The following is a 56,504-nucleotide window of genomic DNA, read 5'->3' on the forward strand; positions in this document are numbered from 1 at the left end:
TTTCATCGGCGATCTGCTCGGCAAGTCGTCGCCTGTCACCACCTTCAGCCCGCTGCTGGGCGCTCAGATCGATCTCGACATGGGTGCGTCCGTCACCATCCCCGTGCATCCCACGTTCGAGCACGGTGTGCTGGTCGACCAGGGCTCGGTCAGTGTGGAAGGAGCCGAGGTGGCGCAGACGGAATTGGCCTACCTGGCCCCCGGGCACCATCACATCACGTTGCAGAGCTCCGACGAACGCCCGTGCAGGATGATCCTGTTGGGCGGCACACCATTCGGCGAGGACCTGGTGATGTGGTGGAACTTCGTCGGACGCAGCCACGAGGAGATCGTGGAGTACCGGACGCAGTGGCAGGCGCAAGCCGAGCGGTTCGGACACGTCGAGGGCTACGTGGGTGGCGTGGACCGCCTGCCTGCACCGACATTGCCGAATGCCCGGATCAAACCACGTCTGACGGCTGAGTCCTGATGTCGGTGGAATAGCGGATACCAAGGAAAGGTTGTCGTGGCATGACTCAAAACAGTTCCACCATCACCGACAAGACCGGTGCGCCTGTGACCGTCGCACCCGATCCGGACAAGCGCCGGTACACGGTCTCCGTGGACGGCGAGGTCGTCGGATTCGCAGCCTACGCAGACCGCGAACAAAGTCGGGTTTTCTACCACACCGAGGTGCAAGAAGCGTTCGGAGGACGCGGCCTGGCCACGATCCTCGTCTCCGAGGCGCTCGATGATGTTCGCGCACAGGGTAAGCGGATTGTTGCGGTGTGCCCGCTGGTCTCGGCATTCCTGAAGAAGCATCCCGCCTACGCCGACATCACCGACCCGGTCACCAAAGACATCTTGACCTGGCTGGGCGCCTGACAGTCCGGCTCGGCGCCCGAATGTCGTTGTCAGGGGAGGCCGGCCAGGCGCAGTAGCGCTGCGCACGCTGCTGCGGCCGCCACGACAATGACGAAAGGCGCCCGGCGCCAGGCGAGGACGCCGCCAACCGCGACGCCGACGATGCGGGACGGCTCCGCGAAGTGCTGATCGTCGATGAGAGTGGAGGTCGCGACGAGCGCGGTCAGCAGGACCACGCTGCCGACGGTGGTGAGCCGGTGGACGTCCGGAGGCATCGTCACCCGAGCTGCGAGCACCGGTCCGACGAACCGAAAAGCGTACGTACCCAAGGCCAATACGGCGATACCGACGAGCAGGGCGGGCGTCGAGGTGTTCATCCGATGGCCGCACGTCGACGGCGGGGGATCGGAACGACGAGCACCAGCGCAGCCAAAGCGAGTAGTACCGGTACCCCCACCGGGGTGAAGAACGAGGTGCCGACGGCGATGACGGCACCGGCGAGCGCGGCGTTGCGGGTGGCTCGCTCGCGCATCGCGGGCAGGATGAGAGCGAGGAGGACCGCCGGGAACGCGGCGTCCAATCCGAAGGCGTCGGTGTCGGTGATGAGTGTGCCGCCCGCCGAACCCACGAGCACCCCGACGTTCCACGAGACGAAAAGTCCTGCGCCGCATGCCCAATAGATTGCTCGACGCATCTTTGGTGCGTCCTGCGCAAGCGTGAACGCAACCGATTCGTCGATCATCAGGTGCGATCCGAGCAACCGCCATCCGATGGACTTCCCGAGCACGTCGCCGATCGAGAAGCCGAACAGGATGTGCCTGGCATTGGCCAGCAACCCGGCGGCGACCGCGGCGAAGATCCCACCGCCGGCGGCGAGGATCGCGACGAATGTGAACTGAGATGCACCGGCGAACACGACCACCGACATCAGCAGGGGCATCCACAGGGGGAAGCCGCTGCTGACGGCGATGGCGCCGAAGGACAGTCCGACAACGCCCACGGCGGCGCAGACGAGTGCGACGTCGCGGGTGGTGGCGGTATCAAGCGAGATGCCGAGCCGGGGTGTTCGCCATATCGAACGCATGGTCAACATGGTGAACGATGTCCGCGGTGTTCGTCAAGCCGAACGAAGGTAGTCTGAGCCGAACGGCACGGGGGTTGTCGACGAAACCGGAGGTCGGACATGGCCGGAGCGCCACTGCAGGCAATCGCTGCAGCACTGCAACGCGAACGGAAACGTACGGGGCTCTCGCTCGCCGAGGTGGCCCGCCGCGCGGGAGTGGCCAAATCGACGCTGTCGCAACTCGAGGCCGGCAATGGCAATCCGAGTGTGGAGACGCTGTGGGCGCTCAGTACCGCCCTCGATGTGCCCTTCGCCCATCTCGTCCAGCCGCCGACCCCCCGCGTGCAGGTGATCCGATCCGGTGAAGGTCCTGCGGTGGCGTCGGAGCAGTCCGACTACATGGCCACTGTGCTTGCTGCGTGTCCGCCACACGCCCGCCGCGACATCTACCTGATCACGGCGCAACCGGGCGAGCCGCGGGTGTCCGACCCTCACATGGCCGGAGTTGTCGAGCATCTGGTGATGGGCAGCGGTCGGGCCCTTGTCGGACTCATCGATGACCCCGTCGAACTGGGCCCGGGCGACTACATCAGCTACCCGGGCGATCTACCGCACACGTTCGAAGCCCTCGAACCGGACTGCACTGCGGTGCTCATCTCCGAACACGTGTGACAGGTGTCGATGAAATAACGCCGCAGCACCGGTCCATACGGGTGAGAACAACAAACCCTGGACCGAGGAGGTGCGGCGATGGCGGCAATCCGCCGCGGTATCAGCTTGCCCACCTTCGGGCCGCTGGCCGGAGCCGATTCGGTGGCGCAGATCGCCCGCACCGCCGATGACCTCGGCTTTCACAGTGTGTCCTCGGCCGACCGACTATTGCTGCCGGCCGACTCCGGACCCCTCGGCCAGGCCTGCCAGACACCCCGGCCGGTGTGGGATTGCATCGAGATGCTGACCTGGGCGGCCGCGCACACCACCAGGGTCCGGCTCGCGACCACGGTGGTGCACGCGCTGTTCCAGCCGCCGGTGGTCCTGGCCCGGCGGCTGGCCACCCTCGATCGGCTCAGCGGCGGACGGCTCGACGTCGGGATCGGCCAGGGCTGGACCCCGCACGAACACGAGTCGGCGGGGGTGTCGATGACCTCCCGGGTGGACGCGCTCGCCGAACATCTGGAATTGATGCGCCGATGCTGGCGCCCCGGCCCGGTGTCGTTCCAAGGCGAGCACTACCGGCTGCGACCGAGTTGGGTGGAACCGAAGCCTGCCCAGCCGACACTGCCCGTGTACATCGCGGCGATGACACCGCAGGGTGTCGCACAGGCGGCGGCCATTGCGGACGGCTTCATGTACCCGGTCACCACCTGGACCTCGGCCACCGAAGCGATCGGCCAATATCGGGAGGCCGGGGGCCGTGGCCCGGTTGCGCTACGGCTCAATCCGATCCGCGACTCCCTGCCCGGTGCACTCGACCGGTTCGCCGAGACCCTGTCCACCGATCTGGCGCAGGCGAGTGAACTCGGCGCGAGCGAGGTGCACTGGGAGCTGAACCAATCGACCATGACGCTCACCGAACAGTGCAAGGCCATGGCACTCATCACCGAAATGACCTAAATTAGAACGAGTTCTAGTTTGACGATTTGTCCGATATGGCGGTCGTCTGACGGTCAAACAAGTGAGGAAGTCGCGATGCAGGCGGAGTTGCCCGAGGTAGTGCCCGTTTCCGAGGTGTCGGAATGGTCCGATGAGGTGGACGTCGTGGTGGTCGGGTGCGGCATCTCGGGCGGCAGCGCGGCGGTGGAGGCCGCGTCGGCCGGCGCCCGTGTGCTTGTCCTCGAGCGGGCTGCGGCGGCAGGCGGGACATCGGCGATGGCCGGTGGTCACTTCTACCTCGGCGGCGGCACACCGGTGCAGCAGGCGACCGGGCACGAGGATTCGCCCGAGGAGATGGAGAAGTACCTCCTCGCCGTCTCCCGCGATCCCGAACCGGACAAGATCCACGCCTACTGCCAGGGCAGTGTCGAGCACTTCAACTGGCTCGAAAGTCTCGGTTTCGAGTTCGAGCGGTCGTATTGCCCCGAGAAGGCCGTCATCCAGCCCGGCACCCAGGGCCTGATGTTCACCGGCAACGAGAAGGTCTGGCCGTTCTGTGAAAAGGCCAAGCCGGCGCCGCGTGGTCACAAGGTGCCCGTCAAAGGCGACACCGGTGGGGCTGGCATGGTGACCGAGCTCCTGGTGAAGCGGCTTGCCGAGACGGGTAACGAGATCCGGTACGAGACCGGCGCCCGCAACCTGGTGGTCGACGAGTCCGGCGCTGTTGTCGGGCTGAAGTGGAAGCGGTTGCAGGAGACCGGTTTCATTCGCGCGAAAGCGGTGATCATCGCGGCAGGCGGGTTCGTGATGAACGAATCGATGGTCGCCGAGTTCACGCCGGAACTGGCCGAGAAGCCGTACACCCTCGGAAGCACCTACGACGACGGGCTGGGGATCCGGCTCGGCGCGTCGGTGGGTGGCGGGCTCAAGCACATGGATCAGTCGTTTGTCACTGCGCCGCTGTACCCGCCGTCGATCCTCCTGACGGGCCTTGCGGTCAACAAAGACGGCCGTCGTTTCGTCAACGAGGATTCCTACCACTCACGCACATCGGCATTCGTGATGGAGCAGCCGGACGCGATCGCCTACCTCATCGTGGACGAAGCGCACATGGAACGCCCGGAGTTCCCTCTCGTCCCGTTCATCGACGGCTGGGAGACCGTGGCCGAGATGGAAGACGGGCTCGGTATCCCGTCAGGACAGCTGCAAGAGACGCTGGACCGGTACAACAAGAACGCCGCCCGCGGTGAAGACCCGGACTTCGGCAAGCGTGCGGAGTGGCTTGCGCCCCAGGACAAGGGACCATGGGCGGCGTTCGACATGTCACTCGGCAAGGCGATGTACGCCGGCTTCACGATGGGCGGTCTTGCCACCTCCGCCGAAGGCCAGGTGCTCACCGACGACGGTTCGGTCATCAAGGGGCTCTATGCCGCAGGCGCAGGCGCAGCGAACATCGCCCAGGACGGCAAGGGCTACGCCAGTGGAACGCAGCTGGGTGAGGGGTCCTTCTTCGGTCGTCGAGCCGGCAGGCACGCTGCGTCGCTCTAGCGGGTTCTCTGGCCGCCGGCCTCGAGCTGGCGGGCCAGAGCCCGTGAGAAGACGTGCCGGAAGGTGAAGAACCGCACCGCGGTCGCGATCAGATTGACCAGCATGAGCAGGGCCAGTTCCAGCTTGCTCGAGGGGTGCTCGGAGATCTGGTGAAGGACGAACAGCGAGAACGCGCTCAGCGACCAGCCGAACGCAAACACTGCGATGCCCTGCACGTGATGGAGCAGGATCATCCGCTGTCCCCGAAGCCGGAAAGTGAAGGCGCGGTTGGCGCCGGTGTTGAGAACTGCCGCGATCAGCATCGAGACGAAGTTCGCGGCCTGCGCGCCGATCAGCGGATGAAGACTCAGGTACATCAGCGCATACGCAGTGGTGCACGCGATCCCGACAGCACAAAAGCGCAGAACCTGAACTGAAACAGGTCTGCGCAGAAAGTCGACTATGGTTCGCCGCTCGGCCGGATCGGACTCCGCCGGAGCGGTTTCGATCTGATCACCAGGGACCGGGCCTACCGTCACACCCCCCACGATATGGGAGACCCTGGAAAATTGTGTTATCGGCATGCGACTCGGGCCGGGACGGCCGGTCGGGGGGTGAACCGTCCCGGCCCGAATCTTGATCTACCTCAGCTGTGAGATGACGCGTCGGACATGGATCACATGGCCGGGGGCATCATCACGGTGTCGATGAGGTAGACGGTTGCGTTGGCGGTTTTCACACCACCACAGACCACTGCCGAATCGTTGGCCTTGAGCGAGTCGCCCGAGCCGGTCACGTTGACGGCCTGGCCCTCAACTGTGGTCTGCTCGCCCGCGACCTGCTCGGGGGTCAGCTGACCCGGCACGACGTGGTAGGTCAGGATCTTGGTCAGCAACGCGCTGTCGGTCTTCAGCGTCTCGATGGTGGCCGGATCGATCTTGGCGAAGGCATCATCGGTCGGCGCGAAGACGGTGAACTCGCCACCGTTGAGGGTGTCGACCAGGTTGACCTGCGGGTTCAGCTGTCCGGAGACGGCCTGGGTGAGGGTCTTGAGCATCGGGTTGTTGGATGCGGCGGTGGCCACCGGATCCATCGCCATGCCGTTCACGGAGCCCGCGCCGCTGGGGTTGGCCTCGGCGTATGCCGCGCAGCCCGGTCCGACCAGCGAAGCCGGCTCTGCCGAAGCGCTTGAGCCCGAGGTCATTTCGGACGAGGTCATCGGTGCCGATGCTGCTGTGCTCGAGGACGAGTCGGAACTGTCGTCCGAACACCCCGCCACGAGTCCTACTGCCAGGCCGACGCCCGCCACGGTCACTGCAAGTCGCTGAATTCGTTTGAGAGCCATGTTCGCTGTCCTATCCATTGCTGTCTTTTACGGAGGCGCAAACGACTTCGTCCACCATCTTGTGGCGGAGTGTGTCGATCACTTGGTCGATCACTGCAGGTTCGGAGCTGTGCCGGAATCGGATGGGTGTGGATGGAAAAACTTTTTCAGGCAGGTCATGACCATCCGTAACGTTCTCGGCGCCGAATCCCTCATCGATACCGACCCGATGACTTCTCTTGAAAGGCTGAGCAATTGCGAATCGCAGCGATGGCACGCGACGGACTTGCCGGTCTGATCGCGGTTGGTGCCGGCCTGGCAGCGGGCGAACTGGCGGCAGCGGCCGTCTCTTCCTACGCATCACCTTTCTATGCGGTCGGTTCGTTCCTTGTCGACCGGGCTCCCGCTCCGGTTCGCGAGTTCGCGATCGACACCTTCGGCACCAATGACAAGCCGGTTCTGTTGTGGGGCATCGCCGGTGCCGTGGTTGTCCTCGCGATCGTGGCCGGAATAGCCGAACGGCGCACTGTTCCAATCGGTTCCGCACTCATCGTCGCGTTCGGCGCCTTCGGGGTGCTCGCTGCGCTCCATCGACCGACATCTGACATGTGGTACGCCGCACCGTCTTTGGTGGCAATGGTCGTCGGCATCCTGGTCCTCAGAGGTCTGCGGGGATTTCTCTTCGGAGGGAGACGCGCGGGCCGTGACGATACGGCCACCAAGGACGTCTCCGCTCCCCTCGACACCGGGTCACACGCCGCGCCCAGCTCGTCCGACACCGGGTCGAGAGGGTTGTCCCGGCGCCAATTCGGCATCTCTGCCGGAGTGGTCGCGGCGGCGTCGGTGGCAGCCGCGTTCATCGGCCGGCAGGTGTCGACCATGGGCGATGTCATCGCCGACCGGCGTAGGGTCCGGCTTCCCCGTCCCGCCAGCGGCGCGGCGCCGATACCCGCGGGCGCCGATGTCGGGATCGACGGCGCAACGCCGTTCATGACGAACAACGCCGACTTCTACCGCATCGACACCGCGCTCCAGGTCCCCAAGCTCACCACCGGTGAGTGGAGCCTGAAGATCCACGGCATGGTGGACAACGAGGTCACCCTGACCTGGGACGACCTCATGGACATGCAGGCCCAGGAGCGGATCATCACACTGACCTGCGTCTCCAACGAGGTCGGCGGCAACCTGGCCGGCACGGCTCGCTGGACCGGTTACCCGATCAAAGACATTCTCGAGCGCGCCGGAGTGCAGGACGACGCCGACATGCTCTTCTCGACGAGTGTCGACGGCTGGACCTCCGGTACTCCGATCGACGCCCTGACCGACGGTCGCGACGCAATGCTTGTCATCGGGATGAACGGTGAACCGCTTCCCCTGGAGCACGGTTATCCCGTTCGGCAGCTCGTGCCCGGTCTGTACGGCTTCGTCTCGGCGACCAAATGGGTCGTCGATTGGGAGATCACCCGATTCGACAAGGCCGAGGCCTACTGGACCAAGCGGGATTGGGGCGTCAAGGCGCCGATCAAGACCGCATCGCGGATCGACAGGCCCGCAGGATTGTCGAAGTTGCCCGTGGGAGATGTGGTGATCGCCGGCACCGCCTGGGCGCAGCACCGAGGCATCGCGAAGGTCGAGGTGAGGGTCGACAACGGCCCGTGGAACACCGCGACCTTGGCCACCGAGTACTCCAATGACACCTGGCGACAGTGGTTCTGGACCTGGCAGGCCACCCCCGGCCAACACACCGTCTACTGCCGCGCAACCGACGAAACGGGGGCAGTGCAACCCGAAGAGAGGGTCGCCCCCATCCCCGACGGAGCGACCGGTTGGCACAACCGGGTGTTCCGGATCGAGTAGGTGAGTTGATGACTATCGCTAGTGTCATGGATGTGACCGACCGAATTCCCGGAGCTCGGGTAGATCTAGCTGATCTGTTGATCAGGACGGCCGGCCATGATCGACAGGCTTTCGCCGAGCTGTACGACGCGACGGGTTCCCGTGTATTCGGGCTGATCCTTCGAGTTCTGCGCGATCGTGGCTACGCAGAGGAGACAGTGCAGGAGGTGTACCTGCAGGTCTGGCAGAAGGCAGACAGTTTCGATCCCGCGTCGGGGTCGGCGCTGAGCTGGCTGCTCACCATCGCCCACCGGCGCGCCGTCGATCGGGTCCGGAGTGAGGAAGCGGCAGGCAAACGCGGCCACGACTACTCGGTCTCCAACGTGGAGACACCCACCGACACCGTCGCCGACTCGGTCGTGGCGGCCGAAGAACGATCCGACGTGATGGTGTGCCTCGGCAGCCTCACCGCCACCCAGCGGCAGAGCATCGAGCTGTCGTACTACGGCGGCATGACCTACCGGCAGGTCGCCGAGCGGCTCGACGCCGCACTCCCGACCATCAAATCCCGCATCCGCGACGGACTGCGACGCCTCAAAGACTGCTTGGAGGCGACTTCACATGGCTGACCACAGTTGGCTCGACGAGCATGTCGAGCTCTACGCGATCAACGCCCTGGACGACGACGAGGTGGAGCGCCTCGAACGCGAACTCGCCCAGGAACCTGAACCCGTCCGGTCCCAGTACCTGCGGGAAATCGGCCGCACCCGCGAAGCTCTCGTGGAGATGACCGCGGTCGACGAGACACCCCCGCCGCCCCAGCTGCGTGAAGCAGTGCTCGCGGCGCTTCCGACCGCGGTGCCGCAGGCCGACGCCGAGCCGGCAAAGGTGATCAGCCTGGCCGAACGTCGTCGACGTTTCAGCATCGCCGTCGGTGCCGTGGCAGCGGCGCTGATCCTCGTGATCGGCGGCGTCATGGTCGGACGCGTCACCGCCCCCGAAGAAAAGGCGCCGGTCAGCGCGCTCGAACAGCAGACCATGGCCATTCTCGGGTCGGCAGACATGCAGCTGAAGCGGGACTCGCTCAGTGACGGTGGAAGTGTCATCGTCGCGACATCACGAGAGGCCAATCAGGCTGTTGTGATCGCTGAGGGCCTACCGCCCACACCGCCCGGACAGACGTACCAGATGTGGTTGCTCGGCGAGGGCCACGACCCGACTTCGGTGGGGACGATGGGCGCCGAGCCCGTGCGGCAGGCCGTGCCGATCACGGACCTCACCGGTTCTGACCGGATCGCGGTGACCATCGAACCCGAGGGCGGCTCACCGCAGCCGACAGGTGAGGTCGTCACCGCAGTGCAGTTCTGACAACGCCCATTGATCATTTGCGTGGCCCAAACGCGCTGATCAAAGAGGCATGAGTCGAGATCTGTGTCACTCATCGCAGTGCGCTATGCCACACCGGGCAGGCCATTTGATCATGCTATGTTCCATCAAAGTGATGTGGCGTGCGCGTGTCGTGCGCCACATCAGGCATTGGTGGGCAAAAAATTCTGGGCGGCGAAAACCGGGCCGCACCGTGTGACTTGCCCGCACCCATGACGAGGGAGCGTGTATGAGTGTCGGCGTTGTGCGCGAGACGGCTGCGGGGGAGCGTCGGGTCGCGTTGGTTCCGAAGGTCGCGGCGTCTTTGGTGAACAAGGGCGTGTCGGTGATCGTCGAGTCCGGCGCGGGTCTGGGTGCGCTCATTCCCGATGAGTTGTATGTGGCGGCTGGTGCGTCGATCGGTGATGCGTGGTCGGCTGATGTGGTGGTGAAGGTCGACGCGCCCACCGATGAGGAGATCGGCAAGCTCAAGTCGGGTTCGTCGTTGATCGGATTTTTGGCTCCGCGTAATGCCGAGAATCAGATCGGTGCCCTCAAGTCGGCCGGTGTGCAGGGGTTTGCGGTGGAGGCCATTCCACGTATTTCGCGTGCGCAGTCGATGGATGCGTTGTCGTCGCAGGGCAACGTGGCCGGCTACAAGGCCGTGATCTTGGCTGCTGAGCGCTCCACCCGCTTCTTTCCGATGTTGACCACGGCCGCGGGCACGGTCAAGCCCGCGACGGTGCTGGTGCTCGGGGTGGGTGTGGCCGGGTTGCAGGCGTTGGCGACGGCGAAGCGCCTCGGTGCGCGGACCACCGGGTATGACGTGCGCCCGGAGGTGGCCGAGCAGGTCAAATCCGTGGGCGGGCAGTGGCTGGACCTGGGGATCGACGCTGCTGGTGAGGGTGGTTATGCCCGTGAACTCACCGACGACGAGCGGGCCAAGCAGCAGCAGGCTCTGGAGGACGCGATCAAGGGATTCGACGTGGTGATCACCACCGCCCTGGTGCCCGGTCGTCCGGCACCGCGTCTGGTGACCGCCGCTGCGGTGGAAGGCATGAAGCCGGGCTCGGTGGTGGTGGATCTGGCCGGTGAGACCGGCGGCAACTGCGAGCTGACCGAACCGGGCCAAGACGTGGTCAAGCACGACGTGATGATCTGCTCGCCGCTGAATCTGCCTGCGGGGATGCCCGAGCACGCCTCGGAGCTGTACGCCAAGAACATTCTCGCGCTGCTGGAGTTGATGCTCGATGACGAGGGCAACCTCGCCCCGGACTTCGAGGACGAAGTGCTGGCCAAGGCGTGCGTGACGCGCGAGACGACTGACGTGAAGGCAGGTGCCTGAGATGTATTCGGGTCTATTGGCGAATATCGCGATCTTGGTGTTGGCGGGTTTTGTGGGTTTCGCTGTCATCTCGAAGGTCCCCAACACGTTGCACACGCCGTTGATGTCGGGTACCAACGCCATTCACGGCATCGTGGTGCTCGGTGCGTTGATCGTGTTGGGCCGCTTGCCTGATGACGCCCCGTGGGGTGTGCGGATCATCGCGTTTGTCGCGTTGATCTTCGGAACCCTCAACGTGGTCGGTGGGTTCTTGGTGACCGACCGGATGCTGGGCATGTTCAAGAGCAAGAAGGCGCCGGTCGCGCCGGCTGAGGGAGCTGACAAATGAACAACCTCGTCCAGATCCTCTACATCATTGCGTTCTCACTGTTCATCTTCGGTCTGTCCGGGCTGACAGGTCCCAAGACCGCGGTCCGTGGCAACTGGATTGCCGCGGCCGGTATGGGTTTGGCCGTGGTCGCCACGCTCATCGACATCCGTGACACCTATGCCATCAACTGGATCCTGATCGCAGCGGGTCTGCTGATCGGTGTGATCTTGGGTGTGCCGCCGGCCAAACGCACCAAGATGACGGCCATGCCGCAGTTGGTGGCGTTGTTCAACGGTGTCGGTGGTGGCACGGTCGCGTTGATCGCGTGGGCCGAGTTCATCGAGACGGCAGGGTTTTCCGAGTTCAAGCACGGTGAGTCCCCGACCATCCACATCGTGATCGGGTCGCTGTTCGCGGCGATCATCGGTTCGGTGTCGTTCTGGGGTTCGCTGATCGCTTTCCTCAAGCTGCAGGAGTTGATGAACAAGAAGGTCGAGAAGGCATTCGTCAAGAACGCCAAGACCTTCCAGCTCGCCAACATCGCCTTGTTGATCGTTGCTGTCGCGGCGTGTGTGTACATCGGTGTCAACGCCACTCCGGGTGAGGGTTCGTCGCAGTGGTGGATCGTGCTGGTGCTGATCGCCGCCGGCATCATGGGGTTGTTCGTGGTGCTGCCGATCGGCGGCGCGGACATGCCGGTGGTGATCTCGCTGCTCAACGCGATGACCGGATTGTCGGCAGCGGCAGCTGGTTTGGCGTTGAACAACACCGCGATGATCGTGGCCGGCATGATCGTCGGCGCCTCGGGCAGCATTTTGACCAACCTGATGGCCACGGCGATGAACCGGTCCATCCCGGCGATTGTGTTCGGGTCCTTCGGTGGGGGCGGCGACGCAGCGGTGGGCGGTCCGGCCGGTGAGCAGGGCACCGTCAAGGCCACCTCAGCCGCCGATGCGGCGATCCAGATGGCCTATGCCTCGCAGGTGATCGTGGTTCCCGGTTACGGGCTCGCGGTGGCCCAAGCCCAGCATGCGGTCAAGGACATGGCGAGCATCCTCGAAGACAAGGGTGTGGAGGTCAAGTACGCCATCCACCCGGTCGCCGGTCGTATGCCCGGGCACATGAATGTGCTTCTGGCAGAAGCTGATGTCGAGTACGACGCGATGAAGGAAATGGATGACATCAACGGTGAGTTCTCACGCACCGACGTCACCCTCGTCATCGGCGCCAACGACGTCACCAACCCCGCCGCCCGCAACGACCCGTCGTCCCCGATCCACGGGATGCCGATCCTGAACGTCGATCAGTCGCGCTCGGTCATCGTCCTCAAACGAGGTATGGCATCGGGTTACGCCGGTATCGACAACCCGTTGTTCACCGCCCCGGGCACCTCGATGCTCTTCGGCGACGCCAAGAAGTCCGTCGGCCTGGTCATCGAAGAACTCAAAGCGCTCTAGAGCTGATACCGAAGCCGGCGGGGGCCAACCCCTCCGGCTTCGGTGAGTTCCTCCGGTTGCAACCGGAGGCCGTGGCCGGAGCCGGAGGGTGTGTGGGTCGAGCGCCTCTGAGGTCAGAACCAGTTCGGGTCGGCGTCCAGAGTTGTGCGGTCCAGGTCGGCCAGCAGATCGAACTGCGGGCCGGTGCGGGGCAGTTCATATCGATAGAAGTACTGGGCTGCAGCACGTTTGCCGTCGTAGAAGTCGCCCTGCCCACCGTCGGCCGCGATGAGTTGCTCGAGCCACATCCAGGCGATCACCACGTGTCCGGCGGCCTCGAGGTAGATCGATGAGTTCGCCAGACTGACCGCCGGGTCTCCGGCGGACCACAGCTGCCCGGTGACCTCGACCAATCGTTCGACGGCCGTCCGCAGGGCGTCTGCCTTGGCTGCGTCCACGCTCGCGCCCCGGTCAACGGTGGCGGAGATGGTGTCGACGAGCAGCTGCAACCCTGCGCCGCCTTTCATCACCACCTTGCGACCGAGTAGGTCCAGACCCTGAATGCCGTGTGTGCCTTCGTGAATGGGATTGAGGCGGTTGTCCCGGTAGAGCTGCTCGACATCGAATTCCTTGGTGTAGCCGTACCCTCCGAGCACTTGGATGGCCAGGCTGTTCGCTTCCAGACACCACTGCGATGGCCAGCTCTTCGCGATCGGGGTGAGGACGTCGAGCAGGAATTCGATCCGGGCGGCTTCTTCTGGGGAGGGGGCGGTCTGCTGTTCGTCGACCAACTTGGAGCAGTAGAGGCCCAGGGCCAGGGCTCCCTCCACGTATGACTTCTGCGCCAACAACATTCGTTTGACATCGGCGTGCTCGATGATGGGCACCGGCGCAGAGGCCGGGTCCTTGCTGGTGGGTACGCGGCCCTGCGTGCGGGTCTTGGCGTACTCGAGCGACTGCTGATATCCGGCGTAGCCGAGTGAGGTGGCCAGGAACCCGACACCGATCCGGGCCTCGTTCATCATCCGGAACATGTACGAAAGACCGCGATGGACGTCGCCCACGAGATAGCCGACCGCACCGGCTTCCCCCGTGGGCTGATACTTGCCCTCTCCGAAGTTCAGCAGGGTGTTGCTGGTGCCGCGGTTACCCATCTTGTGGTTGAGGCCAACCAGCACAACGTCATTGCGGGTTCCGTCGGCGAGGAACTTCGGCACCACGAACAGCGAGATGCCTTTGACGCCCGGGCCACCATCGGGTGCCTTCGCCAGCACGAGATGCACGATGTTCTCGGACAATTCGTGATCGCCGCCGGAGATCCACATCTTGGTGCCGGTGATGCGATAGCTGCCGTCGTCGACGGGCACGGCCTTGGTGGTGATGTCGGCCAGCGATGAACCGGCCTGCGGCTCGGACAGGCACATGGTGCCGAAGAAACGGCCTTCGAGCATCGGCCGCACCCAGGTGTCGATCTGCTCGTCGGTGCCGTACTCCACCAACAGGTTGGCGTTCGCCATAGTCAGGAAGGGATATGACGACGTGGATGCGTTGGCGGATTGGAACCACGCCATGGCGGCACGGGTCACCACCGTGGGCAGTTGCATGCCCCCGACCTCATCGTCGAATTGGGCCGCGATGAACCCGGCCTTGCTGAACTCGTCGAGTGCGGCGCCGACCTCGTCGATCATCTCGACTTTGCCGTCGGCACCCATGGTGGGCTCGTTCTGGTCGGCCTTCTTGTTGTGTGGTGCAAACCGCTTGATGGCGATATCTTCGCTGAGGTCGAGGATGCTGTCGAACGTCTCACGGGAATGCTCGGAGTAGCGTTCGCGCTCGATCAATGCGGTGGCATCAAGCCATTCGTAGAGCATGAAGTCGAGATCGCGTCGGGAAAGTGGGGCGGCCATGTGGATCTCCTAGCGTCCGAGCCCGGTGTGGCTGTTCGACTTCCATACAACCACCGGACGAGCGTGCGGTGGTCCAGACCTTGCCCCGCCAGGCCTGGCCACGCCGAGCGAAACGCGGTTAGGAGCGATCCGGTGTCGGGACGTGCGAATGTGGATTAACTTGTCCGCCTTCGACGGGAGAAACCCATGCCCCGATACCTGACCTACGAGCTCATCGACGACGGCGCCATCGCCCGGATCATGCTGGACCGGCCGAAGACGCGCAACGCTCAGAACCGCGGCCTGCTGGTCGAACTCGACGAGGCATTCAAGGCCGCGGAGGCAGACGATCGGGTGCGGGTGATCATCCTCGGCGGCACCGGACCCATGTTCACCTCCGGCCACGACCTCGGGTCGTCGGACGACCGGGCCGAACGAGCGCCCGGCCCGGACCAGCATCCGACGATGTCCACCTATGGCGGGACCAAAGCGGGCACCGAAGCCCGGATGCTGCAGGAGTGGCACTTCTTCTTCGACAACACCCGGCGGTGGCGCAATCTCCGCAAGATCACCATCGCCCAGACGCACGGCACGGTGTACGCCGCGGGTCTGATGCTGGCGTGGGCCTGCGACCTCATCACCGCGGACACCGACACGATGTTCGCCGACGTGGTCGGGTCGCGCCTGGGCATGTGTGGTGTCGAGTATTTCGGTCATCCGTGGGAGTTCGGGCCAAGGCGGGCCAAAGAGCTACTGCTGACCGGGGATTCGATCAGCGCGCAAGAGGCGCATCAGATCGGGATGGTGAGCAAGATCTTCGCCCCCGACGAACTCGCCGACAAGACCCTGGACCTGGCTCGCCGGATCGCTCAGCGTCCTACGGTTGCCTCCCTGCTGATCAAGGAATCGGTGAACCAGTCCGTCGACAACATGGGCTTCTACAACGCGCTGAACGCCTGCTTCTCGCTGCATCAGATCAACCATGCCCACTGGGCCGAGGTGACGGCAGGCGAGACGATCATCGGTACTCCCGACCACGGCGTCGAGAGCTGGAAGACCGCCGCGCCCGTCCACGAACGGCAGGTCGATTCGCCCTGGTGAGGGTGCGCCGAGGGCTGCGGTTCGGCGCCGGACGGCGATCGCGGGCTTGTTACTGACCTGAGACCGCGTGGGTGCGAGGCCGTAGCTCTGGTGCCCTACTGTGGCTGTAGTGACTCATGTTGCGCGTGTGACGCGCATAAACCGGACGTTCGTGGTTGCCGCGGCGGCAATCGGCATGTCCACCGGGGCGGTGGCCATGGTTCCGACCGTGATCAGCCCGACCATCGCCGTGATGCCGACCGCATCGGCAGGCGACGTGACCGGCATGTACAACGCCGCCCAGCTGGGGTTCCGCACCGGCGACATCGCGACCGGTCTGAACGCCTTGCGCAGGTTGCTCGCGGCGAACCCGAGCGACCGTGATGCGCTGGCGCTCCAGGCGCTGTGGTCGGACTACAACGCCGACAGGGCCACCACCCAGGCGGCGGTGAACGCATTGCGGAGTGTTGATCCCGCTCGTGCGGCGGCGATCTCGCGGGCACTGACCGCTGTCGGCACGGGAGTGCTGGTCGGTCCCGATCCGGTACCGCGCCTGCTGTCGCCGTCCACCGGCATCGTCCTCATCGGTGTCGGCCCGCCGGCGGCCGGTGGATTCGATGGCGAGATGACCGCCCGGTTGGTCGCGGCCTGGCTGCAGGCCGTGGCAGCCCCACGGTCGCCCATCATCGTCGTCGGCAACAACCCCGGCGTCCGAGAATGGCTGACGACAAAGGCCATCGCTTCGTCGATGATTCACGTGGAACCACGCGCAACCACCCTGGTGCAGAGCGCACTGCTCGGTGCCGAGAAAGCCGCGGAGCTGCGACTTCGCGACGTGGTGCTGGTGACCTCTCCCGACCAGGTGCGCCGTGCGGCCGTCGACTTCCAGGTCGCCGGCGTCACAGTGGCCCGTGCGACGACAACAATCACCGATCTGTTCGCCCACGTCGCCGTGCCTGCGAAGGTGGACCAGTGGGACATCTACCTCGACGCCTCTCGCGTGCTCGGCCTTCCCGACACAAGGGGCTGAGAGCAGAGCGCAGACCGACCACGCGGCTGATCCTTGTCGCGATCGTCGGGGTGCTGGCAACAGCCTGTGCCCCCGGGATGATCTTCGGTCCCGACTTCGTGTTGTTCACCCCGAAGGCCGCCCCGATCGTCGACCGCGCCGACTGTCTGACCCCGGACATCTACACGGGATTGACCGGCCTGGGCCAGTGGCCCTCGGCGGACATCGCACCGGCCCCTGAGCTCGGCTACCCACCTGACGGCTTCGAGCCGGTGTCCGTGGTGCGGTGTGAACTCGCGCAGAACCCGGCGGGGAACACAACAGTCGACGCCGTATCACTGGCCGGCGACGTTGCCGCGGTGGTGGAGGCGTTCTCGATCGAATCGAGGCGATATCCCGACAACGTGTCGATCAGCTGCGCCATCAGTGTGGATCCGGCTGTCGGGCTGTGGCTGGTCGACGCCCGAGGTCGCGCATTCCGGCCGGCCTGGCCGTCGGTTCCGTGCAGTTTTCGGGAGGAGCCTCTTGATGCGCTCAGAGCGCTGCACGAAGTCGGACGGCAGTCGTTCGACACCGGGGTCCCGATCACCTTGCCCCGCAATTGCACCGAGCGATCGAGCGGAGGGCTCCACGTCGACGATGCCGCCCTGAAAGTCGTCCGGCGCGAGGTGGCGGCGGGTGTCGGTCCCGTCCTGTCCGTCCTGCCCCTGCCGATCGATGACGTGGGTCCGCTGCAGGTATGTCGTCACGGAGTGGACGAGCCGGTACCCGGCGGGTGGCAGATCTGGCTCTCGGCGCATGAGAGTGCGCAGATGATCCGGTCGTACCTCGACGCGTCGGCCGCACCTGCGTGCGGCGTTGCCGCCACACAGATGGCAACGGTGGTGTTGCGTCGACCGGATGGCTCGGGTGGATCGAGTGTGTTGGTGGAGCTCGACGGATGCCGGCGCATCGGGGACGGCGTCGCACCTGCCTGGCTGATCGATCGCCTCCGCCGATAGCGCGTCCGGGCCGGTGTCAGTCCACCGGCACCGAGCGGAAGTGGCTGATCACACGGCCTTCGGCGTACACATGAAAGGCGAGCCCTGGAGGCTGGCCCTCGTTGATCACCTCGGCGCCTTCGAAGGGCAGATTCAGCGTGGACGCAACCCCCGGCGCAAGACACAGCGGGCGCCCGGCGAAGGCGGTGACCGCACCGGTGTGCGCGTGGCCGCACATGAAGTTGACGATGTTGGGATGTTTGTCGACCAGGGCGATCAGTCGCTCTTCGCCGGTCTGACGAATAGTGTCCATGAACGGCATCTGCAGCATGACCGGCGGGTGGTGGAAGGCGATGAACACCGGGACGTGCGGACCGGCCGAGGAGATCTCGGCATCCATCCACGCGATGGTCGCATCGTCGAGATATCCCTCGTTGCGCCCGGGAATCGAGCTGTCGCACACCAGGAACAGGCCGCCCGCGATGGTCCGGGAGTGATTGAGGGGCCGGTCGGTGATGTGGGTGCCGAGGAGGCCGTGACTGAACTCGCCGCGGTCGTCGTGGTTGCCGGGACAGATGAGGATCGGCAAATCGCTGCGCAGGGTGGCGGCCGCTTCCTCGTACTGCGACTGCTTGCCGGTGTCGGTGATGTCGCCGGTGATCACCAGTGCGTCGATGCCCTCGGCACGCGCGTTGATGTAGTCGAGCACAGCGGTGATACGCCGGCGGGCGCGGAGGGTCCCGTTGAAATGCAGATCACTCATGTGCGCGACGACGAGCACGTGGCCTCCTTCTGTACGGCTGTGACGACCGATCTGGGGCGACCGATTCGGGCAGCCAGTACTCGGGGTACCCAATTCGGGGCGAACGAGCGAGGGGGGTCACGACGAGCGCCAGGCTAGACCGTAACGCGCCGCGGACAACCCGACGCGTTCAGCATCGGTCGATCGTCGGCGTCACGCGCCCGCCGAACCGCCGTCACAGGTCCCCGGGCAGCTTGTCGCGGCGGATTCCACGCCAAGAGGGGTGACGCAGATGACCGGTGCTCGTCCAGTCCATGAATCTCACATCGGCGACAAGCTTCGGCAACACCCATACGGCGTCGGATTCCACAGGCCGATCCAGGTTGCCGATGAACGGCGAGGTCTTGCGGCGCAGCGGCTCGAGTTCCTCCATCAGGGACTCGAGCTGGCTGTCGGTGAAACCGGTGCCGACCCGGCCCACGTAACGCAGGCCGGTTGCCTCCGGCAACCCCATCAGCAGTGACCCGATGCGTTGACTGCGGCCTCCTTTGCCGGGACGCCAGCCGCCGATCACCACCTCGATGTCGGTCCAGTTCTTCTGTTTCCGCCACGTCTTCGTGCGGCGACCCTGCTGATAGATGGAATCGCGGCGCTTGGCCACCACCCCTTCCCAGCCCCGTTCACGGCTGATGGCAACGGCATTGGAGCCGGGCCCGTCGAGGAGCGGCGGCAGCTGCACCCGCGAATCGGACGAAAACGCCTGCGCGACTTCCTCGAGCAGCTTGCGCCGGTCCTCCCACTTGAGCTTGAGAAGCGACGAACCGTTGAGGTAGAGGATGTCGAAGAGCAAGAACTTGATGTCGAGGTCCTCGGTGGCCGCGCTGCGTCCGGCGAGCCGGGTGAAGTTGGTACGGCCCTTCTCGTCGAACGCCACCACCTCGCCGTCGAGGACCACGTCGAGCAGTCCGAGATCGTCGGCGATGGGGTGGAGCTGGGGGAAGTCCTTGGTCATGTCGATGCCCGAACGCGACGTGAGCTGGAGCTTTCCCTCGATGTAGCGCAACAGGATCCGGTAACCGTCCCACTTGCCCTCGAAAGCCCACTTGTCGTCGGTCAGTTCTTCGATGAGCTCGTCGGTGGCGAGCATCGGTCGTGGGTCGGCGAGGCTGTCGGGCACGATCGGCCGCGGCTCGTCGGACATCAGATGCGCCAACCAGTTCTTGTCGCCGGTCTTGATCAGCGCATACCGGCCTTGAATTCGTTTGCCGTGCAATCGGACGATGATCTCTTTGTCGCGCCACTTCTCGGTCTCGTAAGTGCCGCGGTCCCAGATCTCGACATGCCCGCCGCCGTACTCCCCGGCGGGGATGTCGCCTGCGAAGTCGGCGTAGTCGATCGGGTGGTCCTCGGTCTGCACGGCCAGCCGGTTCTGGTCACCGTCGAGCGGCAGGTTCTTGGGCACCGCCCACGACACGAGCACCCCGCCCCGTTCGAGCCGGAAGTCGTAGTGCAGCCGGCGGGCGTGGTGCTCCTGGATCACGAAGATGGGCCCGGCGGCCTGCTCGTCTTCGGATCGGCTGTCGCCGAACGGCTCCGGCGTCTTTCGCTCGTCGCGTTTGCGCCGGTACTCCCCGAGGTCGACCACCGGCGGAGAAGCCGCGGCACTGCCGGGCGCTGGCTTCTCGGGCTTTTCTGGGTTCGCCGCGACCTCGCCGTCGCCGGATTCTGCTTCGAGTCCGATCAGCAGGTCGCCGAAATGTTCAAGCCTGTCTGGCATCTCGTCGAACGAGATGTGCCGGATGTCTTTGTCGGCCAGCTCATCCCAGTGCCGGGGAGCGGCGACCCAGGGTTCCTCGCGGCCACGCATCGAGTAGGGCGCCAGCGTGGTCTTGGAGGCACTGTTCTGGCTCCAGTCGACGAACACCTTGCCGCCGCGCACCGATTTGGTCATCTGCGCAGTCACCAGATCGGGGGTCTCGTTCTGCAACTGGGTGCCGATCTGCCTGGCGACCTTGCGTGCGGAATCCGACGAGATGGCCTTGTCGAGCCGGAAATAGATGTGGATTCCCTTGGAGCCGCTGGTCACCGGGAAGCACGGCAGTCCGATGCCGTCGAGCATCTCCTTGATGCGCAGCGCCACCTTCGCGCACTGGAACAACGTGACGTCCGGCCCGGGGTCGAGATCGAGGACCACTCGATCGGTCATCCGATCGACTTTGTACGGGACGTCGGCCTGACCCGGCGGCAGCGTCCACTGCGGCACGTGCAGCTCCAACGCGGCTTGCTGTGCGAGCCAGACAAACTCGGCACGCGAGGTCAGCACCGGGTAGACCACCTTGCGGTCGCTGTGGTCCAGACGGACCCGCCCGAGCCATTCCGGCGCATGGTCGGGCAGGTTCTTCTCGAAGAACGGGGTCGAGTTCACACCGTCCGGCCACCTCTTGCGGGTCACCGGCCGGTCACGGATGTGCGGCAACATCATCGAGCTGATGTCGCTGTAGTACTCGATGACCTGCGCCTTGACGGTCCCGGTTGCCGGGTAGATCACCTTGTCGAGGTGGGTCACTGCGATCTTGTGACCGTCGACCTCGAGTGTGTTGCGGCTGGCCATGGCTCGGACTTTCCTGGTGGAGGGGGCTGCGTCTTGTGCGAGATACCTGCACAATGACGATATGCGCTCGATCTGGAAAGGCGATCTCAGCTTTGGCTTGGTCAACGTACCGGTCAAGGTCTATTCAGCGACCGAGAGTCACGATCGCAAATCCCATCAGGTCGACTCGAACGACGGCACCCGCATCCGCTATCGAAAGGTCCGAGAGGGCACCGACGAAGAGGTCGAGTTCTCGCAGATCGCCAACGCGTACGAGAGCGACACCGGTCAGACCGTGGTGCTGACCAAGGACGATCTGGCCGAGCTGCCCGTCCAGCGCAGTCCGGAGATCTCGATCACCGACTTCGTCCCGGTTGACCAGGTCGACCCGATCTACTTCGACAAGCCGTATTACCTGGAGCCGGCCAGCAAGTCGCCGAAAGCGTACGCGCTGATGCGCGAGGCGCTCAAAGACACAGACCGGCTGGCGATTGCCACCTTCACCCTCCGTAACCGCACCCGGTTGGCAGCACTACGAGTGGTCGGAAATGTGCTGACCCTCCAGACATTGCTCTGGCCGGACGAAGTCCGCGAGGCGGCATTCCCGTCACTCGACGAGTCGCCCGACCTCAAGCCGCAGGAACTCAAGATGGCGGCCTCGCTCATCGAGTCGATGTCGGCGGATTTCGACCCGACCCAGTACGAGGACACCTATCAGAACGAGTTGAGCAAGCTGATCGAGGCCAAGGCGGAGGGCACCGAAGCGTTCACCGCACCTGAGAAGGCGGAGGACGAAGACGACGACTCCGAGGTGGCCGACCTGCTCGCTGCGCTGCGCGCATCGGTGAAGAACCGCACCGGCTCGGCCGACGACTCCGACGACGCAGACGGCAGCGAGGACTCTGATTCGGGCAAGACGCCCGCGAAGAAGACGGCCGCGAAGAAGGCACCTGCCAAGAAGGCTCCGGCCAAGAAGGCTGCGGCGAAATCAACCGCTGCCAAAAAGGCCCCGGCAAAACGTAAGGCTGGCTGACCCGAAGCCGCGGTTGACCTGCGGCCATACCGAATATCATCCGTGAGGCCGATGGCCGTCGCTCGGTCCTCTGGCAATCTGGACAGATCGAACAGCAACAGGAACAAGAAGCCGGTGGCGCAGTGAGCGAACCGATGAGCGCCCGAGCCCGCCGGCGCGTCACCGCCATCGAGATCGCCGAAGCAGCGGCCCTCGCAGACGTCGCGGCGGCGATCTGTGTGTTGAGCCGGTTTCTGCCCATCGGGGGCGCGGCCTCATTGGTCGCATCCGTGCCGTTCGCGATCCTTGCCGGGCGCCGGCGCCTGCGGGTGAGCCTGCTCGGCGCGCTCACCGGGTACATCGTGGCGTTCTTGTTCGGCGGGTTCTCCGCCGCGAACCTGGTCGGAAGCGCGGCGATCTTCGGCACGCTCTCGGGCATCGCGTTACGTCGTGGCTGGAACGCTCCCCGGGTCACCCTCACCGCACTGCTCGCTATCGCGGTGCCGTCGGCCGCTGTTGCGACCGGTTTCCTGGCGTTGTTCACCGATTACCGCGAGTTCATGATCAAACAGATCGACAACGGGTGGCGGGGCACCAAGCGGTTGATGGACAACGCGGGCTTCGACCAGTTCACGTCCGTGGTCGATCCGGCGGTCAACTGGTGTCTCGACTACTGGTGGATCGCGATACCCGCGTCCGGAATCGCGGGGGTCACGTTCTCCGCTCTGACCGTGTTCCTCCTTCATCGCCGCCCGGTCCCGCCGATGATCGCCCGACTGGGCACACCGCACACCGACGAACGACGTCCGGACTCCGGCCCCGTCGGCCCCTTGCCCGTGCGTCTGGACAACGTCGCCGTCACGTACCCGGGTGCAACAGAGCCGGTCATCGCCGATGTGTCGATGACCCTGGCGGCCGGGGAACTGGTGGCGGTGACCGGGCCCAACGGAGTCGGCAAATCGACTCTCGCCAAAGTGGTCGCCGGTCGTGATCCCACCGCCGGCACCGTCAGTCGGCCCGGGGCGGTCGGACTGGGTCGTCCGGGTGGCACCGCGGTGATCAGTCAACGGCCCGAGACCCAGGTGTTGGGCATGGTGGTGGCCGATGACCTCGCGTGGGGCAATCCAGGCCTGACCGAAATCCAGATGGAGGCACTGCTCGATCAGGTCGGTCTGGGCGGGATGTTGTACCGCGAGACCGGGACCCTGTCGGGTGGTCAGCTGCAACGTCTTGCGATAGCGGCGGCGCTGTCCCGACATCCTGCCGTGCTCATCAGTGACGAATCCACGGCGATGATCGACCAGGAGGGTCGCGCGGCTGTCAACGGGATCTTCCGGTCGCTCGCCGACCACGGTGAGACCGCCGTCCTCCAGATCACCCACGACACCGACGAATCGGCCGTCGCCGACCGGGAGATCGCGCTGGACTCCCGGCATTCGTCGGTGTCCACCAAGTTGCGAACCACCACCGGCGCCGGCCGCGCCATCCGCGGCGCCCAGGTCAGCCTGATCGACGTCGGGTACGCCCACGACGCCGGAACGCCTTGGCACAACCAGATTTTCAGCGGGTTGAACCTGCACTTCGAGCCGGGTTCGGCCGTGCTGCTCACCGGCCCCAACGGAGCCGGCAAGTCCACCCTCGCAAGGGTGATGACCGGGCTGCAGCAGCCCACCTCGGGCCGGGTGCTGGTCGACGGGATGCCGGTGCAGAACGGTCGGCAACACGCGTTGCTCGGGTTCCAGTATTCGCGCCTGCAGATCGTTCGGTCTCGCGCCCGCGCGGACGTCAAAGATGCCGCGGGTGTCGACGACACCGCGGCCAACGCGGCGCTGCTCGAACTCGGCCTCAACTCCGCGGTCATCGGTGACGCACTGGTGGACGAGTTGTCGGTGGGTCAGCAACGCCGGGTGGCCCTGGCCGGGCTACTCGCCTGCAAGCCGCGACTGCTGGTTCTCGACGAGCCGCTCGCCGGTCTGGACGCCCCGGCTCGCGCCGCGATGGTCGCCGCGCTGCAGCGGGTGAAGGCGTCGGGCACCACACTCGTGGTGATCTCGCATGATGTCGGTGAGCTCGACGAGCTCGTCGACAGGACGATTGTCGTCGACGAGGGCACCGTCGACGGGCAGCCGGTCACGCCGGCGCCGCCGCCGTCGAGTCTGAAATCCACCGCGAACCTGGCCAGCGTGGTGCGCACGCTGCCGCACGCCTCACCCGCGCGCAAGTGGTGGGTGGGGACAAAACTGGTGATGTTGGCGGCGATCGCGCTGATGTTCGCGCTCGAACCCACCTGGCTCAGTGTTGCCGTCGGCGCCACGATCGCCGCAGGTTGGACCGTGCTGGGCAGGGTGCCGCGCGCTGCCGTTCCCCGACTGCCGCTCTGGCTCGTCGGGATCACACTCTTCGGCGGGTTCATCACCGCCCTCGGTGGCGACGAGCCATACGTCATCGTCGGCGGGGTGGAGTTCGGGATGGGCGGTGCCGCGTACTGGGGAATCCTCATCTGCATGACGGTCATCTCGCTGTACAGCGCGTTGCTGTTCTGCTGGACCACCCCGATGGTCGAGATACCTGCGTTTGCTCAGAGGCTGGTCGGGTGGGCAGCGCGGCTGGGTATCCCCGCGCAGTCGGCCGCGGTGTCGGTGGCCCTTGCGCTGCGGTTGTGCCCGTTCCTGATCAGTGATTTCCGCACCTTGCTGCAGACCATCGCCCAGCGCAGGTCCGACAAAGAGCAGACGGCGCGGGAGAGGATCAACGGGTGGGCGGCCTGTCTGCCGATCGTGTGTTCACTTGCCTGCCAGAACGGGCGCGAGCTCGCGGCCGCCATCGAAGCCCGAGGTGGCGTGGGATCGGTGTCCCGATCTGACCGGAGTCCGAGATTTATGGACCTCCTCGTGCTTATCGTGGTCCTCGGGTCGGTAGGCGCGGTCGTCGCGCTGGGATGAGCCCCCGCGGCCACGGCCGCGCTCGGGCAGACGGCCCGGTGCCGCGACAAGTGGAGGTCTGCGCAGTGATTGACGATCAACGGCAAGAGCACATCCGAGGGCAAGAACGCCCGGAAGCGCCCGACGTCTCTGACACCGACATCCCCTACACCGACGTTGTCATCATCGGTGCGGGGCTGTCAGGGATCGGCGCGGCCTACCGGATCGCCGAGAAGAATCCATCTCTCACCTACACACTGCTCGAGCGCCGTTCCAGAATCGGCGGCACCTGGGACCTGTTCCGGTACCCCGGAATCCGCTCGGACAGCGACATCTTCACCCTCAGCTTTCCGTACGAGCCCTGGACGCGTGAGGAGTCGGTGGCCGACGGCGACCACATCCGCGACTACATCACCGCCACCGCACACAAGTACGGCATCGATCGGCACATCCGGTTCGACACCAGAGTCCGGTCGGCCGATTGGGATTCGTCCTCCGACACCTGGACCGTGCATGCCGAGCACAACGGCACCGAGGCCACGTTCCGGTGCCGGTTCCTGTTCTTCGGCACCGGCTACTACAACTACGACGAGGGCTACACACCTGAGTTCGAGGGTCTGGAGAACTTCGCCGGCCAGGTGATCCATCCTCAGTTCTGGCCGGAGGATATCGACGTCACCGGCAAGAAGGTGGTGGTGATCGGCAGCGGGGCGACGGCGATCACGCTGATCCCGGCTCTTGCCAAGGCAGCGGAGTCGGTGACGATGCTCCAGCGGACACCCACGTACATCATCTCGATGCCGAAGGTGGAGCCACTGGCCAATGTGATCCGAAAGGTGCTGCCAGGCAAGATCGCTCACAACGTGGTGCGGTGGCGCAACGTTCTCCTGAACTCCTTCATCTACCTCGTCGCACGCAAGTCGCCCGGCGTCGCGAAGCGGTTCCTGCGCAACATCGCTGTCCGCAACCTCCCCGAGGGTTACGACGTCGACACCCACTTCAAACCCTCCTACCAGCCGTGGGACCAGCGGATGTGTCTGGCGCCCGGCGCTGATCTGTACAAGGCCATCGCCGAGGGCAAGGCGTCCGTGGTCACCGACCACATCGACACGTTCGATTCCGACGGGATCCGGCTCCGGTCAGGGGAGCACCTGGACGCCGACATCATCGTCACGGCCACCGGACTGCAACTGCAAGCGCTGGGCGGGATCGCCGTCAGCGTCGATGGTGAGGACGTCAAACCGAGCGATCGATTCGTCTACAAGGGCCACATGCTCGAAGACGTGCCGAACATGTCCTGGTGTGTGGGCTATACCAACGCATCATGGACGCTGCGCGCCGACATGACGGCGCAATCGGTGGCGAAGTTGCTGGCGCACATGACGTCTCACGGCTACACGCACGCCTACCCGCATCTCGGCGACGAGGTGCTAACAGAGAAGTTCGCGTGGGACATCAAGGCGGGTTACGTCCTGCGATCGCCGCATGCGCTGCCGAAGTCGGGCACCAGACGTCCCTGGAACGTGCGACAAAACTTTCTCCTCGATTCCCTCGATCACCGTTTCGATCGCATCGGCGAATCGATGATCTTCGGCCGGGCCACCACCCCCGCCGCCGCACCGACGGTCCCCGAGTCGTCCGTGCGGTGATTGAATCGGTGCGGTGAGCACATCGGACACAGAAGCGGCAGCTGACGAGCCGAGGCCTCCGGGCCGGCCTCGCGACGGTTCGATCGACGACCGGATAGTCGCGGTGACCCGCGAAATGCTCCTCGATGTCGGGTGGGAGGGTCTGAGCCTGCGTGCTGTCGCGGCGAAAGCCGGCGTCGGGCGGGCGAGTCTGCGCCGCCGGTGGCGTACCAAGGCCGAACTCGTGTTGCATGCGATCCTCGGGCCCGAGCCCGACATGTCGCGGTTCGACGGATCCGACCGGGTGCAGTGGATCACCGAGACGGTCAACGGAAGTCACGAATTGTTCGCCACCCCGGAGGTACGGGCCGCGGTCCCCGGATTGCTTCAGGCGCTGCGGGAGAACGATGACCTACGCCGGCGCCTGTGGTCGGATTTCAGTGGGCCGCCCGCATCGTTGTTCGCCGCCGACCCGGAGTCGACCAAGTCTGCCGATCCGGACATCAATGCCCGCGCCATCTTGGCCCTCGCTGCGGGGTCGGCGCTGTTCCTCAGCGCGGTGGCCACCGACGACGACTCCGACGTCTTGCGGCGTAGGATCATCGAAATCCTCACGGCCGCATTGTGATGCAGGTTCTTTCGCCCGCCCAGATCACTTCGGTGAAGCGGTGGTGAGGGTTTCGAGGATCGCGGTCTCCGCCGAGCGCCAGGTCAGGGCGAGGTCGGTGCGGGTCAACGAGTCGTCCGTCGGGGTGGCCGCGGTCAGCAACTGCGCGGCCTCGTAACTCAGTCCGCCGATCGGAACAATCCCGGCCACGGTGTCGGCGATCCGGCCCAGTGTACGGAACACGCTGCCCGGCAACGGTATCCGAACGAATCGGCGTCCAGTTCCGCGTTCGAGCAGATCGATCATGCGCGCGAACGTCAGCATCTGACCGCCCAGGATGTACCGACGCGGACCGCGCCCGGGCGTCATCATCGCCACGTGTGCGTCGGCCACATCGCGAACGTCGATCATCTGCATACCCCCGTCGACCACCGGCGCGATCCTCGACCGGACGATGGGCGACCAACCGCGCTCGGTCACACCCGCGGCGGTCTGCAGCGCCGGCCCGACAACGCTCGCGGGGTACGTCACCACCACGGGCGCGCCTGCTTGCTGTAGCTCCCGAGCCACCCGGTCGGCATATGCCTTGGTCTGCCCGTAGGCGCTGCGGGCGGTGGCGGTGGGACTGTCCGGTCCGATCACTGGGTCGGGGGAGGGGAACAGTGCGGCATAACTGCTCACCAGGACCACCGGATCGAGGCGGGTGTTCACCGCCGTCCGCAGGATCGCCTCGGTTGCGTGAGCGTTGATCTGCCACATCAGGTCGGCCTGCCGGTCGTCGGTGCCGACAACGCCGGCTGCATGGATCAGGGCGTCGCAGCCGTCGAGCAGGCTTGTGACAACCGATGCATCCCGCACGTCACCCGTCAGAACCGAGGCACGCCCCGACGGTGCCAACCGGTTGACGAGGGACGGATCTTCGTGCGGTGCCACCAGTACCCGGAGGTCGAAACCCGCGTGGTCGAGACCGTGGAGGATGTGTGCACCGACGTATCCGGTGCCGCCGGTGATCGCTATCCGCATGCCGGCCCGGGTCAGAAGGTCTTGTGGGGGACGCCGGCGAGCAGCCCGCCTTCGACCACGAACTCGCCACCGGTGGTGTACGACGACTCGTCGCTGGCGAGGAACAGCACCATTGCCGAGACCTCCTCGGGGTCGCCGCCACGTCCGAGCGGGATGGTGAGGAAGTCCTCGGGGATCGCCTCGGTCATCGGCGTCCGGATGAATCCGGGATGGATCGAGTTGACCCGTACGTTCTTGGGCGCGAGCTCCAGCGCCACGGACTTGGTCAATCCGCGGACCGCGAACTTGGTCGCGGTGTAGCCGTGCAGCCCTGGGCTGCCGCGGAAGCCCTCCACCGACGACACGTTGATGATCGACGCGGGTGCCGAGTTGGCCAGGGCGTTCGCTGCCGCCTTGATACCGAGGAAGGTGCCGGTCAGATTGACGTCGAGGATGGCCTGCCAGTCGGCCAGCGAGAAATCGGCGATCAGGTTCCCATTAACCATCCCCGCGTTGTTGATGAGCACGGACAGGCTGCCGAAGGCGTCGAGGGTGGTCGCCACGGCCTCGTGCCAGCTGTCTTCCTGGGTGACGTCGAGGTGGACGTACAGAGCGTCATCGCCGAGTTCGTCGGCCAGATGCCGGCCGGGCTCGTCGAGGATGTCGCCGATCACCACGCGGGCGCCCTCGGCCACCAACGCCCTGGCGTGGGATGCGCCCATGCCGCGGGCGCCACCGCTGATAAGAGCCACCTTGCCTGCTACTCGGTCCATGATTTGCCTCCCCATCGAATTAATTCGGTACCATTGGTACCATAATTAACGATCAGGCGGGTTCTGAATGCGAGCAGGTCAAAACGGTAGTTAGGCGCCGTAAGGTTATCGAATTGTGATCTGAATCTCTGCATCGTTTACCTGCAACCCTCACGGGTACGCCTTTCCTCGACAGCTCTATCGACCAGAGAGTCCAACCGAAGGAGAGATATGAGCACCACATCGACAACGCTGCGCCAGCAGTTGCGCACCATTTTGACCCTGACCAACACCGAGATCCAGATCGCCGAGACGCGTACCGCGCAGGCACGGACCGAGGCAGTTCGTCGCGAACTCACCGAGAACGCCGAGAATGGCCGGCTCCGTGCACAGGCAATCGAAGAAGCCATCCGTGACCTGGGTGGTCTGCCCGATGTCATCCGGCCCATCGCCGGCCGTCTGGCCGCGTCCGTGAAGGCCCTGGCCGAGCAGGCGCAGCCGCTCGACGAGGCGCTGCTGGGCGACCTTTCGCTCGAGCACCAGTTGCTCGACCGGGCACGCTACGTGAAGGCGCTCGCCACAGCGGAGAACGAGACCACTGTGGTCACGCTGTCCGAGCAGCTGATCAATGCTCACGAGTCGACTGTCGTCTGGCTCACCACGCTGCTCGCCGAGGAAGCCATCGGCGGACCGGTTGCACTGCGTCGCGGACCTTTGCAGGCCGCCAGCGGAGCTGCACTTCGCGCCGCCAGCATCCCGGCCACGCTCACCGCACGTGGCGTCGACCGCGCAGTCGATGCGATCCGTAACGCCCCGGCTCAGGTCAGCGCATTGTTCGACCGCACCGAAGAGGCCGGCGAAGCCGCGCTGGGCCGAGCCGCCAAGGCCGGACAGGACGCACTCGCTCGTACCTCGCGCGCCGGAGACACGGCACGCAAGACTGCCAGCGCCAGCAGGGACGCGGCTCTGGAAGCGGCAGAGCAGACTGCTCGGGCCAACGGCGCGAACGATGCAGCGGACCGGCTGCACGCGGCCCGCGAAGGCACCGGCACCATCGACCCCGCCGATCTCCCGATCGATGACTACGAGTCGCTCAATGTGAGCTCGGTCGTCGCGGCGATCAAGGAGCTCGAGAAGCCGTCGGACGTCCGTCTGGTGATCGCATACGAGGAAGCGCACAAGAACCGCCACGGAGTGGTCTCGGCAGCACAGACCCGTATCGCGGCCATCGCGCAAGTAGTCGTCGGCGTGAAGTGACCTGACCTCACGTTCTCGCCGAGAACAAGCCCGCCACCACCGTGACCCGGTGGTGGCGGGTTCTTTTTGTGCCCATGGTGCCCGGAGCCTGCCGGCGAGAAATCGGGTGGCATGTGCGCCGCTGGATCGGGCACAGTTGACGGGGTGTCCATGCCGACGTCGCTGCCCCGTGCGCTGAAGCCGTTTCGGCATCAGCAGTACCGGTTGTTGTGCATGGGCCTGGTGCTGGCGATGTTCGCCGACGGGATCTGGACTGTCGGCGTGGTGTGGCAGGTCATCGACCTCGGCGGCGGCCCAGGGCAGCTGTCGTTGGTCACTGCCGTCGCTGCGGTCGGCATGGTGGCCTCGACGTTGCTCGGGGGAGTGCTGGCCGACCGGATGTCGCAGCGCACCATCCTGATCGCCCTCGAGTTCGCGAAACTGATTGTGATCGGCCTCGTGGGCGTGCTCGGCTTCACCGGCACGCTGCAGATGTGGCAGCTGCCGCTGGTCTCGCTCATCGGCGGGATCACGACGGGCATCTACTACCCGACCTATTCGGCATTGCTGCCGTCTTTGGTGCCGCGCGAGGAACTCATGGCCGCCAACGGCATCGAGGGCACGTTGCGTCCCACGATCTTTCAGGCAGCGGGCCCGGCAGTTGCCGGCGGTCTGATCGCGCTGTCGTCGCCGGCCCTTGCGATCACCGCGTCGGCGGTCGCCTCGGCCTTGTCGGCGGTGTTCTACCTCCTGATGCGGCCGACGCCGGCCAAGCAAGAGCCCAGGCCGCGAGCAGAGCTGGTCCGCGGAACGGTCACCGATATTGCCGAGGGATTCGTGTACATGTGGCGTACCCCTTGGCTTTTGGCGACGCTGCTGTTCGCCTTGCTGATGGTGTTGATGGTGATGGGGCCGCTGGAGGTGCTGGTGCCGTTCGCGGTCAAGGAACGCGCCGGCGGCGACGCCGGTTCACACGCGATGGTGTTGGCGGCCTTCGGAATCGGGGGAGCGATCGGCTCCCTGGTGATGGCGTCCATGCCGATGCCGCGCCGGTACCTGACGGTGATGTTCGTGGTCTGGGGTCTGTCGTCGTTGCCGTTGGTCGTGATGGGCATGGCCACCGAGGTGTGGGTGTTCGTCCTCGCGGGCCTGGTGCTCGGTTTCGCGTTCGACGGACCCATGGTCATCTGGGGCACCCTGCTGCAGCGCCGCGTCCCGCCGCACATGCTGGGGCGGGTCTCGAGTCTCGACTTCTTCGTGTCCATCGCGCTGATGCCCGTGTCGATGGCGATCGCGGCACCGGTGAGTGAATGGATCGGCCTGACAACCACTTTTGTCATCGCGGGCATCGCTCCCGTTCCCGTGGCCGCCATCGCGTTCTTCGTCGCCCGCCTGCAACACGACGAGATCGCGCATCCCCTGCGCGACGGGCCGGCCACTGTCGAGGTGGTCACCAAGGCCGAAGCGCTTCCCGCCGTGGAGGTGAAGGCGGGCGTGTCAGATCAGGAACTGCTTCGCGCCGGCCACGACGAGCTCGGTGAGGTCGTTGACGATCGGTGACTCGAGTTTCCAGTACTGCCAGTACAACTGGATGTCGACGTGGTGTTTGCCCAGTGTGCGAACCGTTCCTGCCGCCAGCGCCGGGGCGATCTGCGCGGCGGGGACCGCTCCCCATCCGGCCCCGAGTTCGACGGCTCGGTGGTATTCCACCGATGCGGGGACATAGGTGACCGGGGGGTCGACGTGGCGTCGGGTCAATCGGTTGAGCAGGTCCGTCTGAATGGTGTCCTTGCGGTCGAACGCCACCATCGGCGCACGCGCCAGGTCTGCCGCACGCAGCCCGTCTGGAAGCCATGTGTCGATGAAGTCGGTGCTGGCCACCGGGAGATAACGCATGGCGCCGAGAGCAATCGCGGCGCAGCCGCGCACGGGGATGGGGTCGGAGGTCACCGCCCCCACCGCTTGCCCCGACCGCAGGAATCCCGTGGAGTGACTCTCATCGTCCCTGAGCACCTCCACCGCGACGGGGTGGCGCCGCTGTATCTCGGCGACCACCGGTAGCAGCCAGATCGAGATCGAGTCCGCGTTCGCCGCAACTGGCAGGTGCATGCGTGGGACATCCCGCGGATCGGCCGCGAGCGCTTCGGGATGGCCGAGCAGAGTGGATTCGGCTTCGCGTCGCAGCAGATCCCATTGCGCCGCGAGTCGCAGCAGAACCTCACCGTCCGGGGTGGCGCGGGCCGGTTTGGTGCGTTGCACCAGGACCCGCCCGACCGACGCCTCCAGGGCTTTCATTCGCTGGCTCACCGCGGACGGTGTGACGTGCAGAGCGTCGGCGGCAGCGTCGAACGTGCCCCCTCGGACCACCGCCGCGAGCGTGCGCAGTCCTTCGCTGGTGATGTCCACGTAAGTCATTCTAATGCTCCATGAAAATCATTCGCTGGATTGATTGGACGGGCCGACTTAGCGTGGCCTGGTGTCCTACTTCTTCCCGGCGGTTGCCGGCCTCCTGACCGGGGCGGGTCTGATCATCGCCATCGGTGCACAGAACGTGTTCGTCCTGCGGCAAGGTATTCGTCGCGAGCACGTCCTGCCGGTCGTCGCCGTGTGCACCGCGTCCGACATCGTCCTCATTCTCGCCGGCGTCATCGGCCTGGGCGCCGTGGTCACCGCGCACCCGCAGGTGGTCGACCTGGCCACCTTCGCCGGTGCCGGCTACCTCCTGGTGCTGGCGGCACTGGCCGCCCGCCGGGCGATGCGGCCGGCGGCGATCGACGCAGGCAACGCGGTGGCCGCGACGAGCAGATGGGCGGCCGTCGGCACAGCGGGCGCGCTGACCTGGCTCAATCCCCATGTCTACCTCGATACGGTCATCACCCTCGGCGCAATCGCCAATACGCATGGCCCGCAATCGAAATGGGTGTTCGCCGCTGGTGCGTGCGCGGCGTCTCTCCTGTGGTTCGCCGCGCTGGGGTTCGGCTCGGGAAAGCTGGCGCCCCTGTTCGCCAAGCCCCGGGCGTGGCGACTGCTCGACGTGCTGGTGGCCGTGGTCATGGGGTCACTTGCGGTGGGTCTCATCGTGAGCACGCTGTGAAGCGGATCCGCCAAGCAGGTTGGCCGGCTGGTCATTTCTGACTACTCTTGTGCGCAGAATCCCCGAGCAGTGAGGTCTGGATGGACAACGACAAGGCCGTGGCCACGTTCTTCGAGCTCAAGGAAAGTCAGGCGGTGAGCAAACCCGCCCATCTGGACGAACTGTGGTCCGCGTTGGAGCCGATCGGGCGTGACTTCATGATCGGTGCCTGGTCCGGGGGCGAGCTGCCGAGTGGGCACAAGATGGACGGTCAGCTCGAGCTGGCGCGGTGGCACGGCAAGACATTCAATTCGATCTACGACGTCAAACCGCTGGTGTGCCGCGACGACGACGGCAACCTGTACTCGAATCAGGAACTCGGCAAGGGCGAGGCCAGCCTGTGGGATGTGCAGTTCCGCGGGGAGACCACCGCTTCGATGGTCTACGACGGCCAGCCCGTCATCGATCACTTCAAGAAGGTCGACGACACCCACGTCATGGGCATCATGAACGGCAAGACGTCGCTGGTCCGTGACCGCCACTTCTACTTCTATCTCGAGCGCGAGTGACCGCTGGGTAATCGCCGGACGAGCTGAGCCGGCCCGTCTGATCCGACACGTGGCCCACGGCCTTGTGGGACCTCGCGCCGCCAGCGACAATTCCGATATGCCCCGCACCGCGCCAGGCCTCGTCACCGCACGTGACGGGCACACGCGGGCGTTTGGCGCGCAGGCGGGGCCCTGGTGACCAGCCTGGTGGCGACCTCTGCTGATCTCGGTGCCGACAGTGGCCTCGAGCCCTTCTCGATGATCGCGCTGGTGTTGCTGATGGCCGCGATCGTGGGGCTTGTCGCCACCCGGCTGCGCCAGCCGATGATCGTGGCTTTCATCGGCGTCGGGGTGCTTGTCGGCCCGGTCGGCACGGGATGGGTTGTCGCCGACGGGACCATCGAGCTGCTGGCCCGGCTGGGGATCGCGGTGCTGCTGTTCCTGGTCGGCTTACGGCTCGACCTCCACCTGATCCGCAACACCGGGCCGATCGCGCTGATCACCGGGCTGGGTCAGGTGATCTTGACGGCGGTCATCGGATACGGCGGTGCCATCGCGTTCGGGATGGATGCCACCGCCGCGTTGTATGTGGCTGTGGCGCTGACGTTCTCGTCCACGATCATCGTGGTGAAGCTGCTCTCGGACAAACACGAGATCGAGCAGCTTCACGGCCGGATCGCACTCGGTGTCCTGATCGTGCAGGACATCGTTGTGGTGCTGGTGATGATCGTGCTCACCGCCGTCGGGCACGGCAGCGGTGACACCAACATCGGGCTCAGTGTGGTGCTGGTGGTGGCCAAGGGCATTGCGCTCCTGGTGGGCGTCGGTCTCATGATGCGGTACGTGTTGCCGTGGTTGCTCGGTCACATCGCGCGGTCTCAAGAGCTGCTGGTGCTGTTCGGGGTCGCCTACGCCGTGGGTGTCGCAGCGTTGACCGAGTGGCTCGGTTTCAGCTCTGAGGTCGGCGCCTTCATCGCGGGCATCTCCCTGGCGGCAACGCCGTATCGCGATGCGATGGGTGCACGGCTGGTCAGCCTGCGGGACTTTTTGCTGCTGTTCTTCTTCCTCGACCTCGGGGCACGACTCGAGTTCGCCGATGCCGGTGGGCAAGTGGTCGAAGCGCTAGTGTTCTCGGCGTTCGTATTGATCGGCAAGCCGATCATCGTCATGTTGATCATGGCGGTGATGCGTTACCCGGTACGAGTGGGATTCGCCACCGGTGCCACGCTCGCGCAGATCTCCGAGTTCTCATTGATACTTGCCGCTCTGGGGTTCGGTCTCGGCCACATCGATGGCGCCACAGTCAGTCTCATCACGGTCGTCGGACTCATCACCATCGGCTGTTCCACCTACCTGATCCTGTACTGGAGTGCGATCTACGACCGTCTGGAGCGCTGGGTTGCGGTGTTCGAACGGACCGAGAAACTGCGTCCCGAGGCAGTCGACATCACTCCCGAAATCGACACGATCGTCTACGGATTGGGCCGGTTCGGTACCCACGTCGCCGAGCACCTGAGCGAGTCGGGACACAAGGTGCTGGTGGTCGACTTCGACCCCCAACGGGTCGCGCACCACAACAACCGCGGACGGCCGGCAGTGTTCGGCAGTGCCGAGGACGTCCACTTCCTCGAGTCGTTGCCGCTCGCGCAGACGCGCTACGTCATCAGCACCATCCCGGTGATCGACACCAGTAGGACTCTGCTGCACAACCTTCGGCAGGCGAAGTACGCCGGCCGCACGGTGGTCACCGCGCACACCCGCCACGATGCCGAACAATTGCGCTCAGCCGGTGCCGATGTAGTTCTCGAACCATTTGCATTGGCGGCGGGTGCCACAAGCGATGCGCTGCGGGCCGCACTTGACGCACTCGATCAGGACGAGTCCGACAGCGCGGGCGTGGCAGAGTCCGGCTCCGGCGAATCCGGCATCGACGACCCCGCGGCACCCCTGGGTAGCGTGCCAGAGGAGTTCGGCCACCGCGACACCCGCGAATGATCGCGTGGTCGCAGATGGAAGTGACTACAGTCAGTGTCAGATGGCGGTGCCGATAGGGCGTTGTGCCATCCGTTTTCATCGGTCGAGTGGAGGGCGGACATGGTCGCGAGTCGAGCTGCGGTACTCACTGAGGCGGGCGGTGCCCCGGTGCTCGCCGACATCGAGGTCCGCGAGCCGGTTGACGATGAGGTGCTGATCAAGATCGGTGCCGTCGGCATCTGCCATACCGACATATCCCTGGCTGCCCGATGGCCGGCGAAGCGGATGCCGATCGTATTCGGGCATGAAGGCTGCGGTGTGGTCGAAGCGGTGGGGCCGGGTGCCACAGTCGCAGTCGGGCAGCGTGTTGTGTTGACGTTCAACAGTTGTGGAGTGTGTCCACAATGTGTGGCCGGTCGTCCTGCGTACTGCGACCGATCGACCACCTTGAACATGCGTGGTGACCGTGCGGACGGGTCCGGCGCCTTGAGCTGGCCGGGGGCCTCGAGCGAATCGAATGGCCCGGTTGTCGGTGGGTTCTTCGGGCAATCGAGCTTCTCGACGTATGCGATTGCAACCCAACGGAACACGGTCTCGATCGGCGATCAGATCGATGCCGCCACTGCCGCTCCGCTGGGGTGCAGTGTGCAAACCGGTGTCGGTGCGGTGCTCAATGCCCTGCGACCGGGCATCGGCGACTCGATCGCGGTGTTCGGGGTAGGTGCCGTTGGCCTGTCTGCGGTGATGGGCGCAAGGATTGCCGGGTGCCGCACGATCGTCGCAGTGGATCCGGTTGCCGAGAGACGTTCATTGGCAATTGATCTGGGTGCTACACATGCCATCGACCCCACCGAATCCGCCGTGGTGGAGGCGGTGGTGGAACTCTCCGCCGGTGGTGTCGGCCACGCCCTCGACACCACCGCCATCCCGGCTGTCCTCGCCGACGCCGTCGCAGCACTGCGTACACGAGGACAGTTGGGCATCGTTGGTCTGGGTGCTCCGACGGCTGAACTCCCGGTTGGACTCGTGATGGGAAGAGGGCTGTCGATCCGGGGCATCGTCGAGGGCGACAGCGTGCCGCAGACCTTCATTCCCGAACTCGTCGATCTGTACTCGCGCGGTGACCTACCGCTCGAAAAGCTCATCACTGCTTACGACTTCAGTGACTTCGACAACGCTTGGCGGGCGGCGAGGTCGGGTGCTGTTGTGAAGCCGGTTCTTACGGTGTGACGCAGGCCCCGGTCAGCCCGCCGTGTCATCGCGGCCGATACCGACAGGCATCGGCAGTATCTCGACGCGCGCGAGGCCTGAGGTGATCGCGGGATCGGCGGCGCTGATCGCCCGCACCTCGGCCTCGGAGTCGGCGCGCACCACCCCCAGGCCCCAGTTGCCTGCCGGGTCGACGACGGGTCCGAAGATGACCGCGGTGCCGTCGGACAGTAGCTCCGACCAGTAGGCACCGTGCCGGCCCATGATGGCGAGCTCGTCGTCGGACATGTCGCCGGGACCGAAAGTGGGTCGAGGTGGAATGAGTTTGTACACGAAGTGGGTCATGCGATGCCCTTTCAGGCTCAGGTGAGTGATGATTCGATGGCGGCGACCGAGGCCGCGAGGGCGGTGGCCCACCCGCCGGAGTACGCGCCCGAGCTGTATCCGCCTGGCGCAGCGCAATCTTCGCGAAGTTGCTCCTCGCTGAGCCGTTCCCAGCCACGGTGTTCCACGGACACTCTGGTGAGTGCGGGGCCGAGGGCGCTGAACGCCAACTCGACTTCGGTGGGCTCAGGAGTGTTGAGCCACGTCATGACAAACCGGCTCGGCGGTTCCCACACTTCGAGCTGACCCCAGTCGGCGGTGGTGCCGTCGTCCCATGTCTCGTAGACGCGACCACCGGTGTGCTCCTCGATGGTGACGCTGCGGGCGCGGTCGCCGCCGATCGACATGGGCTGCAGCGGCCACCAGACGCCGATGGTTCGGACGAAGGTGGTGAAGACGTGGTCGAGATTGCTGCGCACGGTGGTGGATTGGCGGATCGGCGGACGCCGCAGGGGGACTACTGAGTCGCTACCAGGCCGGGTGGACTGGTCGGTCTCGCGTTCAGCCGGCACGGTTCACCTCGTCACCGTCGGTCAGTCCGCGCTCGGCCTCCACCAGTTGCCGCGCGACGTCGAGAGATGACGCCCACATGCCGTCGAGCATGTCTCGCAGTTGGTCGATGCCCTCGGGGCGGGTGCGGTACATACGGCGGGTCCCGTCACGCCGCTCGGTAAGCAGTCCGGCGTCCTTCAACACCGTGAGGTGCTGAGAGATCGCGGTACGGCTGACCTCGAAGCGCGCCGCGATCTCGCCGGCCGCGAGCTCTTCACCGGAGACGAGTTCCAGAATGGCGCGGCGGCGGGGCTCGGCCATCGCACGAAGGGCTTCGTCGACGCCGGGCTGTTCTGCGGTCATGTCCAGAGCCCGATGGTGTTGCCGTCGGGGTCGGCGAACATCGCGAAGCGGCCGTACCCGTCTGGCAGGTCCGTGGGAGGTACGAGTGCTTTGCCGCCGAGGGTTTCGGCCCGGTCGAGCGATGCCTGCAGGTTGTCGACCCGCATGTACACGCTCACACCGCCGGTCTCCGCCGGGTCGGTGAGGGCGCCTATGCCGCCGCCAACCGCCTCTTCACCTGCGCCGGTGTCGACCAGTGAGTATCCGGGCCCCTGGCTCTCGTCGATGGTCCAGTCGAACAGTTCGCGGTAGAACGCTGTGAGGCGGGCGGGGTTGTGCGATGTGATCTCGAAGAACGCGACCGGTGCTCCCATGATGTCTCCTTGTACGAGTGTTTGTCGGCCATGGCTAACGTTAGCGAGCACTAACAGATAAGACAAGGGGTAGTTCTGGTTTTGGTTTCGACGCGTCTGTGGCCGACCGGCCACCGTGCCGCCGTATGCAAAGAGCGCCGTGTGCAAAAGAGCGCCGTCGACGAGTCGCCGTCGCCCATACTGACGGTGGTCCATGCACGTGGACCGTGTCCATGAGGGAGGCGATGGCTGATGGCTGACGATGACCACTCCGGTACCCGGCCGGCCGCGTGGCGAGAAGGCCTTGCGGAGGGTTCGGATTCGCTGTTCGCCGGACGCGAGCGGGCTGAACCGGACGCCGAGTATCGAACCCTCACCTACGAGGTCACCGACCGGATCGCGCGGATCACCTTCAACCGGCCTGAGCGGGGTAACGCCATCACGGCCGACACCCCGGTCGAATTGGCTGCCGCCGTCGAGCGCGCCGATCTCGACCCACGAGTGCACGTGATGGTGGTGTCCGGACGTGGCAAGGGTTTCTGTGGTGGTTACGACCTGTCGATCTTCGCGGAGAACGGCGGGAATCCGTCAGACGGTCCGGACGCGGCTGCGGGTACCGTACTCGATCCGATTGTGCAGGCGCGCAACCACAATCCTCATGGCACATGGGACCCGATGGTCGACTACGCAATGATGAGTCGATTCAACCGGGGTTTCGCCAGTCTCCTGCACGCCAACAAACCGACGGTGGCAAAACTCCACGGATTTGCGGTCGCCGGCGGAACCGACATCGCGCTGTACGCCGACCAGATCATCTGCGCCGACGACACCAAGATCGGCTACCCACCGACCCGCGTCTGGGGAATTCCCGCGGCGGGGATGTGGGCGCACCGACTCGGAGACCAACGGGCCAAACGGCTTCTGTTCACCGGTGACTGCCTCAGCGGAAAACAGGCTGCGGAGTGGGGACTGGCCATCGAGGCGCCGGAGGCGGACCGCCTTGACGAGCGCACCGAGGATCTGCTGGAACGGATCTCGCGGATGCCGATCAACCAGCTCATCATGGCCAAGTTGGCGATGAACAGTTCGCTGCTGTCGCAGGGTGTTGCCAATTCGACGATGGTCAGCACAGTCTTCGACGGCATCTCTCGACACACCCGCGAGGGCTATGCATTCCAGATGCGTTCGGCAACAGTCGGATTCCGCGAGGCGGTACGCGAGCGCGACGAACCGTTCGGCGACTACAAGCGCGCTCAGTTCGACAAGCCCGGAGATTCCTGATTTGTCCGCGCCCACCACATCCGGAGACCCTTGGTTCTGTGTCAACTGCGCCAACGAGTATGCGCCCGCTGTTGATCCGCCTGCGGAGTGCCTGATCTGTACCGATGAACGTGAGTTCGTCCCGCCGGACGGTCAGCAGTGGGTTCGGCTGGCCGACCTCGACGAGCGAACGATCGACTGCAGCGAGGTGGAGCCCGATCTGCTTGCCATCACTCTCGACCCGCAAGTGGGTATCGGGCAACGAACCTTTCTGATCAGAACACCGGCTGGAAACCTGCTGTGGGAACCGCCGGGCTACATCGATGAGTCGTTGGTCCGGCTCATCGCGTCCCACGGAGGCATTTCGGCGATCGCGTCCAGCCATCCTCACCTTGTAGGAGCCAGTGTCTCACTGAGCCACGAGTTCGATTCGGTGCCTGTCTATTTCAACCAGGCCGACGCGACCTCTCTGACCCGACCCGACGACGTCATACGGTTCTGGACCCATCGTCAGCCCGTGTTCGGCGGCATCGAACTGGTGCAATGCGGCGGCCACTTCCCTGGCAGCTCCGTGCTGCTGTGGCCGGATGGCGGCAACGGCAGGGGAGCGATCTTCGTCGGTGACACACTTATGGTCGGCGCGGACAGGCGCAGCGTCTCGTTCATGCGCAGCTACCCCAATCTGATCCCGCTGCCCCCGCGCCTGGTCCGGAAGATCGAGGCGACGGTTATGGCGCTGTCGTTCGACCGGATCTACGGAGGATTCGACGGTCAGGTGATCGAGTCGAACGGTCCTGCGATCGTCCAATTTTCGGCCGACCGCTACGTCGGCTGGGTCACCGACGAACTGCGCGACAGGGGCGAGTGACACCGCGAGCTCCGCTACGTTCCTGAGGGTGAAGCCCTCACACTATGGAGTTGTCAATGTGCCTGCGCGTTCTCGGCTGTGCCGAGTGAGGCCGGGTGGAGCGGTCTGTAAAGTCGTCATTCGTGCTGCAGGTGAACGAAGGTGTTGTTGCAGTGGATGGTGAGTCAGGCTGCGAGGGTGAGGGTTCGGCGGTTGTAGGCCGGTAGTGGTTGTCGGGTGGGGTCGATGTCGGCGGGTGGGATGAGCCAAGGGTGCCCGTCGGTGCCCATGACGATGTCCCAGTCGGTGTGGTGCACGGCCCGGTGGCACGTCCGGCACAGCAGGCACCCATTCGCGAGGGTGGTGGGTCCTCCGTCGGCCCAGTGCACGATGTGGTGGCAGTCTGACCAGGTCGCTGGTGCTCCGCATTTGATGCAGCAGGTATCGCGGATCAGGATCGCTTTACGCACTGGTCCGGCAAACAGGCGTTTGGGTGGACTCAGATCGATCGGCACTTGCTGCCCGTCGAGGGTGATCGAGGTGATCACGGCATCACACGCTGCTGCTGCGGCGGTTGCTTCGGTGACCGGGCCCATCCACCGCAACACCGCCTGGTCGGGGTGATCGGCCGGGACCGTGACGGCCACTTCCGTTCTCGGCGCCGACACAAATCCTTGCCCGCCGCCGCCACAGTCGAGGAGTTGGTGCAGGGCATCAGCTCGTCGTTGCGTCGGTGTGCGAGCATCTGCGCTCCCGTCCGGTTCGGGACGCGGTCGGGACCACACATCGAGCGCGGACATCATCTTTTCCCCGGTCACCGCATCAACATCAAATCTCCCCGACAACCGGCCATCGTCAGTGATGACGTAGTCCAGGCTGTTCAACGAAGTGTCTTCGGCGGCCGGCACCCCACCCGACTCCTCGGCAATCTCGTTGCCCATTGTCCGGGCGATCTGGCCGATCTCGGCGGGTGGTGCACCAGAGATCGCATGAGCCAAGAGTTTTCGTTCGACCTCAGATCGGACGTCCTCACTCATCACATCCTTGGAGCGGCTGCGAACATGCGCAATGCCCCGTGTCACTGCGTCGACGTGCTCGGCGGAGAGGAACCCGTCCCGAAAGTATCCGGCCGTACGATCCAACCCCACCAAGCCGGTCCCGATTCGTAGCCATCGTGCCGCCGCTGCTGGCGCGGCACCGTTGGCTTGCAACACCTTCGGCGTTGTCGACCCCATCCGTGTGGCCACACCGAGGCGGTCGATGATCGCCGCGCCGGTCGCCATCCGCGCCTCGACGGCATTGCGCAAGGTGATCAGGTCTTTCACCACCGCCACCACCCCGGTCGGATCATCAGGAAACCCCGCACCGATGACCTCATCAACCAGATCAACAACAATCATCGCCACACCCCCTCCAAGACAACACAACTGGACAACAACATTGGGACAGCCGATCACAATGGTGGCGTAGTCACACGTATCTCAGAGTCAGGTCTTGCGGACGATCAGCGTGGTATCAGTCTAGCTATTCGAACACACATTCGATAGTCATCTGTTTGGATGAACCTCTCCCTCGGGTCCTGGTGTATCAAAGCGACTCGCGCCCAAGCACCTTCGCAATCAACGGCAGACGATCGGCCTGCATCTCATGTTTCATGGCGTCGACAACTACCGGGTCAGCAGTACTCGGCGAGCCCGCGTCGAAAGGCGGTGCAGGGTCGTACTCGATCATCAGCTGGATGCGGCGTGCCACATCCTCGCCGAAGATGTTTGCGGCGACCGTCAAAGCGAAGTCCATTCCGGAGGTGACGCCGGCTCCGGTGATCACGTTGCCGTCCTGGACAACTCGCTGACCGACGGGTTCGCATCCGAACTCGCTGAGCATCGACATCGACGCCCAATGGCTTGTCGCCTTCTTTCCCGCCAGTAGACCGGCTGCCGCGAGGGTGAACGAGCCGGTGCACACCGAGGTCACCCATCGAGCGCCGGCAGCCTGTGTGCGTAGGAAGTCAAGTGCAACAGCATCTTCGAACAACTCGAACGCTCCCCGCCCGCCAGGGACGAACAGCAGGTCGGCCTGCGGAGCCTGGTCAAGTGTGATGGTCGGAACGATGCTCCAACCACAATCGGTTGTCACCGGCTTGAGGTTGTGCCACGCCAAGTGCACGTCGGTGTCGGGGAAGTGTGAGAAAACCTGGGCGGGGCCGGTCATGTCCAGCTGCGTGACGTTCGGGAAGAGCAGCACGACGATCTGCAGTCTGGTCATGACCGACCCTAAACCAGCGTCAACACCGATAGGGCTGTTCGAGCCCTACTCTCACTCGGCTACTCGCACCAGCGCCTTGCCGAAGTTGCGACCGCTGAGCAGGCCGCGGAATGCCTCGGGCACGTTGTCGAGGCCGTCGGTGATGTCTTCGCGGTACTTCAGCGAGCCATCGGCCACCCACTGTGTGGCCTCCTCGAGGAAGCGAGGCATCTGCTCGGCTGCGAACTCGGTCTGGATGAACCCGCGGATGGTCAGGCTCTGGGTGAGCACGGCGCCCATCAACGCGCCGGACCGGTCCGGGCCTTCAGGGGCCGACGTCAGGTTGTAGTTGGCGACCAGGCCGCACACGGGGATGCGTCCGTACAGGTTCATCCGGGGCAGAACCGCGTTGAAGACCGCGCCGCCCACGTTCTCGAAGTACACATCAATGCCATCGGGGGTCACGGCTGCGAGCTGGTCTTTGAAGTCGTCGGCACGGTGATCGATGGCTGCGTCGAAACCGAGCTCGTCCTTGAGGTAGGCCACCTTGTCTGGTCCGCCGGCGATCCCGACCGCGCGAGCGCCCTTGAGCTTGGCGATCTGCCCAACCGCTGACCCGACCGGGCCGGCAGCTGCGGCCACCACCACCGTCTCGCCCGGCTGCGGCTTTCCGATGGTCAGCAGCCCTGCGTATGCGGTGAAGCCGGGCATGCCCAGAACGCCGAGCGCGGTGGACGGTGAGATGGCCTCCGGATCGAGCTTGCGGAGGTATTTCGCCTGCTCAATCGAGTGGGTGCGCCAGCCGGCGTACCCGAGCACCACATCGCCGGGCGCGAAGTCGTCGACGGTCGAGGTGAGGACGCGTGAGACCGTGGCGCCCACCATGGTGTCGCCGATCTCGACCGGTGGGGCGTACGACTTGGCCGCACTCATCCGGCCACGCATGTAGGGATCCAGCGACAGATACAGGGTTTCCAGCGCCACCTCGCCCGGCCCCGGTTCGGCGAGATCGAACTCTTCGAATCGGAAGTCGGAATCCTTGGGTTCGCCGTGTGGGCGTTCTGCCAGGACGATGCGGGTGCCGTTGGTCATGTATCTCCTCGTCGAGAATTGTTGCGGTCCTCTTCGTCAACAGCCGAGGGTGACCGTGCTGTTCCGTCGGCTGCCGAATGTGAGGCAACTCAAGTCACCATCGTCGCTCATCTGGCCCGCTACGGTGGGCCGATGAGCAGCAACACGCGACCGGCGTCCGATCTTTCCGGCCGGGCTCGACAGAACCAGATCTACACCGACGGCGTCTTCGGTCGAAAGCCGAAGGTGCCCACCAATTTCGACGATCTGGAACGCGCTGCCAAGCGCAAAATGTCGGCCAAGGCGTGGGCCTATGTCGCCGGTGGAGCGGGTGAAGGCAGCACGATGCGTGCCAACCGCCGCGCCCTCGACAGCTGGGCGATCGTCCCCAGGATGCTCCGCGACGTCTCGGTGCGGAGTCTGTCCACCGAGCTGTTCGGCCAGCAGTTGCCGGCACCGATCCTGTTCTCCCCGGTGGGTGCGGGCGGCCTGGTCTTTCCGCAGGCCGACGTCCACATCGGCCGAGCCGCCGCCGAGCTCGGTGTCCCGTACATCTTCTCCAGCCAGGCCAGCGCGCCGATGGAGAGCACTGCCGCGGCGATGGATGAGGTGTCGCCCGGGGCGCCCCGCTGGTACCAGCTGTACTGGTCGAGCGACGAGCAACTGGTGGACAGCTTCCTGCAGCGCGCCGAGAGATGCGGTGCGGCGGCCATCGTGGTCACGCTCGACACCACCATGCTGGGTTGGCGGCCGCAGGACCTGAACCTGGGCTCGCTGCCGTTCGCGCAGGGGATGGGCATCGACCAGTACACCTCTGATCCCCGCTTCATCGATATGGTGCGAGCTCGTATTGCTGCGGCCGTACCCGGTCCCAAGCCCCAGGTGACGGTTGGCGCAATCAAGTCCCTGGTGTCGATGGCGAAGAACACCCCCGGCAATGTGCTGGCCAACCTTCGCTCGCCCGTGCCCAGGGAGTCTGTGCAGACCTTCCTGGAGACCTACTCGCGTCCCTCGCTCAACTGGACGGACATCGCCGGGCTGCGCGAGCGGACGTCGCTGCCGATCGTCTTGAAAGGAATCCTGCACCCCGACGACGCGCGTCAGGCCGTCGGTGCCGGGGTGGACGGCATCTTGGTTTCCAACCACGGCGGCCGGCAGATCGACGGATCCATCGGGTCGGTCGAAGCGCTCACCGACGTGGTCGCCGCAGTTGACGGCAAGGCGAAGGTGTTGCTGGATTCGGGGATCCGCGGAGGCGCCGACGTCTTCAAGGCGTTGGCCTTGGGCGCGGACGCGGTGTGTATCGGCCGTCCGCACATGTACGGACTTGCGCTGGCCGGGTCGACAGGTGCGCGAGATGTGGTCGCCAACATCATCGCCGAACTTGACCTGACGCTGGGACTGTCCGGGAACACCAACACCGCCGACTTGTCGCCGGCGGTGTTGAAGAAGGTGCGACTCGACTAGATGAGTTTTCGGCCGGTCCGGATCCGGCGGCGGACGTCCCACAGGTAGGCGTTGAACGGGAATGCGCGCATCGGTTCGGGCAGTCGCGTCACCACGGACCGGACGATGCGATTGTGCAGGTCGAAGAGTTGCTGTTGCCGCGGAGTCCACTGAAGGCCCATCTTCTCGCGGAACTCGGGTGGCAGGAACCCTGCGGTGAGGAACAGGCCGAAGTCGCCGATCAGCATGGACACCGGTTTGGGCAGGAACTCGAACTTCGCGATGCTGATCAGCAGTTCCCGGATGGTGTCGTCGATCTCGAGCTGCGCGACCGTCCCATCCCAGTACTCCTGGAAGTCGGCGCGTGTGGCCGGCCACATGTCGCGTGGCATCTGCAGCGTGGTGCCCATGAGAGCGCCCTGCTGGTATGCCTCTTCGGTGATCGCCGACGGGTCGCCGTAGAGAATCTGCATGTCTTCCCAGCCCTTGTAGAGGCAGGCGGCAACCCACAACTGCAGGCTGGGATCGAAGGCGTTGTACTCGACCGGGCTCGACTCGGTGGACCGCACCTGCGCGTGTGAGTGGCCGACGGCTTTGCGGTACGCCTTGCGGTCTTCCGGGGTGCCGTTCACCGCGACCGCGAGATACGACAGCGTGGTGCGGCCGCGCTTGATGGGGTGCTTGAACAGGTTGCCGGTGTCGACCTTGCTCTCCGCGACGCCGTATCCGACCGCGGGCAGTGCGAGCTGCATGATCACATTCGCCGCCCCGGCGAGAGCAGAGATGCCCGGCATATCCAACAGGTCTCCGGGCGCGCTGTCGGTCTCTGCGCGATTTCGGGTGCGGATGGGCTGCGGCATGTCGATGGACAGGGCAGCCGTTCCGTCAACGGTTCCAGACGTCATTGTCGGCCTCCAAGGTTGCTTCTGATAACAACCGTTATCTCTTTCGTATTGAAGCGGCGATCGGACCGAAAGTCAATCGTCGTTAACCGAAGGTGGAAAGATGAGGCCCATGGCAGATCCTTTGCGCCCATATGGCGGCGAGAATGGAGCTGACCGGGTCAAACGTCGCCGGGCAGCGCTGATCGAAGCTGCGCTCGAGATCCTCGGCTCGGCCGACGGGGTGGCGATCAGTGTGCGCGGGGTGTGCCGGCAGGCCGGACTGACCGCGAGATACTTCTACGAGAGTTTCGAAGACGTGGACCAGTTGGTGGGTACCACGTACGACGCCGTCGTCTTCGACATAGCCGAGGCCGCCCAGACTGCAGTGACATCCGGCGGTCAGTCTCCGCGCGAGCAGATCCGTTCCGCAGTGGGCGCCATCGTTCGGCTCATCGACACCGATCGTCGCAAGGGCAGGGTGCTGTTCTCGCAGACACTCCTCAGCGGAACCCTGGCCACCAAACGGATGGACGCCGCCATGATGTTCGCGGCGCTGACCATCCAGACCTCGGGAGCCCAATTCGACGACGCGACCACCCAGGGGGCGGCCCACTTCTATGTCGGCGGACTCGGGCAGGTGCTCAACGCGTGGATCGACGGCCGAATCGATTGCCCTACCGACGAATTGATCGAACTGTGCGTGACGATGATGTACGGTGCGATCTACGAACTGCTGCCCGAGAACGCTCAGCGCACCGATTGACCGGCGCGGTGTTCGTTCCAGCGGTCGAAGACCAGCCAGGCGAGCAGACCGGCCACAGCTACCCCGATACCGCTCAGGCACACGGCAATCCAGCCACCGGCGCCGTATGCGTAGCCCGATGAGACCGAACCCGCCACCGCGCCTGCGAAGTACGTGACCATGTACGCCGTGGTCACGCGGCTGCGCTCCTCCGACGCCAGCGAATAGATCGCGGACTGATTCGCCAACTGCGAAGCCTGAACCCCGAAGTCGAACACCACGAGGCCGATCACCAGCGCTGCCAACGGTGTTCCGGGCCACGCGAGCGACAACCAGCCGATGATGGTGACAACCCACGCGGCCGTGGTCGCCATCCGCAGATGCCCACGGTCGGCGAGCTTTCCGAACAGCGGAGCAGCCGCGGCGCCGGCGACCCCGGCAAGTCCGAACAGTCCGATGGCGGCCTCCGAGTAGGAGAAGTGCTCGCCCCGACTGCCCGAGAGCAGGAACGCGATCGAGGTCCACATGGCGCTGAACCCGAACATCGTGAGAAACCCGAGCAGCATCCGTTGCCGGAGCATCGTCTCGGCACGGACGATCCGGGCCACCGAGATCAGCAGTTGGCCATAGGGTTGCCGGGGACGGGGCGCGTCGGGTGGCACCGAGATGTAGACCACCACGGCCAGCACGATCATCAGGGCCGACCCTGTGAACAACACCGATCGCCAGCCTCCGAATTCGGCGATCAGCCCGCTGACGACGCGGGCCAGCAGGATGCCCAGCAGCAGCCCGCTCATCACCATGCCGACCACGCGTCCGCGATCTGACGGCACCGCAAGGGATGAGGACCACGGCAACACGATCTGGGCGGTGGCCGCACACACGCCGGCCAGGATCGATGCGACGAAGAGGGTCCCGAAACCGGGAGCCAGTCCCGAGAGCAACAGGGCGACCGCTGAGGCGACCATCATGCTGGGCGCCAACAACTTCCGGTTCAGCAGATCGCCCAGCGGGACCAGGAACAACAACCCGACCGCGTACCCGAGTTGAGCGGCCGTCACCACCAGTGCGGCAGTCGACGTGGAGACATCGAAGTCCTGGCGGATCTCCTCGAGTACAGGTTGCAGGACGTAGAGCGACGACACCGAGACGCCGCACGTGATGGCGAACAAGACCACGAGGGACCTGCTGATCCCCGGCCGGTCACCCGGTGAGGCGGGGATCGTCGACGACGGATCGATGGGTGGGTCTGGCGTCGCTCGCATGATCCCCAGCCTGCCGGATCCGTCGCGGTGACGCGTGATCAGAGCCCGGCGTCGACTTCGGTCTGGCGTCGGCGCGGCGGCACGGCGAGGCTTTCCGCAGCGAAACGCCCATCGGCCGACGGCGTATTCGCGTGAGCGTGATGGAGCGGCACAGTAGGTTGATGACATGAACACCGTGCCCGAGCCGACGCCGCGAGACCATGGCGGCGACAGTTGGCGCGAATACGGCCAGGAAGATCTGCCTGCGCCGCTCGCGGCAGCGCTGTCGGCCTTTGCCGAACACGGATATCACGGCACCTCGGTCCGCGACATCGCCGCACGCGCAGGCCTGAGTGTGCCGGGGCTCTATCACCACTACCCGTCGAAGCAGTCCCTTCTCAAGGGCTTGCTCGAGCTCACGATGAGTGATCTGCTCGGTCGTTCCGAGGCGGCGCTCGCCGAAGCCGGTCCCACGCCGCTCGAACGCTACGACGCCGTGGTGGAGTCCCTGCTGCGGTTCCACATGTATCGGCGGGCCCAGGCGTTTGTGGGCTCCACCGAAATCCGCAGCCTGGACCCGTCGTTCCGCACCGATTACATCCAACTGCGCGACAGGCAGCAGCGGATGGTCGACAGGCTGGTGATGGACGGCGTCGAGTCGGGTGACTTCCGCTGCCCCAATCCAGAGGACGCCGGTCGGGCGGTCACCACCATGTGTGTGGGAGTGTCCACCTGGTACCGGCCACAGGGGCGTCTCGGTCCCGACGAACTCGTTGCGCGCTATCTGCTGATCGCCAGACGGATGGTGGGGTACTTTCCGGATCAGCCTTGAGGCGTGACGCCGACCGGCTTGACCGTCGAGTCCGGGCGTGACATTCTGGGCCCACTACCGAACGAGCGCTCGGTCGGGATCGCACTACCGATTCGCCGGCGCGGCACAAGGAGGTGCACATGGCGATCAGCCTTTCCTACGATCCAGCCGTCGAGGACGTGGTCACGAAAACCCGTGATTTCGTCCGCGACCACGTGATGCCGATCGAGGACGAGTTCGCCGGTGACATCAAAGCGGCCGGCGGCGACAAGCGTCGACTGGAACTGCGTGACCAGGCGCGCGACGCCGGTGTGCTCGCGCCGCACGCGCCCGTCGAATACGGCGGCCTCGGCCTCAACATGTCCGATCGCGCCCCGGTCTTCGAGGCTGCCGGTTATTCGGTGTTCGGTCCGATCGCGCTTCACATCGGAGCGCCCGACGAGGGCAACGTGCACATGCTCGCGCACATCGCCGGCGCGGACCAGAAAGAGAAGTACCTGGCTCCCCTGGCCCGCGGTGACGTGCGGTCGGCCTTCGCGATGACCGAGCCCGCACCGGGAGCCGGTGCAGATCCGGCAGCACTGCGCACTGCGGCCACCAAGGTCGACGGGGGCTGGAAGATCAACGGCGACAAGTGGTTCATCACCGGCGCCGACGGAGCCGGCTTCTTCATCATCATGGCGCGGACTGCGGGATCCCCCGGTGACCGCGGCGGCGCGACGATGTTCCTCGCGCCGGCCGACACCCCCGGCATCACGGTGGGACGCCACATCAACACCATCGATCGCGCGATGATCGGCGGCCACTGCGAGGTGGCATTCCGCGACGTGTTCGTACCGGACGAGGACGTACTGGGCGAGGTCGACGAGGGTTACCGCTATGCACAGGTGCGGCTCGGCCCAGCACGTATGACCCACGTCATGCGCTGGATGGGCAGCGCCAATCGTGCCCAGGACGTCGCGCTCGACTACGTCGCCCGCCGGGAAGCCTTCGGCGGCAAGCTCGGCGATCTGGGGATGATCCAGCAGATGGTGGCCGACAACGAGATTGATCTGGCTGCTGCGCGGGCGTTGCTGGTCAAGGCCTGCTACGCCCTCGACCAGGGTCAGCATGCGGGCGACGAGACGTCGATCGCAAAAACATTTGCGGCTGAGGCATTTTCGAGGGTCGTCGACCGCGCGATCCAGATGTGCGGCGGCCAAGGTGTATCCGACGAGCTTCCCTTGGCGCGTCTGCAGCGTGAGCTGCGGCCGTTCCAGATCTACGACGGCCCATCCGAGGTCCATCGCTGGGCGCTGGCCAAACGGGCCGTGGGCAAGGCGAAGAAGGCGGCAGCCGCTGCCGCCGCGAACGGAACCCCGTCGTGACCGAACTACCGGGCATGGACGTCCCGGCCCTACGCGCCTTCCTGGTCGACAGCGGTGTGCCGGTATCCGGCGAGCTGGTGGTGGAGCTCATCAGCGGTGGCCGCTCGAATCTCACGTTCACTGCGCGCGATGACAATTTGCACTGGGTGGTGCGCCGTCCCCCGACGGGCGGACTGACACCTTCTGCCCACGACATGAACCGTGAGTGGACCGTCACCCGCGCACTGCAGGACACGCCGGTGCCGGTGGCGCGCACCGTCGCATTCGACAAAGAGGGGACCGCCCTCGGTGCGCCGCTCACCGTGGTCGAGTTCGTCGACGGCCTCGTGGTGCGCAGCGCCGATGAGCTCGACGCTCTCGACGACGCAGCTGTGGAACGTAACGTCACCGGACTCGTCGAGGCGCTTGCAGACCTGCATGCCGTGGACTATCAGTCTGTCGGGCTGGGTGAGTTCGGCCGCCCCGACGGTTTTGTCGGACGACAGGTGAAGTTGTGGGCCCGCCAGTGGGAACACGTGAAGACCCGCGAACTCGACGATGTCGCGACTTTGCATGCCGCACTTATGGAGTCGATCCCTGCGCAGACCAGCAACTCGATCGTGCACGGCGACTTCCGCGTCGACAACACCATCCTCGACGCCGGTGATCCTGGCATTGTGAAAGCCGTTGTCGACTGGGAGATGTCGACGCTGGGTGACCCGCTGACCGACGTCGCACTGATGTGCACGTACCGGGAACCGATATTCGACGCCGTCCTGGGGATGAAGGCGGCGTGGACAAGTGATCGGTACCCCTCGCCGGACGACATCGCCCAGCGGTATGCAGTGGCATCGGGTCGTGAATTGTCCGGTTGGAACTTCTATCTCGCGCTCGCCAACTTCAAACTCGGAGTGATCGGCGAGGGCATCACCCACCGCGCACTTAGTGGATCGTCGTCGGGCCGGGGAGCCGAGAATGCAGCGGCCGCGACCGGCGAGTTCATGGCGGCGGGACTGCGCGCCATCAAGGGAAAGAACTAGAGGGGCATACACGTGACAAATGGCGCAGAACGCAAGGTGGCGTTGGTGACCGGCGCCTCGCGCGGTATCGGCGCGGCGATCGCGACCCGATTCGCCGCGGCAGGCTGGGATCTGACGATCAGTGCCCGCAGCCTGGAACCATTGCAGGACTTGGCCGGCCGCCTTTCCGCCGAACACGGCGTGCGTGTGGAGGTGGTCACCGCCGACATGTCTGACGAGGAGCAGTTGCAGGCGCTGGCGACTGGTCACCTCGACCATTTCGACAGGGTCGACGCGTTGGTCCTCAACGCCGGGATGGGGCAGAAGGGGCCGATTGGTGAACTGCCGGTTCGCCGATTCGACAAGCTGTACCAGGTCAACGTCCGCTCGGCGTACGTGTTGCTCCAGGCGTTGCTGCCGACTCTGCGCAGTACCGCCGAGACTGCTGGGGCCGCGAAAGTGGTTGCCATTGCATCGATCACCGGCGTACACCCTGAGCCTGAGCTGTCCGCATACGGTGCCACGAAGGCGGCGCTGATCTCACTGTGCGAAACGTTCAACCTCGAGGAATCCGAGAAGGGCGTCTCGGCGACCACCATCTCGCCCGGCTACGTCAACACCGACATGTCCTCGTGGACCGCGATCCCGGCTGCGGAGATGATCACCGCGGACGACGTGGCCACCATGGCGTTCGCGGTCACCGAGTTGTCGCGGTACGCGGTGCTTCCCGGCATCGTCCTCACCCGGCCCGGCACCAACCTGGGTCGTGCCTGACTTGCGTCGCTAGAACCACTGTCACCGCTCAGAGCCATGGCTCCTCGTCATCGGGCGGCCGACTAACGCTGGTTGATCCATCCGATGCGGTCCGCAGTGAAGATGAAGGTCACGTCGTAGAGCACAACGTACTGGCCTGGGGGAGAGCCAGGAGGATTGTCGAAGCACACATCGCCTGAGGCGGTTCCGCCAGGAGCGACTTGACCAGAGTTCAGCGGGGTTTCGCTTCCTACGAACGAAGAGTTCCGTATTGCTCCGTTTGGATCCTGCAATTTCCAATCGAAGACGTTAAAGCTGGCTTGGTCTTTTCCCGCGTTTCGGATCGTCACTGTGGTGCACAGGTAATTCGAACCAAAGGTGCTGGTGTCAAATAGGGGGGTCGTGGTGGTGGTGACATCTTCGAGCGTGACCGCATCCCCGGCATTGGCCGCGGTGTCACCGGATTGTTTGCCCGGAAACGTCAGCCCACTCTCGGCCGGTTTGCTGCCTGCGCTACCGCCAGATGTCACAGTGGCTTCATCATTACTACTCAAACCTGCTAGGGCAGCAACACATCCACCGAACAGCAGCACGAACACACCGAGAAGGATCCAGGGCCATATTTTTCGTTTTTTGGGAGGGGGCGCCTGTTGGTAGTACCCCGGAGCGGAGCCTCCCGGATAGCTACCTTGGGGATAGGGGTAGCCGCCAGACGGGTGCACGTACTGCGGATTGTTGGGGTCGTATGGGGGTTGTGAGTTGGACACGACCGCTCCTTCGTTAGCTTGCGAAAGACAACATTAAGTTTGAGATACGCAATCGAGTTATCGGCCATCTTGCGGGCGGCGTTACCGCCGTCCAGGGTCACTATCTGGCAGGAGCCAACTCAGCCCCGGACGACAGACCTGAAGGGGAGTCCAGCAGATCAGGCTGAGCCAACATCGACATGTTTTCGTGGACCGCGATCCCTGCTGCGAAAATGATCACCGCCGATGACGCCGCCACCATGGCGTCGGGGTCACGAGTTGTCGTAGTACGCGGTTCTTCCCGGCATCGTCCTCACCCGGCCCGGCACCAACCTGGGCCGTGCCTGACACCACTGGCGGTAGGCGTACGCGCGTGGGAGGGTCTCGGAAGTGGCGGGATCTAGTGGGGGTGTCGGGATGAGTAGACGACGGGTCTCGGTGGTGTATGCTGCTGCGGCGATTGCAGTCGTTGGAGCGGTATCGGCCTGTTCGCCCGACCGGCCGCCCAATGAGACATTGTCCGTCCAGTTTGGCCAAGATCCATTTGACGTCGCTGACCTCGACGATCCGTCGAACGTGAAGCGCCCTGATGTGGCTGGCAATGTCGTTGTGCGGGGGGCGAAATCGTCGTGTGCAGGCCCCACCGTCGGCGTCGACGACTTTCACCTGAAGCGAGCAGACATTGAGGTCGGAGAAGGGGGAGACGGAGTCGCGACCAGGGTGACGTGGACTTTGTCGAGTCCGATCCCACCGTTTGGTGGCACGGTGTTTGTGTTCACGGGCGTAAGCGCTGACGAGACGGAGGCGATCCAGCTCCGTTACTCCGTGGCAAACGGCCAACGGTTCGAGCTGTATGTGCTCAACAGTGAAGGTCGGAGAATAGACCTGACTGGCGAGCCACTACGTACTGACACTGGAGTTGTCGGTGCGGTCGTTCCATCAGCAGACATCATGGTGTTGGGCGCGGGATTTCACTGGTCAGCGGAGATGTCACACAATTCCGGTGCCGTGCAACATTGCCCGGCGTGAATGAGGGTCGCGGGTGTCGGACGAAGGCCCGACGCCTGACCGATGGGTTTGGTGGGGCGCTCAAACGCTGCGCGAGGGTGTAGGAGTTCTTTGTGCCGGCCGTTACGCTTGCCGGGATGTATATCTGGGAGGTTGAAGGGAAGGTCCTCGAATGGTTCCGGCGGCCAGGCGGTCTCGCCGACGTCGAAACTCTGCGTAGGTGCGTGCCGATACGCAGGGACCAGTTCGACAACTTCATTTTTGAAGCCACCCTTTGGGCGATGGACGAAGGCGCTGCGAACTCGTTCTCGTATGCCTGCATCGGATTCAAGGCGGCGTACCGGTCAGATCAGACCGCCCTCGGCAGTCCGGTGCCTCTTGTTCCGCCGGCGGTCACCGAACACGTCGGCCGCATCGTTTCTCGATGGCAGCTTGGTCGGCAGGTCGCCGGGGCTATAGATCTACCCGACGAAGAGGCTCGGCTTCGCGCGGAGCTGTATCTGAACCTTGGCGGCGACCTTGGGGATGGGCTGGCGGCCGCGGGGCGCCGTCTCTGTAGCCGCATGTGGTCGGCACGTATCGGAGACGGCTTTGTCCACCCCGTGGTTGGCGGACACATCTGGAACAGCAACGCAGGGAGTTACGGCGGCGATGACGTTGGTGGCGGAGGACCGCTCATCGACGCGATCTACGCTGTCGGTGAGATGACGGGACGGTGGCAGTCCGAACCGGATGACCGTCCCGTCATCGACCGCGAGATTATCGACCTGGCACACACTTTGGGCTGGAAGCTGTAGGAGAAGGCCCGTATCAAGACCCACTCCACCAAGGAGCTCGCCAGGAAGTTCGCAGAGCAACCCTACACCCGCCGACCAAATGCTCCACCCAGCGTGCACTATCTTCGGTCAACATGCCTCAGCCTTATTGAGGCAACTGTAGGGGCATTTCGACATAGGGGGCTGAGGACTCAGAGTTACTACTAAACATAGTCGATTCCTTCCTTCTCACTACAACACTTGGTGCTGAACGGGTTTGATCCACGCTCATGTCGACTATCGACGCTTCGTCCACCCCGGAAGTGCAGCTGCGCTCCGTACTCGCGTCTCGCAGTGTATGAAACCGCAAGAAACCGCCTCGTCAAACGCTAAGTGGCTGTGCTGGGATGATCGCATGGCTCTCAAGCTGTGTTCCGACGTGTCACCGGCCAACTGGATCACTGGCAACGTCGATTCGTAGAACAGTACGGCCCTTTTCGGCCCGCCAGAGTTCGAGGCTCACGCTCGGCTGCGGTTCATGCCTGATCCTGCATTCAAGGGCCAACGTGCAAGCGACGTGCGTTACGGCCCGACGACCCAAACTGACGAATCCCTCGTCGAGCAGAGATTGTGCAGACTGCTTGCGACAGTGACTGCAACTCCACAGGATTGCTTCTTCGCGCTGTGGGACGGACACGGCGACCTCGAGCCGCTGCGGGGCGGTCCTCAGATGCGCATACCTAACCGTGCCTACTACCTGTTCCACGGCCCGCTCTCAGACGTCGGAAATTTGGAAACCGCCCAAGGTGGAGTCGACTGGTGGCCGGCGGCGTTTATATGGCCCGCAGACCACGCTTGGTGTGTAGCTTCTGACACTGATCCTCATTGGGCCGGTATCGGCGCCAGCAGTGACACCATCCATATGCTGCTTGGGCAACAGCACCTTGATGTCGTCGCCGCCGAGAGGCGTTTGGGTGGCCCGTTCTATATGTAACAGCAGGCCAGGCAACCACACTGGGCTCCGCGATTAATACATCAGCCATTCCTGCATGCTGCCATACGCGAATCGGGTATCGGACTTCAGTGCGTCACTGATGATTAATTTCGTTGAAGCACAATCGATTACGACGATAAGACTGATTCTTCCGTGGGTTGGGCCATGCTCAAGCGCCAGCGTTGAGGCCCACGGATGCTGTCGGCGGTCGGCGACGTCAGACCTTACCCATTCGCCCATGGATTGTGTTTCAGGTCGGGGTTCCGGTTACAACGCAATCGTGCAAGCGGCACTTGTTAGTTCTGCGTCTCGTCGCTACGAACATTCGCTGACGCCAGGACGTCGGCGAGCGCGGGGTCGGCTGCAGCAACGATCAAGCGGGCGGCCGAGCCCAGCTGTTCGAGCTGGGCGGCGTCCATGGCGTCGACGACGAGCCGCCGTACCTCCTCTACGTGCGTGGGCGCAATACGCTGGAGCTCTTGCCAGCCCGTCTCGGTCATGAGCACTTCGGTTCGTCGGCCGGCGCCGCCGCACGACCGGCGCTCCACCCAGCCGGCAGCCTCGAGACGTGAGACGGCGTGCGACAGCCGGGACAGTGACCCCTTGGCTTCCATGGCCAGATCGCTCATCACGCTGACGTGTCCGGGTGCGTTCGACAATGACACCATCACGCTGTACTCGTAGAAGTTGATTCCGGCGACCTGTTTCAACTGCGTGTCGAGCTTGCCGGGCAGGGTCATCAGCACTGCGACGAGGGATGCCCAGTCGCGCTGTTGATCGGGGGATAGCCACACGTCATCCTGCGTATCCGGGGTGTCGGTCACGCGACCATTCTAACCAACTTGAATGTTCAACAATGACGCGTATGGTTC

The 56,504-nt window shown here is 64.8% G+C and carries 55 protein-coding genes (1 of these 55 running past the window's edge); 34 read left to right on the forward strand and 21 right to left on the reverse strand.

The window, feature by feature from the left end; genetic code table 11:
- Together KXR83_RS19170 and KXR83_RS19175 are read left to right on the forward strand one after the other, a co-directional pair.
- A protein-coding gene (locus KXR83_RS19170) for a pirin family protein (protein ID WP_437426176.1) crosses the window boundary here: on the forward strand, positions 1-469 show its final stretch. Its footprint begins 506 nt before the window's first position; the window shows 469 of its 975 coding nt (coding positions 507-975); its start codon lies beyond the left edge, outside the window; it ends in the stop codon at positions 467-469.
- A gap of 41 nt (positions 470-510) precedes the next feature.
- Positions 511-864 carry a GNAT family N-acetyltransferase gene (locus KXR83_RS19175; RefSeq protein WP_030176496.1) on the forward strand — a complete coding sequence of 118 codons (354 nt, stop codon included), beginning with the start codon at positions 511-513 and terminating at the stop codon, positions 862-864.
- Between the two features lie 29 nt (positions 865-893).
- Here KXR83_RS19175 and KXR83_RS19180 read toward each other — a convergent pair whose 3' ends face one another.
- Positions 894-1,220, reverse strand: a complete 327-nt coding sequence (locus KXR83_RS19180; protein WP_437426177.1) for an AzlD domain-containing protein — start codon at positions 1,218-1,220, stop codon at positions 894-896.
- Positions 1,217-1,927: an AzlC family ABC transporter permease gene (locus KXR83_RS19185; protein WP_437426178.1), complete on the reverse strand. Its 711-nt coding sequence runs from the start codon at positions 1,925-1,927 to the stop codon at positions 1,217-1,219. The genes KXR83_RS19180 and KXR83_RS19185 overlap by 4 nt, the downstream gene beginning before the upstream one ends.
- Before the next feature lie 99 nt (positions 1,928-2,026).
- Here KXR83_RS19185 and KXR83_RS19190 point away from each other — a divergent pair, with 99 nt between their 5' ends.
- The 3 genes from KXR83_RS19190 to KXR83_RS19200 all read left to right on the forward strand — a co-directional run bounded on the left by KXR83_RS19190 (position 2,027) and on the right by KXR83_RS19200 (position 5,047).
- Positions 2,027-2,578 carry a helix-turn-helix domain-containing protein gene (locus KXR83_RS19190; RefSeq protein ID WP_023954365.1) on the forward strand — a complete coding sequence of 184 codons (552 nt, stop codon included), beginning with the start codon at positions 2,027-2,029 and terminating at the stop codon, positions 2,576-2,578.
- Positions 2,579-2,656: 78 nt separating this feature from the next.
- On the forward strand, positions 2,657-3,520 hold the full coding sequence (locus KXR83_RS19195) for an LLM class flavin-dependent oxidoreductase (RefSeq protein ID WP_437426179.1): 864 nt from the start codon (positions 2,657-2,659) through the stop codon (positions 3,518-3,520).
- A gap of 75 nt (positions 3,521-3,595) precedes the next feature.
- The gene (locus KXR83_RS19200) at positions 3,596-5,047 is read left to right on the forward strand and encodes an FAD-binding protein (RefSeq protein ID WP_437426180.1); all 1,452 of its coding nucleotides are present in this window, start codon (positions 3,596-3,598) and stop codon (positions 5,045-5,047) included.
- On the opposite strand, the gene KXR83_RS19205 is transcribed toward KXR83_RS19200, so the two are convergent.
- Together KXR83_RS19205 and KXR83_RS19210 are read right to left on the reverse strand one after the other, a co-directional pair.
- Entirely contained in the window at positions 5,044-5,565 is a 522-nt protein-coding gene (locus tag KXR83_RS19205; RefSeq protein ID WP_437426181.1) for a GtrA family protein, read from the reverse strand. The two genes, KXR83_RS19200 and KXR83_RS19205, sit on opposite strands and share 4 nt — an antisense overlap.
- Positions 5,566-5,702: 137 nt before the next feature.
- On the reverse strand, positions 5,703-6,371 hold the full coding sequence (locus KXR83_RS19210; RefSeq protein ID WP_437426182.1) for a fasciclin domain-containing protein: 669 nt from the start codon (positions 6,369-6,371) through the stop codon (positions 5,703-5,705).
- 249 nt (positions 6,372-6,620) lie between these two features.
- Here KXR83_RS19210 and KXR83_RS19215 point away from each other — a divergent pair, with 249 nt between their 5' ends.
- The 6 genes from KXR83_RS19215 (at position 6,621) to KXR83_RS19240 (ending at position 12,663) form a co-directional block, all read left to right on the forward strand.
- Positions 6,621-8,207 (forward strand): molybdopterin-dependent oxidoreductase, encoded by a 1,587-nt coding sequence (locus KXR83_RS19215; protein WP_437426183.1) that lies wholly within the window; start codon positions 6,621-6,623, stop codon positions 8,205-8,207.
- 8 nt (positions 8,208-8,215) lie between these two features.
- On the forward strand, positions 8,216-8,815 hold the full coding sequence (gene sigK / locus KXR83_RS19220; RefSeq protein ID WP_223249489.1) for an ECF RNA polymerase sigma factor SigK: 600 nt from the start codon (positions 8,216-8,218) through the stop codon (positions 8,813-8,815).
- The gene (locus KXR83_RS19225; protein WP_437426184.1) at positions 8,808-9,554 is read left to right on the forward strand and encodes an anti-sigma factor; all 747 of its coding nucleotides are present in this window, start codon (positions 8,808-8,810) and stop codon (positions 9,552-9,554) included. The genes sigK and KXR83_RS19225 overlap by 8 nt, the downstream gene beginning before the upstream one ends.
- Positions 9,555-9,801: 247 nt before the next feature.
- Positions 9,802-10,896: a Re/Si-specific NAD(P)(+) transhydrogenase subunit alpha gene (locus KXR83_RS19230; protein WP_437426185.1), complete on the forward strand. Its 1,095-nt coding sequence runs from the start codon at positions 9,802-9,804 to the stop codon at positions 10,894-10,896.
- Position 10,897: 1 nt separating this feature from the next.
- Positions 10,898-11,224, forward strand: coding sequence for an NAD(P) transhydrogenase subunit alpha (locus KXR83_RS19235; RefSeq protein ID WP_437426186.1), 327 nt, complete (start codon positions 10,898-10,900; stop codon positions 11,222-11,224).
- Positions 11,221-12,663, forward strand: coding sequence for an NAD(P)(+) transhydrogenase (Re/Si-specific) subunit beta (locus KXR83_RS19240; protein WP_437426187.1), 1,443 nt, complete (start codon positions 11,221-11,223; stop codon positions 12,661-12,663). Before KXR83_RS19235 ends, KXR83_RS19240 begins: the two co-directional genes overlap by 4 nt.
- Positions 12,664-12,776: 113 nt before the next feature.
- On the opposite strand, the gene KXR83_RS19245 is transcribed toward KXR83_RS19240, so the two are convergent.
- Positions 12,777-14,549, reverse strand: a complete 1,773-nt coding sequence (locus KXR83_RS19245) for an acyl-CoA dehydrogenase (protein ID WP_437426188.1) — start codon at positions 14,547-14,549, stop codon at positions 12,777-12,779.
- A gap of 186 nt (positions 14,550-14,735) precedes the next feature.
- On the opposite strand from KXR83_RS19245, the gene KXR83_RS19250 reads away from it, so the two are divergent.
- The 3 genes from KXR83_RS19250 to KXR83_RS19260 all read left to right on the forward strand — a co-directional run bounded on the left by KXR83_RS19250 (position 14,736) and on the right by KXR83_RS19260 (position 17,618).
- The gene (locus KXR83_RS19250) at positions 14,736-15,629 is read left to right on the forward strand and encodes an enoyl-CoA hydratase (RefSeq protein ID WP_062796652.1); all 894 of its coding nucleotides are present in this window, start codon (positions 14,736-14,738) and stop codon (positions 15,627-15,629) included.
- Between the two features lie 127 nt (positions 15,630-15,756).
- Positions 15,757-16,638: a YdcF family protein gene (locus tag KXR83_RS19255; protein ID WP_437426189.1), complete on the forward strand. Its 882-nt coding sequence runs from the start codon at positions 15,757-15,759 to the stop codon at positions 16,636-16,638.
- Entirely contained in the window at positions 16,581-17,618 is a 1,038-nt protein-coding gene (locus tag KXR83_RS19260) for a hypothetical protein (protein ID WP_437426190.1), read from the forward strand. The genes KXR83_RS19255 and KXR83_RS19260 overlap by 58 nt, the downstream gene beginning before the upstream one ends.
- Positions 17,619-17,634: 16 nt before the next feature.
- On the opposite strand, the gene KXR83_RS19265 is transcribed toward KXR83_RS19260, so the two are convergent.
- Both KXR83_RS19265 and KXR83_RS19270 read right to left on the reverse strand, forming a co-directional pair.
- Positions 17,635-18,378: a metallophosphoesterase gene (locus KXR83_RS19265; protein WP_247210501.1), complete on the reverse strand. Its 744-nt coding sequence runs from the start codon at positions 18,376-18,378 to the stop codon at positions 17,635-17,637.
- Between the two features lie 196 nt (positions 18,379-18,574).
- The gene (locus tag KXR83_RS19270) at positions 18,575-20,950 is read right to left on the reverse strand and encodes an ATP-dependent DNA ligase (RefSeq protein ID WP_437426191.1); all 2,376 of its coding nucleotides are present in this window, start codon (positions 20,948-20,950) and stop codon (positions 18,575-18,577) included.
- Between the two features lie 61 nt (positions 20,951-21,011).
- On the opposite strand from KXR83_RS19270, the gene KXR83_RS19275 reads away from it, so the two are divergent.
- The 4 genes from KXR83_RS19275 to KXR83_RS19290 all read left to right on the forward strand — a co-directional run bounded on the left by KXR83_RS19275 (position 21,012) and on the right by KXR83_RS19290 (position 27,118).
- Entirely contained in the window at positions 21,012-21,962 is a 951-nt protein-coding gene (locus KXR83_RS19275; protein WP_437426192.1) for a Ku protein, read from the forward strand.
- A 134-nt stretch (positions 21,963-22,096) separates the two neighbouring features.
- On the forward strand, positions 22,097-24,883 hold the full coding sequence (locus KXR83_RS19280; protein WP_437426193.1) for a DUF2232 domain-containing protein: 2,787 nt from the start codon (positions 22,097-22,099) through the stop codon (positions 24,881-24,883).
- Between the two features lie 92 nt (positions 24,884-24,975).
- A complete protein-coding gene (locus tag KXR83_RS19285) occupies positions 24,976-26,511 on the forward strand; it encodes a flavin-containing monooxygenase (protein WP_437426381.1) in 1,536 nt (511 codons plus the stop codon).
- Between the two features lie 13 nt (positions 26,512-26,524).
- Positions 26,525-27,118, forward strand: coding sequence for a TetR/AcrR family transcriptional regulator (locus tag KXR83_RS19290; RefSeq protein WP_437426194.1), 594 nt, complete (start codon positions 26,525-26,527; stop codon positions 27,116-27,118).
- 24 nt (positions 27,119-27,142) lie between these two features.
- Here the strand turns inward: KXR83_RS19290 and KXR83_RS19295 are convergent, their stop codons facing one another.
- Both KXR83_RS19295 and KXR83_RS19300 read right to left on the reverse strand, forming a co-directional pair.
- Complete coding sequence (locus KXR83_RS19295; RefSeq protein ID WP_437426195.1) at positions 27,143-28,120, reverse strand: NAD-dependent epimerase/dehydratase family protein; 978 nt, start codon at positions 28,118-28,120, stop codon at positions 27,143-27,145.
- 11 nt (positions 28,121-28,131) lie between these two features.
- Complete coding sequence (locus tag KXR83_RS19300) at positions 28,132-28,872, reverse strand: glucose 1-dehydrogenase (protein ID WP_437426196.1); 741 nt, start codon at positions 28,870-28,872, stop codon at positions 28,132-28,134.
- A gap of 210 nt (positions 28,873-29,082) precedes the next feature.
- Here KXR83_RS19300 and KXR83_RS19305 point away from each other — a divergent pair, with 210 nt between their 5' ends.
- Entirely contained in the window at positions 29,083-30,108 is a 1,026-nt protein-coding gene (locus KXR83_RS19305) for a ferritin-like domain-containing protein (RefSeq protein WP_437426197.1), read from the forward strand.
- 150 nt (positions 30,109-30,258) lie between these two features.
- Positions 30,259-31,647 carry an MFS transporter gene (locus KXR83_RS19310; RefSeq protein WP_437426382.1) on the forward strand — a complete coding sequence of 463 codons (1,389 nt, stop codon included), beginning with the start codon at positions 30,259-30,261 and terminating at the stop codon, positions 31,645-31,647.
- On the opposite strand, the gene KXR83_RS19315 is transcribed toward KXR83_RS19310, so the two are convergent.
- Positions 31,585-32,493 carry an ArgP/LysG family DNA-binding transcriptional regulator gene (locus KXR83_RS19315; protein ID WP_437426383.1) on the reverse strand — a complete coding sequence of 303 codons (909 nt, stop codon included), beginning with the start codon at positions 32,491-32,493 and terminating at the stop codon, positions 31,585-31,587. The two genes, KXR83_RS19310 and KXR83_RS19315, sit on opposite strands and share 63 nt — an antisense overlap.
- Positions 32,494-32,560: 67 nt before the next feature.
- Between KXR83_RS19315 and KXR83_RS19320 the strand changes: the two genes are divergently transcribed.
- The 4 genes from KXR83_RS19320 (at position 32,561) to KXR83_RS19335 (ending at position 36,912) form a co-directional block, all read left to right on the forward strand.
- Positions 32,561-33,181 carry a LysE/ArgO family amino acid transporter gene (locus tag KXR83_RS19320; protein WP_437426384.1) on the forward strand — a complete coding sequence of 207 codons (621 nt, stop codon included), beginning with the start codon at positions 32,561-32,563 and terminating at the stop codon, positions 33,179-33,181.
- A gap of 80 nt (positions 33,182-33,261) precedes the next feature.
- Positions 33,262-33,729 (forward strand): DUF4334 domain-containing protein, encoded by a 468-nt coding sequence (locus KXR83_RS19325; protein ID WP_437426198.1) that lies wholly within the window; start codon positions 33,262-33,264, stop codon positions 33,727-33,729.
- Between the two features lie 174 nt (positions 33,730-33,903).
- Positions 33,904-35,703, forward strand: coding sequence for a cation:proton antiporter (locus KXR83_RS19330; RefSeq protein WP_437426199.1), 1,800 nt, complete (start codon positions 33,904-33,906; stop codon positions 35,701-35,703).
- 99 nt (positions 35,704-35,802) lie between these two features.
- The gene (locus KXR83_RS19335) at positions 35,803-36,912 is read left to right on the forward strand and encodes an NAD(P)-dependent alcohol dehydrogenase (RefSeq protein WP_437426200.1); all 1,110 of its coding nucleotides are present in this window, start codon (positions 35,803-35,805) and stop codon (positions 36,910-36,912) included.
- 12 nt (positions 36,913-36,924) lie between these two features.
- Here KXR83_RS19335 and KXR83_RS19340 read toward each other — a convergent pair whose 3' ends face one another.
- From KXR83_RS19340 to KXR83_RS19355, 4 genes are read right to left on the reverse strand one after another with little or no spacing between them, the layout of a single operon-like run.
- A complete protein-coding gene (locus KXR83_RS19340; RefSeq protein WP_437426201.1) occupies positions 36,925-37,236 on the reverse strand; it encodes a YciI family protein in 312 nt (103 codons plus the stop codon).
- Between the two features lie 17 nt (positions 37,237-37,253).
- A complete protein-coding gene (locus KXR83_RS19345) occupies positions 37,254-37,787 on the reverse strand; it encodes an SRPBCC domain-containing protein (RefSeq protein ID WP_437426202.1) in 534 nt (177 codons plus the stop codon).
- Positions 37,777-38,130, reverse strand: a complete 354-nt coding sequence (locus tag KXR83_RS19350) for an ArsR/SmtB family transcription factor (RefSeq protein WP_437426203.1) — start codon at positions 38,128-38,130, stop codon at positions 37,777-37,779. The genes KXR83_RS19345 and KXR83_RS19350 overlap by 11 nt, the downstream gene beginning before the upstream one ends.
- Positions 38,127-38,483 carry a VOC family protein gene (locus KXR83_RS19355; protein ID WP_437426204.1) on the reverse strand — a complete coding sequence of 119 codons (357 nt, stop codon included), beginning with the start codon at positions 38,481-38,483 and terminating at the stop codon, positions 38,127-38,129. The genes KXR83_RS19350 and KXR83_RS19355 overlap by 4 nt, the downstream gene beginning before the upstream one ends.
- 228 nt (positions 38,484-38,711) lie before the next feature.
- Here KXR83_RS19355 and KXR83_RS19360 point away from each other — a divergent pair, with 228 nt between their 5' ends.
- Positions 38,712-39,743 (forward strand): crotonase/enoyl-CoA hydratase family protein, encoded by a 1,032-nt coding sequence (locus KXR83_RS19360; protein WP_437426385.1) that lies wholly within the window; start codon positions 38,712-38,714, stop codon positions 39,741-39,743.
- A 1-nt stretch (position 39,744) separates the two neighbouring features.
- Positions 39,745-40,590: a hydrolase gene (locus KXR83_RS19365; RefSeq protein ID WP_437426205.1), complete on the forward strand. Its 846-nt coding sequence runs from the start codon at positions 39,745-39,747 to the stop codon at positions 40,588-40,590.
- 164 nt (positions 40,591-40,754) lie between these two features.
- On the opposite strand, the gene KXR83_RS19370 is transcribed toward KXR83_RS19365, so the two are convergent.
- From KXR83_RS19370 to KXR83_RS19380, 3 genes are all read right to left on the reverse strand, one after another.
- Positions 40,755-41,969, reverse strand: coding sequence for a DUF222 domain-containing protein (locus KXR83_RS19370; RefSeq protein WP_437426206.1), 1,215 nt, complete (start codon positions 41,967-41,969; stop codon positions 40,755-40,757).
- 187 nt (positions 41,970-42,156) lie between these two features.
- Positions 42,157-42,834: a DJ-1/PfpI family protein gene (locus KXR83_RS19375; RefSeq protein ID WP_437426207.1), complete on the reverse strand. Its 678-nt coding sequence runs from the start codon at positions 42,832-42,834 to the stop codon at positions 42,157-42,159.
- A 51-nt stretch (positions 42,835-42,885) separates the two neighbouring features.
- Entirely contained in the window at positions 42,886-43,905 is a 1,020-nt protein-coding gene (locus KXR83_RS19380; RefSeq protein ID WP_437426208.1) for an NADP-dependent oxidoreductase, read from the reverse strand.
- 132 nt (positions 43,906-44,037) lie between these two features.
- On the opposite strand from KXR83_RS19380, the gene KXR83_RS19385 reads away from it, so the two are divergent.
- Complete coding sequence (locus KXR83_RS19385) at positions 44,038-45,351, forward strand: alpha-hydroxy-acid oxidizing protein (protein ID WP_437426209.1); 1,314 nt, start codon at positions 44,038-44,040, stop codon at positions 45,349-45,351.
- Here KXR83_RS19385 and KXR83_RS19390 read toward each other — a convergent pair.
- A complete protein-coding gene (locus KXR83_RS19390) occupies positions 45,348-46,235 on the reverse strand; it encodes an oxygenase MpaB family protein (RefSeq protein WP_437426210.1) in 888 nt (295 codons plus the stop codon). The two genes, KXR83_RS19385 and KXR83_RS19390, sit on opposite strands and share 4 nt — an antisense overlap.
- A gap of 109 nt (positions 46,236-46,344) precedes the next feature.
- Between KXR83_RS19390 and KXR83_RS19395 the strand changes: the two genes are divergently transcribed.
- A complete protein-coding gene (locus tag KXR83_RS19395; RefSeq protein WP_437426211.1) occupies positions 46,345-46,977 on the forward strand; it encodes a TetR/AcrR family transcriptional regulator in 633 nt (210 codons plus the stop codon).
- Here KXR83_RS19395 and KXR83_RS19400 read toward each other — a convergent pair.
- A complete protein-coding gene (locus tag KXR83_RS19400; RefSeq protein ID WP_437426212.1) occupies positions 46,962-48,221 on the reverse strand; it encodes an MFS transporter in 1,260 nt (419 codons plus the stop codon). The two genes, KXR83_RS19395 and KXR83_RS19400, sit on opposite strands and share 16 nt — an antisense overlap.
- Before the next feature lie 166 nt (positions 48,222-48,387).
- Between KXR83_RS19400 and KXR83_RS19405 the strand changes: the two genes are divergently transcribed.
- The 4 genes from KXR83_RS19405 (at position 48,388) to KXR83_RS19420 (ending at position 52,150) form a co-directional block, all read left to right on the forward strand.
- Positions 48,388-49,032, forward strand: coding sequence for a TetR/AcrR family transcriptional regulator (locus tag KXR83_RS19405; RefSeq protein WP_023954281.1), 645 nt, complete (start codon positions 48,388-48,390; stop codon positions 49,030-49,032).
- Positions 49,033-49,151: 119 nt separating this feature from the next.
- Entirely contained in the window at positions 49,152-50,378 is a 1,227-nt protein-coding gene (locus KXR83_RS19410) for an acyl-CoA dehydrogenase family protein (protein ID WP_437426213.1), read from the forward strand.
- A 14-nt stretch (positions 50,379-50,392) separates the two neighbouring features.
- Positions 50,393-51,397, forward strand: coding sequence for a phosphotransferase family protein (locus tag KXR83_RS19415; protein WP_437426386.1), 1,005 nt, complete (start codon positions 50,393-50,395; stop codon positions 51,395-51,397).
- A gap of 12 nt (positions 51,398-51,409) precedes the next feature.
- Positions 51,410-52,150: an SDR family NAD(P)-dependent oxidoreductase gene (locus KXR83_RS19420; protein ID WP_437426214.1), complete on the forward strand. Its 741-nt coding sequence runs from the start codon at positions 51,410-51,412 to the stop codon at positions 52,148-52,150.
- Between the two features lie 62 nt (positions 52,151-52,212).
- On the opposite strand, the gene KXR83_RS19425 is transcribed toward KXR83_RS19420, so the two are convergent.
- Complete coding sequence (locus KXR83_RS19425) at positions 52,213-52,896, reverse strand: DUF4352 domain-containing protein (protein WP_437426215.1); 684 nt, start codon at positions 52,894-52,896, stop codon at positions 52,213-52,215.
- Positions 52,897-53,292: 396 nt separating this feature from the next.
- On the opposite strand from KXR83_RS19425, the gene KXR83_RS19430 reads away from it, so the two are divergent.
- Both KXR83_RS19430 and KXR83_RS19435 read left to right on the forward strand, forming a co-directional pair.
- Positions 53,293-53,904, forward strand: a complete 612-nt coding sequence (locus KXR83_RS19430) for a hypothetical protein (RefSeq protein ID WP_437426216.1) — start codon at positions 53,293-53,295, stop codon at positions 53,902-53,904.
- Positions 53,905-54,164: 260 nt separating this feature from the next.
- Entirely contained in the window at positions 54,165-54,680 is a 516-nt protein-coding gene (locus KXR83_RS19435; protein WP_437426217.1) for a hypothetical protein, read from the forward strand.
- Between the two features lie 1,248 nt (positions 54,681-55,928).
- Here the strand turns inward: KXR83_RS19435 and KXR83_RS19440 are convergent.
- Positions 55,929-56,456: a MarR family winged helix-turn-helix transcriptional regulator gene (locus KXR83_RS19440; RefSeq protein WP_437426218.1), complete on the reverse strand. Its 528-nt coding sequence runs from the start codon at positions 56,454-56,456 to the stop codon at positions 55,929-55,931.
- Positions 56,457-56,504: the final 48 nt, after the last annotated feature.

The sequence above is a fragment of the Williamsia muralis genome, from assembly GCF_051487485.1.
Taxonomy (GTDB): domain Bacteria; phylum Actinomycetota; class Actinomycetes; order Mycobacteriales; family Mycobacteriaceae; genus Williamsia; species Williamsia muralis_B.

Coding starts and splice junctions, on each gene's coding strand:
- KXR83_RS19180 (WP_437426177.1), bottom strand. CDS start 1,220: ATGAACACCTCGACGCCCGCCCTGCTCGTCGGTATCGCCGTATTGGCC.
- KXR83_RS19395 (WP_437426211.1), top strand. CDS start 46,345: ATGGCAGATCCTTTGCGCCCATATGGCGGCGAGAATGGAGCTGACCGG.
- KXR83_RS19210 (WP_437426182.1), bottom strand. CDS start 6,371: ATGGCTCTCAAACGAATTCAGCGACTTGCAGTGACCGTGGCGGGCGTC.
- KXR83_RS19370 (WP_437426206.1), bottom strand. CDS start 41,969: ATGATTGTTGTTGATCTGGTTGATGAGGTCATCGGTGCGGGGTTTCCT.
- KXR83_RS19400 (WP_437426212.1), bottom strand. CDS start 48,221: ATGCGAGCGACGCCAGACCCACCCATCGATCCGTCGTCGACGATCCCC.
- KXR83_RS19175 (WP_030176496.1), top strand. CDS start 511: ATGACTCAAAACAGTTCCACCATCACCGACAAGACCGGTGCGCCTGTG.
- KXR83_RS19295 (WP_437426195.1), bottom strand. CDS start 28,120: ATGCGGATAGCGATCACCGGCGGCACCGGATACGTCGGTGCACACATC.
- KXR83_RS19410 (WP_437426213.1), top strand. CDS start 49,152: ATGGCGATCAGCCTTTCCTACGATCCAGCCGTCGAGGACGTGGTCACG.
- KXR83_RS19305 (WP_437426197.1), top strand. CDS start 29,083: ATGAGCACCACATCGACAACGCTGCGCCAGCAGTTGCGCACCATTTTG.
- KXR83_RS19435 (WP_437426217.1), top strand. CDS start 54,165: ATGGACGAAGGCGCTGCGAACTCGTTCTCGTATGCCTGCATCGGATTC.
- KXR83_RS19350 (WP_437426203.1), bottom strand. CDS start 38,130: ATGACCGCAGAACAGCCCGGCGTCGACGAAGCCCTTCGTGCGATGGCC.
- sigK (WP_223249489.1), top strand. CDS start 8,216: ATGACTATCGCTAGTGTCATGGATGTGACCGACCGAATTCCCGGAGCT.
- KXR83_RS19270 (WP_437426191.1), bottom strand. CDS start 20,950: ATGGCCAGCCGCAACACACTCGAGGTCGACGGTCACAAGATCGCAGTG.
- KXR83_RS19390 (WP_437426210.1), bottom strand. CDS start 46,235: ATGACGTCTGGAACCGTTGACGGAACGGCTGCCCTGTCCATCGACATG.
- KXR83_RS19230 (WP_437426185.1), top strand. CDS start 9,802: ATGAGTGTCGGCGTTGTGCGCGAGACGGCTGCGGGGGAGCGTCGGGTC.
- KXR83_RS19185 (WP_437426178.1), bottom strand. CDS start 1,927: ATGCGTTCGATATGGCGAACACCCCGGCTCGGCATCTCGCTTGATACC.
- KXR83_RS19340 (WP_437426201.1), bottom strand. CDS start 37,236: ATGACCCACTTCGTGTACAAACTCATTCCACCTCGACCCACTTTCGGT.
- KXR83_RS19280 (WP_437426193.1), top strand. CDS start 22,097: ATGAGCGCCCGAGCCCGCCGGCGCGTCACCGCCATCGAGATCGCCGAA.
- KXR83_RS19250 (WP_062796652.1), top strand. CDS start 14,736: ATGCCCCGATACCTGACCTACGAGCTCATCGACGACGGCGCCATCGCC.
- KXR83_RS19235 (WP_437426186.1), top strand. CDS start 10,898: ATGTATTCGGGTCTATTGGCGAATATCGCGATCTTGGTGTTGGCGGGT.
- KXR83_RS19375 (WP_437426207.1), bottom strand. CDS start 42,834: ATGACCAGACTGCAGATCGTCGTGCTGCTCTTCCCGAACGTCACGCAG.
- KXR83_RS19415 (WP_437426386.1), top strand. CDS start 50,393: ATGGACGTCCCGGCCCTACGCGCCTTCCTGGTCGACAGCGGTGTGCCG.
- KXR83_RS19405 (WP_023954281.1), top strand. CDS start 48,388: ATGAACACCGTGCCCGAGCCGACGCCGCGAGACCATGGCGGCGACAGT.
- KXR83_RS19385 (WP_437426209.1), top strand. CDS start 44,038: ATGAGCAGCAACACGCGACCGGCGTCCGATCTTTCCGGCCGGGCTCGA.
- KXR83_RS19200 (WP_437426180.1), top strand. CDS start 3,596: ATGCAGGCGGAGTTGCCCGAGGTAGTGCCCGTTTCCGAGGTGTCGGAA.
- KXR83_RS19195 (WP_437426179.1), top strand. CDS start 2,657: ATGGCGGCAATCCGCCGCGGTATCAGCTTGCCCACCTTCGGGCCGCTG.
- KXR83_RS19275 (WP_437426192.1), top strand. CDS start 21,012: ATGCGCTCGATCTGGAAAGGCGATCTCAGCTTTGGCTTGGTCAACGTA.
- KXR83_RS19240 (WP_437426187.1), top strand. CDS start 11,221: ATGAACAACCTCGTCCAGATCCTCTACATCATTGCGTTCTCACTGTTC.
- KXR83_RS19430 (WP_437426216.1), top strand. CDS start 53,293: ATGAGTAGACGACGGGTCTCGGTGGTGTATGCTGCTGCGGCGATTGCA.
- KXR83_RS19310 (WP_437426382.1), top strand. CDS start 30,259: ATGCCGACGTCGCTGCCCCGTGCGCTGAAGCCGTTTCGGCATCAGCAG.
- KXR83_RS19190 (WP_023954365.1), top strand. CDS start 2,027: ATGGCCGGAGCGCCACTGCAGGCAATCGCTGCAGCACTGCAACGCGAA.
- KXR83_RS19215 (WP_437426183.1), top strand. CDS start 6,621: ATGGCACGCGACGGACTTGCCGGTCTGATCGCGGTTGGTGCCGGCCTG.
- KXR83_RS19245 (WP_437426188.1), bottom strand. CDS start 14,549: ATGGCCGCCCCACTTTCCCGACGCGATCTCGACTTCATGCTCTACGAA.
- KXR83_RS19300 (WP_437426196.1), bottom strand. CDS start 28,872: ATGGACCGAGTAGCAGGCAAGGTGGCTCTTATCAGCGGTGGCGCCCGC.
- KXR83_RS19325 (WP_437426198.1), top strand. CDS start 33,262: ATGGACAACGACAAGGCCGTGGCCACGTTCTTCGAGCTCAAGGAAAGT.
- KXR83_RS19355 (WP_437426204.1), bottom strand. CDS start 38,483: ATGGGAGCACCGGTCGCGTTCTTCGAGATCACATCGCACAACCCCGCC.
- KXR83_RS19225 (WP_437426184.1), top strand. CDS start 8,808: ATGGCTGACCACAGTTGGCTCGACGAGCATGTCGAGCTCTACGCGATC.
- KXR83_RS19380 (WP_437426208.1), bottom strand. CDS start 43,905: ATGACCAACGGCACCCGCATCGTCCTGGCAGAACGCCCACACGGCGAA.
- KXR83_RS19335 (WP_437426200.1), top strand. CDS start 35,803: ATGGTCGCGAGTCGAGCTGCGGTACTCACTGAGGCGGGCGGTGCCCCG.